Genomic DNA, 57,671 nt, shown 5'->3' with positions numbered 1-57,671 from the left:
TCACGGAACCCAGGGATCGAAGAAGGAATGCAGCCACTTCAACAATCGCTTGACTTCCTCCTCCACGTGAACGCGGAGGAATCCCGAGTCAAGCAAAATAATCGGTGCGGTTGAATTGGCAATTTGACCACAAGAACGAATCTGGATCTGGCTGTGTTTGAACTTCAGTGGGCGATCGTCACCCGCCTGCGGCGTGTCGGGCGTGACTTGTCCGAGGCGTTCACGTTCAAGACGTTCTATGACTGGATTTGAACTGAACTGGAGGGAGAGTTAGACGCCTAATTCCCTCCGGTGGAGGGGTCGAGCGCTAGTTCGACGTTTCTGACGGCACAGTTCAACACAAGTTCACGGAACTGACCAAACCAGGTTCGAGCGCGAACGATCTCGCCGTACTTTCGTCGGAGCGCGAAAACGTCGATTCAATATTCGAGCGTTGGTGATAGGTCGTCTCATCGAGCAATACATTGTTGGCGACGCCGTGCCAGCCGAATTCGGTGCTTAATCACCGTTTTCACGCCTTCAGACCGTAATTTGTACCGACGCAGCTTCCAGTCGTAGCTTTTGTCAGAGATAAGTATAGTTAGTTGTCAGGATTGCGCGTGAGTAGCTGCCACGCAATCTGTGTATCGTGCAGTTATTTCATCGAGCAATGTATATCTAGATTTATAGCAGTCTTCCAATCGGTCAACGCGGTGGTTTTCACAGCCCTGAACGTGTAATTCGTCCGTTTTGCGTAGTGTTGACTCGCGGCGACGCGTTCCATGCCGGTGGCGTCTATCGCCTGTATCTCGCCGGTCTCGTACAGTTGCGCCGACAGCCGGAGCAGGTCGCGCCAGAGCGGCATGTTCAGCTCTTGCATGCGCGCACAGACCGTGTTGAAATCAGGTAGTGTAGGCGGATCTAGGCAAAGAATTCCACAAACCGTGGCATTTCCTATAGGGCGTCGAGCAGTCGGCGGTGGGGGTGGTCGAGATCCGTATTGAGAGCGTGAATCGACACGATCACCCAGTCGGCGTCGCCGCAGTCACCACGTTGAACGGCCGGTTTCGGCGTTCCAACGACGGCATTTTTCGCGAGTATGACGACTTGATTCCTGAAGCGGGCGAGTTTCGTGTCCACAGCAAATCTTACCCGCTTCACTTCCTAGTAAGTTATATAATTAGTGTGAGCTACTAGGAGAACGATACTAACTCAGGAGTCGCTGAACTGCGTGGTTTCGAGCGTCTAAACACGGGCCAAATCAGTTCTGTTCACGCAGTCGTTGTCGTCGTACCCGTCCGAATATCGGTAGAATTTGATTATTTCGGATTCGCGGTGGGGTACAGCCGTTACCGCTAATCGTTGATCCGAATCAGTGCTTCCGCAAGCAGGATTTGGACCTTGCCACTCATCGCTGTCGGTCAGCTTACTCCATCATTTGTGGACGGCTTTCCGAGAATGCTGGACAGTAAATTTATTAATCATAAGTACATTTATCAAAATATATTATTTATAAAATTACCACCATATAGTGCTATGGGGGGTCTTGTTTGGAGGCTCACTACCGTCTGTTTGGCCGTTTCTATCCGGTTGTTGGCCTTCGCTGGGTAGCGTAGTTGGCACCGTGATCTGCTCAAATTCGCCAAGAAATCGGTGAGGTCGGTGAATTTTCCGGGGATAACTGAGGGAGATCTGGTTGATTTCCAAGCAGGAATTCATCAGTGATTGCAGTAGAGGCGCTCAAATACTCGAAATTCGCCGTCTAACCATGGCTCTATCGGACTAGTATCTGTTTCACTTCGTTCTGCTAATTTCGCTACCTAATTTCGCTACCTAATATCATACCTGGACTCACATATTTTTTATAACAATATTCACTTTTTGCGAATATATCCTGGTTACTGTTCTTCTCTATCCTCAAATAACTCAAAGACATTGTATTGTTCGTCTGTCTCGGTGTGGAGAATCTGTATATCAACAATCACGTTAATATCCCCTTCTGGAACGACCCCTTCTCGTTGAAGACTTTCGATCCCATCTTTCGTGACTGCTGCTGAGCGATCCTGTAGCTTCTGGATTCGCTCTCTGACAGTGTTCACGTGTTCCTCTGTCGTAACCTCCGGTTGGCTAACTCCACGATACTCTCGTAAATAGGTATGAATTGCCTGATGAGTAACAAAATCACTTTTGACTGATTCGATATCTACGCCGTTTCGATCAAGTCGGCGCTTGACGCGTGTTTTGGTTCCTGAACTAACGTCATCGGCGGTCAGTTGCTCGTAAAGTGTCCCAACATCGGTATCGAGTAGACTGACGTCGCTATCTTCGATAGCTGCCTCTAATACACGCTGATTGAAATAATCCGCCAGATCACGAAGACTCATCTTCTGTTCACCCGTCGCAAGCCACCGTTGCTCTATCTCGTCTCCGAGACTGTCGAGATCATATGCACTGATAACTCGGGCAACTTTCACTCGGGATCGTCCCCCGTCCGTTCGTCCAGGTCCTGGTTGAGTCATATGATTGATTGCTATGAGTCGGACTGTTTATGTCCTGTGATTTCTGACGCCTGAAAGTTCAGATTGACGTGATACGGGTATACGTCTCATCAAGAGCCTGGGAATCCTCGGGTAAGAGCGCGACTACAAGATATTCTGGAAAGTCACTAAAATGATCTACGAGATCGGCAATCCGTTCGGAGTCGATCGCCTCCAGTGAGTCCAGCACCATAAACGGTACTTTCTCATGGACATCATGAACGAGATATCCAGCGAGCGCGAACACTAACCCTGTCACTTCCCGCTCGGATTCGCTGAGATGATCGATCGCATCTTCATAGGTCGTCCCGGACGACGTTGAGCGAACAACATGCAACTCGAAAAGCGTCTTGATAGTTTTCCGTCTCCCCTCTTGGATCTCACGCTGGACGCGTTCGATCCAGATCCGGTCGAGATTATCGTACTCCAGCATTTCGAGAATTGTATCCATATGTTCATTGAACGCCTCGATCGCCGCAACTTCGAGTTGCTCGACTCGTGTACGAAGATCAGTGAGTTCCTCGGTGATCCCCTCACGCTCTGCCTCGAGTTCCGAACGCTTCTCGAGTTGCGCTTCGATCGATGCGATCTCCGATGCAACTGCTTCGAGATCGTTTTCTAGGCGGCCAAGTTCGTACTCCTGTTGGTTAGCTTCGCGATGCAACTCCAGAATCTCATCGAATTGGCCGGATTCAAGTGCTTCAACCTCGGCTTCCAGTTCTTCAACCTGCTGGTGGGCTTGTTCGCGCTGTTCGTGAAGTTCCTCGAGATGATCCTCTGCTCGCTCTAGTTCACGCTCAATCCGGGATTGTTGCTGGTCCAACTCTTCCCGACGCTGTTGTTGCTGTTCGAGCACCTCTTTGTCCGCTTTCAGGTCTTCAAGCTCGTCCGAGAGTTCGCGCTTCGTCTCGAGTTTCTCTGCACGAAGCGAGCGCAGCTGTTCGAGCGTCTGTTTAACCTGGTCCTGTGCAACTTCCGAACCACACGTCCAGCAGACAACCATCTCTTCTGAGAGCAGATCATCAGTAACATCCCTGTCATCATCTTTGAGCGATTTCGAAACGTCGGTCCGTTCGCCGTCGAGCATATTCTCGTTGAATTGAATCGTGTTCTGAAGCGACGAGATCTCCTGATCGAGGCGCCGACGACGCTGACGGAGTTGCTCGATCTCTGCTTCGAGATCATCGTAACCGCTTCGGGGTGCATCCGAGAGTGCCTTCAATTCATTCTCAATCGTCGTCTGGTCCTGCTTGAGTGACTCGATACTTTCTCGCTCGGTTTCAATCTCGTAACGGATGTCCTCTAGTTCGGTTCGTGTGTTTCGAAGCTCCTCTAGCCGTTCTTCGAGTACTTCCTGCTCTTCTCGCTGGGCTTGTACGTCAGCGTCGGCTGCCTCAATTTCCTCCTCTTTGGCTTCGAGTTCTTCACGCACCTGTTCGATTTCATTTTGAAGACGGGAGCGTTCTGTCTCTAATTCTGGGAGATTGCCTTTCTGTTTCTCTATCGCCTCAATCTGTTCGTCAAGTTCGCTTTTCTCGTCTTCGAGCTCAGAGATTTGGGTTTTAATCGCTTCAAGATCGACCGGCCGCATAATGAGTTCACGAAGGTCCCCGTCGGTAGTGACCCGTCGACGCGATTCGTTTGACTCCAGTAAAAACGCGAATAGGTCCGCAAGCTCTGGATCATTGAGATACGGATCACCGCTAGCAGTTAGTGACCCGTTCTGTCTGACGAATCGCCGTGTATAGACGCCGTCAGGCAGTTGTAATTCGACGTCGGCTTCGTCAGCGTCACCTTTCATCGAGACACGGTCGCTACCGAGCCCGGCCATGACTGCTTGGAGGAACGACGTGCGGTTCGTCGCGTTACGTCCAGATAGGACGTTGACACCCGGCTGTAGTTCGACATCCGTCTCGTCGATACCGCCGATGTTCCGGACAGTGACGGTTGCCTCTCGTTCGAGACGTTTTGATCCAGACATATACCTGTCTTGTATCGTTTAGTATATTAATATTGGGTCTGCGAACACATACGTCGCTATACACTACAGCGACTCACAGAGATTTGCGTCGCCGCTCGGAGTGTCTTTCACCTCGATTGGAGGGGCGGAACTTCGGAAATCGTCGCAATGTTACGAGGACTCTTATGGGCATTCCCATTACAATCATACGAATGTAATTTTGTTCGATGAACAGAGTTCATATAATATGAATAGTTGGTGCCGTGGACCCACGTTTTCAGTTCAACTCAGGTGTGGCTCGTTCTCAGGGTTCTCACGTAGATTTCGGATGCCCTGTCGAATGGTCCCGTCGCTAGAGTGGGTTGGTTCCCAGCTCAGTGCGGCCAGTTTCCCGATCGAGAGGCCCATTTTCGGTACGTCGCCTTCCCACCCACGGTCGCCGCCAGTGTACTCGTAGTCGGGGTCGACGCCCAGTTCGTTGCTGACGATGTTGGCGATGCGTGTGACCGATGTCGTCGTCCGCGTCAGGTTGTAGATGTTCATCGACTCCTCGGCATGTTCGACCACGTGGCACATCGCGTGAATACTCACGTCGTCGCCCTCCCTTGCACACAAGTTTGTTCATATTATATAAATATATTGTCGTGGGAACATGAGTAATACGCTACCGATCTAATACCCTTAGATTTATGTTTGGTGAATTAATACCACTTTAGCGAATACCAATGCACAAGCGAAGACAAATCAACCATAACGACAAGTACGTCGTACTCTTCGAATTCGATGAGTCGGATGATCTGGCAACAGTCGGTCGCAATCGACAATCGGAGGAAGACGATGACTGAGCGTCGCTGGGATCCGACACTCCGGGAGTGGGTTATCACAGCGACTCACCGCCAGGAACGGACGTTCAAACCCCCGGAGGATTACTGTCCGTTTTGTCCGACCGAGGAGGATGCAGAGTACCCGACGGCGATCCCCGAACCGGACTACGAGATGGCCGTCGTCGAGAACGGCTTCCCGTCGTTGCAGCCTGACCCCCCCGAGCCCGCCGTCGAGGGAACCGCTCTCCAGCCGGCAGAGCCAGCCAATGGCCAGTGCGAGGTCGTCCTGTTCACCTCCGAGCACGACGCGGTCATGTCCAAAAAGCCGGCCTCGCGGTTCGTCAAGCTGGTGAAGCTCTGGCGGGACCGCTACGAGACGCTGGGCGAAACGGACGGCAACGAGTACGTCTACATTTTCGAGAACCGGGGCGAAGACGTCGGGGTCACGCTAGCGCACCCGCACGGACAGATTTACGCCTACCCGTTCGTCCCGCCGAAGATTCGCACGGAGCTGAACGCGAGTCGGGACCACCTCGACGAACATGGGCGCTGTCTGTTCTGTGACCTGCTGGAGAGAGAACGTGAAGACGGTCGACGAATCATCGCACAGAACGACGCCTTCACCGCGGTCGTCCCGTATTCCGCGCGGTGGGCCTACGAGGTCCACGTCTACGCAAACGAACACCTCCCGTCGCTCGCGGCGTTCGACGGCGATCACGAGCGGGCGCTCGGCTCGCTGCTCAAGGACGTTCTGCTTGCGTACGATGGGCTGTTCGACGAAGAGATGCCGTACGTGATGGCTATGCACCAACAGCCCACGAACGGCACGGGCGAGGACTCCGCCCACTTCCACATGGAGTTCTATCCGCCCAAGCGCACCGAAGACAAGCTCAAGCACCTCGCTGGAAGTGAACTCGGTGCCGGCACCTACATCAACAACAAACTCGCCGAGGAGTCAGCCGGCGAACTCCGGGCGAGTCTCGACGACGCGCGAGAGTGACAGCAGCGGCGACCGGCTAACCGTTCACCCACGCTGTCGTTCGGTTGTTTTACAACCATTGGGTCCGATATATCGAACAGACAAGTACAATGAGCGATGAATACGACTATCGAGTGCGCTCACCGGGTCGCGTGAACCTGATCGGGGAACACACCGATTACACGGGCGGCTACGTCCTTCCGATGGCGACAGACCTCCACACGCAACTTGAGGCGACGCCCGACGAGGACGTGACGATACACACGACAGCGCTCGAGGAGCAACGGACGTTTTCGACGACTGACCGCGAACGTGAAGACAGCTGGATAGATTACGTCAAGGGCTGCTATACCGTGCTCGAAGACGCGGGATACCAACCTGGCGGCTTTCGGGGTGAGTTATCCGGTGATCTCCCGATAGGTTCTGGCCTAAGTTCGTCTGCGAGCCTCGAACTTGCCGTGTTGGCCTTTCTGAACGATGCGTACGAACTGGGGCTGTCCCGAGAGCGACTGGCCGAGTTGGGCCAGCGCGTCGAAAATAACTTCGTCGGCGTCTCCTGCGGGATCATGGACCAGTTCGCCGTCGCGTTGGGAGAGAAAAAACACGCTCTCTACCTCGATACTGGCACGCTGGAGTACGAGGCGGTTCCGTTCTCCGACGACGTGCAGGTCGTGGTCTTCCACACGGGGGTCGAACGCGAACTGGTCGACTCGGCGTACAACCAGCGCCGTGAAACAGTCGAAGCAGCGATGAACGCGCTTGATGTCGGCTCCTCGGTCGAACTCGAAGCCGACGACTTTGACGGGCTCGAACCGCGCCAGCGCCAGCGACTGGGATACATTGCCCGGGAGAATGATCGCGTTGAGCGGGCCGTCCACGTCCTCGAACGAGGAGACGTTGAAGCGTTCGGAGACCTCCTGGTAAAGGCACATTACGATATCGCCGAGAACTATGAGGCGAGCTGTCCGGAGCTGGATTACGTCGTCGAGACGGCCGTCAAACAGGGCGCCTATGGCGCGCGACTGACGGGTGCCGGCTGGGGTGGTGCGGCGATCGCGCTCGTCGATGCGTCCGCGGCCGAGTCGTTCACACAGTCTCTGCGGGAGGCCTACGAACAGCGCTACCCTGAACACGACCCGGCTACCCACCTTATCACGCCCTCCGGTGGCGTGTCCGTCACCGATTTGTGACGAACGTGGCTGTGTCGCCGTCCGCTTCACTTACGTTCGCGTCACAGCCACGTCTTCGAGCGTGCCTTCGAGGACACCCACGTCGTACGCTTCGACCGTCTCATTGCCGATAATCCAGGCGGCGTCGGCCGGCGCGTCGACCGACACCGGCGAAGCAGTGAAGTTCGTCACCCAGACGTGTCCGTCTCGTTCGGCGACTCGTACACCGTCAGGGAGCGGCGCGTGGGTCGTGACACCGGCTCGATCGAGGAGATTACCCGCGAGTTCGTCCGCCAGGTTTCGGCCGGGCCAGACGCCGCAGTACGTGACGCGTCCCCGACCGCGCTCGGCGTCGACGACAGCCGGCTGTCCGTCACCCTGGCCGGCCGCGTATCGCCCCCGGACCGTCGCGTCGTCGGGATCGAGCCACTCAGCCCAGGTTCGATACTCGTATTCCTCGCCGTCGTAGCTGACCCGCGTTGGTACCTGCTCGGGCAGGCTCTCATGTTGGGCGACAGTCGCGCAGACGAGGTCGGTGAGCGGTCCCGGCTGCAGGGTGTCCGGCAGCTTGTTGTAAGTATCCTTCTCGCCACTTCGAGCGCCAATCAGGAGCTGACCGCCGTCTTCGACGTACGCTTCTAACCTGGCGGCCAGCGCGTTGTCGAGGAGATACAGCGCGGGCCCGACGACGGCAGCGTACTCATCTAGGTCGCGTTCCGGCGGGACGACGTCGACCTGGACGCCACGACGGCGTAGCGCCCGGTAGTAGGTGCCCGCGTGCGTCCAGTAGTCGAAATCCGGCGCGTGTGGTTGAATGTTCGTAGCCCAGAGGTTCTCGTAGCTGTGGAGCAACGCGACCGGAGCGTCGACGGGATCGAGATCGAACAGTTCTTCGGCGGCGTTGCTCGCGTCCGCGTAGCCGCGATCGGGTGAACCGTCCTGCTTGCGAAGACCCGCGTGATACTGTTCCTGGCCTTGCCGGCAGCGTCGCCACCGGAAGTAGAGGACAGCATCGCCGCCGTGGGCGACCGCATGGTGGGCCCACAGTCGCATCGCGCCGTCGGCGGGCTGGGGGGCGTGTGGCGGCCAGTTGACGTCGCCCGGTTGCTGTTCCATCACCCAGAAGGGGCGATCAAGCGCACCCCGGTAGATGTCATGGTTGAGCCCGACCTGGTCCGGATCGCCCGCCAGCAACTCTTCAACGGTTGCCTCGGACTCGCGGCGATCCTGAACGAACCCCGTCGGATAGGAGTCCCACGAGACGAGGTCGAGGTCCTTGGACACGTCATAGGCGTCTAGCGTGTCGAAATGACCCATGAAGTTGTGCGTTACGACCCAGTCGTCGTTGACCTCTCTGAGTATCTCCGTCTGCAGGCGATTGTACTCGACGACGCTGTCGCTGGCGAATCGGTAGTACGCGAGCAGCCGAGAGGGGTGGTGTTCGGCTGGCGTCGGTCCCGGCGGTTCGACCGCCTCGAAATCGGGGTACTGCTGGCTCCAGAAGGTCGTCCCCCAGGCCTCGTTGAGCGTCTCAACGTCGTCGTGGCTGTCGGCGAGCCACTCGCTGAACGCATTCGAGCAATCGTCACAGTAACACCGGACGGTCTCGTGACAGCCGTACTCGTTGTCGGTCTGCCAACCCGCGACGTACGGGTTGTCGGCGTAGCGTTCGGCCATCCGGGTGACGATCCGCTCGGTTTCCTCGCGGTAGGCCGGCGAATTGAAACAGTAGTGGCGACGGCTACCGAACTCCCGAACGGTACCGTCGGGGTCTTTTTGCAGGATCTCGGGACGCTCGTCGACGAGCCATTTCGGCGGCGTCGCAGTCGGCGTACAGAGGATGACTTCCATCCCGTGGTCGCCAATCAACTCGATCGCCTCGTCGAGCCACTCGAAATCGAACTGCTCGCGCTCGGGTTCGAGGCGTCCCCAGGAGAACTCGGCCAAGCGGACGTACTTTAGGCCCGCTTCGGCCATCTGTTCGACGTCTCGCTCCCAGCGCTGGCGCGGCCAGTGTTCGGGGAAATAACAGACACCGACTGACATACTCAAAGCAGATTTGTGCCAGCAGGTAAAATGTTTTGTCGACGCAAAGTAACGAGAGGGATGCCGGCCACGCACCGACCACTTCCTGTCGAAAGACATCGTGGAGCGGTGTGTCGAACACGACGTGGGAACGCTGGTCACTGGTGACTTGGAGGGGGTGAACGAGCAGGACTGGGGCAGGCACGGCAACAAGCGCCTCGGTAACTGGCCGTACAAGCGGCTCACCAACCTCAGCGACTACAAGGCCCGCGAACGCGGCATCGAAGTGGAAGTCCGAGACGAGCGTGGAACGTCGCGTCGGTACAGTCGGTGAGGACACGAGGATGGCGACGACCGCGTGGAGCGCGGTCTCTGGATGTGTGGTCTGTGTGGTATGATAGCGAACGCGGACGTGAACGGTGCGGATAACATCAGGCAGTTGGCGTTACCCATGACTCCCCCGTTGGGGGATAGTGGTAACGGCTGCTTGGCCCAGCCATACGTCATCAGCCGGACTTGCGGATTCCAATCGCGATCATCCGCCGGGTAACGTGAAACCGAATTTCCCACCACTCGGGATTCCACGGCCTTCAGGCCGTGGAGGTAGTCAATAGTGTTTGGTCACACTTCAACAAGCAGGCTTCTCAACGGACAAGGGTTGTGAGAGGCAGGTGCTATTCGCGGTTGCGGTTACTCAGTACCGAACCTTTGTGAGGTACTCAGTTGCTGAGTGAGGTACTGAGCCGCGCTATTCGACGAGAACGCCCGATATTTCACCGGTTCGAGTACAGAGATCGCCCTCGAAAGGCCCGACACCGTTTAAAAGCGACCCAAAAGGGAGCAGAGACAGACAGCTGCCGGGCGGCCGGCAAGATATATCAATTTTATTTATTATACTATAATATACAAAAGTAAAGATATACTATCATCACGTGACTGTCGGCAAAGCCGAGCCCCTGTCCCCCAATACACACCACCCTAGTCCACACTTGTCTCGGCGGAGGCCGCGGTCACCGAAGTTTTTCCTCACAATACGACATCCGGTAGAAGTCAGGCCCCTGGACGACGACGGTACATAGTCACGATGACGAACGTCGACTGACGACGTTACCGGAACTGTTTTGATAGCGAACGTGTCATAGATAAATATGGAGTTGACAGACAAGCGAATTCTGGTAACTGGTGGTGCCGGTCTGATCGGGTCCGCACTGGCCCACCGACTCGTTGAGGACAACGACGTCGTCGTCGTCGACGACCTCTCGAACGGCCTCCGGGAAACGGTCCCGGACGACGCAACGTTCATCGAAGGCGATCTCGCCGACGAGAGCGTCGTCACCGAGGCGATCGACGCCGAGACGGACGTCGTCTTTCATCTCGCCGCGGACAAGTACGTCAACGCCGACAAACCCCGCGAGCAGTTCGAAACCAACGGCGAAATGACGTACAACCTGCTCGAACGGATGAACGAGGTAGATGTCGATTCGATTGCCTTCACCTCCTCGTCGACCGTGTACGGGGAAGCACCGCGGCCCACACCGGAGGACTACGCCCCGCTGGAACCCATCAGCGAATACGGCGCGGCCAAACTCTCAGAGGAAGCCTTGCTGTCGGTGTACGCCCACAGCCACGACTTTACGGTCTGGAACTACCGCTTCGCGAACATCGTCGGGCCACGCTATGGAGCCGGCGTCGTCCCCGACTTCATCTACAAACTCGACCAGGACCCCGAAACCTTGACCATCCGGGGCAACGGTCGCCAGGAGAAGTCATACATGACCCTTGAGGACTGCATCGACGCCATGTGCTACGTCGTCGAACACGCCCAGCAGCCGGTCAATACCTACAACCTCGGCACGCGCACGACGACCTCAGTCAATCGCATCGCCGACATCGTCAGCGACGAGATGGGCGTCGACCCCGACTACGAGTACACTGGCGGCGACCGCGGCTGGGAGGGCGACGTGCCCAAAATGCGGCTCTCGATCGAGAAACTCGCCGCGCTCGGCTGGGAACCGTCAGTTTCCAGCGATGAGGCCATCCGCCAGGGTGTCCGCGAAATCCTCGAGGGTGCCGAAAACGAACCCCATTTGAGCTGACGGTTGTGGAGCGGTTAACAACGCGACCGACGCCGTCCCCCTCGTGCAACCATCGAAAGGGTCGATCCCGCCACGGACCGACGTACCAGCGGGAAAATTCTCTCCCTTCCAACAGATGCAGATGGACGCATTCGAGCGGTCGCGGTCGCAACTGCCGTCGATCGCTCACGGGTTGGCGGTCCGACCAGCGCCTCGAGTTACTGACCGTATTCGCGACCTTCGCTACCGAGTGGAACGTCGAGACGACTTGCGATGCGATCGTCGACATTCTCGACGGATAACGGTCAATCAAGATACTGACCGGCAATTCACTCGCTGTATCGACCACGAGAACCACCGTGTACCCGTAGAACCCGTCTCGTGTGCGCCCCAGCTTGCGCCTTCAATGTCGCCATTTTCGATCTTCTCGCGTGTGTCGACGCAATTCAGGCCAGTGCGAAAAGAGTTTCTGCCAGATGCGAAGGGGGTTAGTTACCCTTCATGCCGCCACTGGCTAGCCCCTCGACAACCCATCGCTGGGCGACGGCAAACAGCAGAATCACGGGGGCCATCGTGATCACCGCTGCGGCGATCAACAGGTTCCACGCGACAGTGTTCTGTGCCTGGAACAGCTGCAGCCCGAACGGGAGCGTCCGGGTCGCGGCCGTCTGGGAGAGCATCGACACCAGCAGGTAATCGTTCCACGACAGGATGAACGTGTAAAAGCCTGAAACGGCGATTCCCGGCATCGCCAGTGGAACGATAACCCGTCGGAGGATACTCAGATGCGAACAGCCGTCCATCTTCGCGGCCTCGTCAAGCGACTCGGGGATATCGTCGATGTATCCCTTCAGCAACCACGTACCGAGTGGGATACCGATCACAGCGTGTGCGATGATGATCCCGAATAGCGAATCGACGAGATTCAACGAGTTCATCAGGAGATAGAACGGGATCAGAATGAGAACAAGCGGGAGCATCTGCGTCGAGAGGAACGCATACAGTAACGCGCCGCGTCCTGGATATTCGAAGCGACTCATCGAGTACCCAGCCAAGATCCCGACAGTCAACACCAGTAGCGTCGTCGAAGTGGCGACGATCATTGAGTTCACGAAGTACGTTCGGAAATCTCCGCGTGAGAGAACTGCCTCGTAATTGTACAACGTTAGATCGCCGAGCGAGGGGAGTAACTCTGACGAGAAGAGGAACTCCTGGCTGGTGAACGAGACCAAGACCATGTAGACGACCGGTAGCAGGAGGAACGCAAAGTACAGCCCTAACACGAGATACACTACGAGGGCACGACGTGGCGACATATCGTCGTCTAACCACGCGTCGATGCGTTGGGCAATGTTTCGACTCTCCGGGTCAGTGTTAGTTGCCATGTTAGTCGACCTCCTCCAGTTTCACGTAGATGACGGTGAATGCGAGCATGAGGATCAACATGACGACCCCGATGCTAGCACCCATGCCGAGAGCGTATTGTTCGAAGGCTTGCTTGTAGACGTACGTCGCCAACACCTCTGTATTCCCCAGTGGGCCGCCGCCGGTCGAGAGGTAGACGATGTCGAAGTTCTTGAACGTGAACGTGACGTGGAGAACTATCATGATCATCGACACGTAGGATATCTGGGGCAACGTAATGTGCCGGAACCGTTGGAGTGGCCCGGCACTGTCCAGACGTGCGGCCTCGTATTGCTCTTTCGGGATAGATTGCATCGCTGCAAGCAACGAAATCGCATAGAACGGGACGTTCCGCCAGATGTGCATCACAATGATCAGCGGAAACGCAACACCTGGTTCGCCGAACCAGTACGTCGTGGGCATCCCGAGAGAATCGAGGAGGATATTGATCGGGCCGAACCCGTTCTGGACCATAAATCGGAAGATGATGACCATCACGATGACCGGCATCACCCAGGTCACCATCGAGAGACTCCGGAATATCCCCGCTCCAGGGACCTTCTCTTTCAGGGCCAGCGCGAGACCAAGCCCCAACAAGTACTGGAGAGACACAGCCAGCGCAGTCAACAAGACTGTATGCCACAGCGCTTGCTTAAATATGGGATCACTGGCTAACGCGGCGAAGTTCTCCAGACCGACGAAATTCATCTGCTCTGGGTTAAGCAACGATACTTCAAAAAACGCCAAGTATAGCCCACGAAGCGTGGGGTAGCCGATAATCACAGCGAGGATGATCGTCGCCGGAATAACGAAAGCGTACCCGATCCACGTGTCGGATAGAAACGACAAAAACACCTCCCTGTATCGGCTAAATCTCGATTCTGTCTGCGTTGCCATGTGAAAGACGTTATATTTCGCTTCCGAGGTTCTTGAGAGCCGAGTGGAACTGTTCGCCAGCCTTGTATGGGTCAGTTCGCCCGTAGGCGACTTCCTGCATGTGCGTGTAGAACTCTTGACGAACCGGCCCCCAGGTCGCCTTCGCGAGCGCCCGACCGGTCGTGAAGACGTCGGTAAGTGGTTCCCAGTTTTCGGATTCGATCGTCGATTCCACATCCTCGTGGACCGGCGTCATTGCCTTCCCCGACGCTTCGGGGTCTTGGGCCATCCCCTCGCTGAGCGTCTCCGGAGAAGAGTAGGCCGCGACGGCCATCTTTGCCTTCTCGATCTGACTGGAATGGGAGTTGGCCATAACTGGCTTGACCTCGAGGAATGTCCCCTTCGATGCACCCTCACCGTGTGGCGGATGGGCGATCTGGGTCTTGTTGTTGAGTATATCTTTGGCAGAGTCAGTGTTTTGGATGTTCTCACCGCTCGTCCAGTTGCGCATCCAGGAGCCACTCTCGATGAACGCGTAGTTCCCGTTGATGTAGCCCGGATCGTTCGTCTGCCAGCCAGTACCCAGGTCGTCCGGATTGCCGACGGGGTTGTCAGCCGCGTAGATCTGGTAGTACCAGTTGTCGAAAACCTGCCCCAGCGCATCGGCATCAATGTTGAGCGCGAAGTTGTCGCCGTCAGGAACGTACAGTTGATCGGTGTGCTGGTAGACGTGCGTCATCCACTCCTGGAACGCTCGGACGCTGCCGTCTTTCGTGCAGTTGTGGAAGCCAGTGACGTCGTCGTACTCGTCGTTGACCATCCGGCCGATCTCGTGGAACGCCTCAGCCGACTCCGGGATATCCTGACCGAGTTCATCGAGGATATCCTGCCGGACGAAAGACGCCCTGGCGTTGCCTTCATAGGGTAACCCGTATAGTTTCCCCTTGTGGGTCATCGCATCGATAGTGCTGTCGATGTACCCATCAAAATGCTCGAGTGACTTGGCGTAATCGCCGATCGGTTCGACGTGACCCGCAGCGATGTACTCCGACAGGTGACTGAGCGTCCCTTCGATCGCGTCAGGCGCGCCGGTCGTTGCGCCCGTGAGGAACTTCTGTCGGAGATCCTCGTACGCGTATCGGCTGATCTTGATGCCCTGACCTGCACGCTCGCGGTAGTTCTCTTCGAATTCGTTTCGCCAGACCGGTTTCGCGCCCTCCGTATTCGGAAAGCCGTACTCCCATAGCAGCGCCTTTTTGCCACCGCCACCGGTATCGTCTTCGGTATCGGTGCTTTCCTCGGTGTTGTCGTCCGTATCTCCACCGGTGTTGTCGTCCGTCTCATTTTCAGTTTCAGTGTCGCCGCCCCCACAGCCGGCAAGGCCCGCAGCGGCTCCGACGCCCATCAGTTTGAGGAGCGACCGTCTACTGTGAATGCTGGTGTTCGGATCAGACATTGTCAACCTCTACGCTGATCATAGAACCCCAACTATTTATAATTTTTCGCTTTGGTGAACTTCCACCCGACATCTACTACTAAGCTAGTCACTCTTTCAGTGTCATTTTCTCGGCACAATTAGACTGAATTACCGTCGAAGCGCCACTAGATTGGAGGGGTAATATACAAAATAAATGACAGTCCTCACTCAACACTGGCTTGGGCGCTATCGGCGCTTTGGAGGCCGGTTAGCGATTCGATGTCCTCGTCGTCAGGACGGGAACGATTCCGGAGCGCCTCACCGGTCTCTGCATCGAAGACGTGGATACGATCCTTCGGGAACCGGATTGTTAGCGTGCGCCCAGTCTCGATAACCATGTCCCCCTCGAGTGTAGCCGTATACTGTTGATCAGCAATTTCGAGGTAGACGTACGTGACCTCCCCGAGCGGTTCGGTCACCTCGACTGTCGTCGTGACTGCATTGTGTTCGTCGGCAGTGGCCAGTTTGATGTCCTCCGGCCGGATACCGAGTGTGAATCGCTCGCCATGACCCTTAATGTCTGCATACACTTCTTCCTGGAGGTCGTATTTGAAGCCCTCGTGGACGAGAGTGGGACCGTCACCTGACGTGTCCAGTTCGACATCGAAGAAGTTCATGCTCGGGGATCCGATGAAGCCGGCCACGAACTTGTTTTCGGGTTCGTGGTAGCATTCGAGCGGCGTCCCGATCTGCTGAAGTTCGCCGTCGTTGAGCACGACGATCCGATCGGACATGGTCATCGCTTCGGTCTGATCGTGGGTCACGTACAGGGTTGTCACTCCGAGGTCCTGCTGAAGTTTCTGGAGTTCAGTTCGCATCTCCGTGCGGAGTTTCGCGTCCAGGTTCGAAAGGGGTTCGTCCATCAGGAACACCTCGGGTTCACGAACGATCGCCCGCCCCAGTGCCACGCGCTGTTGTTGCCCCCCGGAGAGTTCCTCCGGCTTCTTTTCGAGCAGTTCGGGGATGCCTAGCATCTCGGCCGTGTCCTCAACTCGCGAGCGGATCTCGTCTTTCGGCAGGTCAGTCGCCATCTTCAGCCCGAACTCCATGTTCTCGCGAGAGGTCATATGAGGATACAGTGCGTAGCTCTGGAACACCATCGCCATATCTCGCTTTTTGGGCTTCTGATCCGTCACTGCTGTCCCATCGAGAACGATATCGCCATCTGTCGGTGACTCCAGGCCTCCAACGCAACGAAGCGTCGTCGACTTTCCGCATCCTGACGGACCGACCAGAACGATCAACTCCCCGTCCTTGATCTCGATATCGAGGTCATCGACAGCAATGATATCACCGCCGTCATCCTGAAACACCTTCGTGAGATTCTGTATCTCGAGTTCTCCCATACCTGGGTACTTGATATGCTTCCACTTATACCTTTACCATTATTTGCAACTGTGGCAAGCTGGATCTGATGGATAGATGTTTATACTTGGACCGGTCAGGTACACGCATGTTCGCGAACGGAGGCCTGGGACTAGCCACGACGCCGCCGATGGGCTGGAACTCCTGGAACTCATTTAGCTGTGACGTCACCGAAGAGGACATCCGGACTGCCGCGGATCAGCTTGTCGAGACCGGTCTCCGGGACGCCGGCTACGAGTATCTCGTCGTTGACGACTGCTGGATGGCCGAGACGCTCGACGACGACGGGCGACTCCGACCCCATCCGGAAACCTTCCCCAGTGGTATCGAACCACTGGCCGAGTACATCCACGATCGGGGGCTCAAGTTCGGCATCTACTCGTCAGCAGGGACGCGAACCTGCCAGGACTACCCGGCGAGCCTCGGCCGTGAGGGGTTGCACGCACAGCAGTTCGCCGACTGGGGCGTCGACTATCTCAAGTACGACAACTGCGGTGACCACCGGGGCAAGGATGCGATCGCACGGTATAGCGCGATGGGGAAAGCACTCGCAGAAGTCGACCGCGATATCGTCTACAGTATCTGTGAGTGGGGAGAGAACGAACCGTGGCTCTGGGGTCGAAACGTCGGTGGCCATCTTTGGCGGTCCACGTTTGATATCGTCGCGAAGTGGTCCGCCAATCGGTTCGAGTTCGGCCTCGGGATTGTAGACATAATCGACCGGATGGCGGAACGAACCATCGAATCTTCCCACGGTCCGGGCGGGTGGAACGACCCCGATATGCTCCAAGTCGGAAACGGCCCCGACTCCGGACAGTCCGAGCTGGAAGATGTCGCTATCGAACGCGGACTGACCGAAGCTGAGGAACGGACTCACTTCAGTTTCTGGTGTCTGTTCGGCGCGCCGCTGATGGCCGGCAACGATCTCGCGGAGATGGACGACCGAACCCGCGAACTACTGACCAACGAGGACGCGATCGCGATCGATCAGGATCCGCTGGGGATTCAGGGTACCCGTGACGGCGTACTCGATGAGACGGAGATCTGGAGCAAACGACTGGCCGGCGACGAGTGCGCTGTGATCCTATTCAACCGCAGCGAATCGACGACTGACATCGAAACGACTGTCGAGACGGTCGACATGCCGGTCGATGCGGAAACGTACACTGCATGGGACATTTGGAACGACGAGGTCTTCGAGACCGACGGACGGATACACGCGACGGTCGAACCACACGACGTCGCTTTCATGCGACTGTCTCCCGAGTAGCCGCGCTGTCTCCACTCCAGTCAATCCAGACTTTGGGGAAGATTTATTAGTGATTGCTCCCGAATCGGTGGTATGCCAACGATTGCGTTTATCGGAGCCGGTAGTATGGTGTTCGCAACCAACCTGATCGGCGATATTCTCTCTTACGAGGAACTATCCGACAGCGAGATCAGGTTGATGGACATCGACCAACACCGGCTCGAACAGACACAGCGAGTCGCGGGTGCGATGATCGACAACGAGGGGCTCGACGCGACAGTCGAAGCGACGACTGACCGGCGGGACGCGATTGACGGAGCGGATTACGTCCTCAACATGATCAACGTGGGCGGTACCGAACCGTTCGAAAACGAGATCCGTATCCCGGAACAGTACGGGATCAAGCAGGCTATCGGCGATACGACAGGGCCCGGTGGCGTTTTTCGCGGATTACGGACGATCCCGACGGTGCTCGACATCGCTCGAGACATGGAGGAAGTTTGTCCGGACGCCCTCCTGCTGAACTACACGAACCCGATGTCGATCGTCTGTAAGGCCGTTTACGAAGCGACCAACATCGAGGTGGTCGGACTATGCCACTCAGTCCCACATACGGCCGAGGCGATCGCCGAGTACGTCGACGTGCCCGAGGACGAACTCGACTACTGGGTCGCGGGCATCAATCACATGGCGTATTTCCTCGAAGCGAAACACGAGGGCGAGTCCATCTATCCGGACCTCCGGGAAGCGTATCACAACGAAGAAACCTATCGCAAGGACACGGTTCGCTTCGAGATGATGCATCACTTCGGGCTGTTCCCGACTGAGTCCAGCCACCACATGAGTGAATATGTCCCGTATTTCCGGACGGATCAAGACACCATCGAGGAGATGACGGGGACGGACTACGCCGAGCGAATGCCGACAGCGACGTATCTCGAAGGCTGGACCGACCGATCCGAAGACCGCGACAGTCCCGAACTCAATGTCGATCTCGATGAAGTCGGTGTCGAGCGGTCCGAAGAGTACGCGGCGCGATTGATTCATTCGCTGGAGACCGATACTTCACGCCGGTTCAATCTCAACGTCCCCAACCACGAAAATTCGATCGCGAACCTGCCGAACGACGCGTGTGTCGAAGTCCCGGTCTTCGCCGATGGAGCCGGGATCCACCCGTGTTCAGTCGGCGAGTTGCCGCCTGAGATCGCGATACTTAATCAGCAACACACTGCCGTCTACGAACTTGCCGTCGAGGCCGCCCTGGAGGGCGACCGCTCGAAAGTCCACAGAGCCGTCAAGCTCGATCCGCTCTCGGCGGCAGCCTGCACGCTCGAGGAACTCCACGAGATGACCGAGGAACTGATCGAGTCCAACGAGGCCTATCTCCCACCGCTGGAGTTTCTCGAAGACAAACCGGAACCAATCCCGGCTACCGCCGACGATTGATCGTGTCAATCGAACGGATCCGGACGGATCGTCGCAGTCGAGCCACCTGCTTTGACGGCGGTATGCTTGGGAGAGTTCGGGCACCCATCCTCTGAATGTATGATATATGAACAGCATTCGAGCCACGTCCACTCCAGAGACATGGAATCAAGGACATGAACCTCCTCTCCTCGCCCTGGTCAGCTAGGTGTCCGTCGCCGGCCAGCATGTTCATACATCATGAATGACTATATTGCTGGAGCCACACAGACGCCATATGGAAGACTCAACCATCCCCGAGGCCTCGACGTTCGATAGACAGACAGCCAAGACGACTGTAACGACGTTTCGGATTATCGAAGCGCTCGGACGACAGTCACAGGCCCGCGTTAGCGAACTCGCGAGAGATCTCGATCTGGCAAAAGGGACCGTTCACAAGCATCTTTCGACCCTCCAGAAAGTGAACTACGTCGTTCACGAGGGTGAGCAGTATCGACTGAGCCTTCGATTCATGGGGCTCGGAACAAGTGTTCGCTCGAATCTGGATATCTATGAGGTGGCGTACCGCTCGGTCGAAAAGCTGGCCGACGCGACTGGGGAGGTTGCGAGCGTGATGATCTCGGAGAACGGACAGGGTGTGTACGTGCTTAGGGTGAGTGCCGAAGGACCACCGGATATCGACATCCAGGAGGGGGCAAGCGTCCCGTTGACGGCTACCGCCGGAGGCAAGGCGATCCTCTCACACATGTCCGTGGAAGAACGTGAGCGGGTTCTCGATCGTCACGGGCTTCCCGAACTGACGGAGAACACAATTACGGATCCCGAAGAACTCCGTGACGAACTCCGTCGCATTCGAAACAACCGTCGCGCGGTCGATCGGGGGGAATACCGTCCCGATCAGCGATGCGTCGCTGCGCCGATCACTGACCTCGAAAGTAACCCCTTGGGTGCGGTTATCGTTTCGGGGCCGTCGGATCGAATGACCGATAAGGTCGCCGATGCCGACTTTACGAGTCTCGTTGGGAGTACTGCCGACTCGATCCAGAGTAGCCTGTACCGGTAGGCAGGACTACATACAAGTTTGTCCGTGTACAGATGCGAGTATGAACGCCGATGGAACGCCGCCGAACGTCGTTGTGGTCCTGACGGATCAACAGCGGTGGGACACGCTCGGGGCCTACAGGAACCCAATGGGCTTAACACCGACGCTCGACCGTCTCGCGAGTGAAGGGACACTCGTTGAGCAAGCGATATCCCCACAACCGCTATGTGGACCCTTCCGAGCAGTCTTGCAGACAGGCAAGTACGCGACCGAAACGGGTGTCTGGCAGAGTGCGATCCCGCTTGAGGAGGACGAGCGGACGCTTGCCGATCGGTTTTCGGCTGCTGGCTATGATGTCGGATACGTGGGAAACTGGCACCTTGCAAGCACGTTCGACGATCCCGTGCCGCCGGCACAGCAGGGGGGATACGATGATTTTTGGATCGCGGCCGATGTTCCTGAGTTCACTACTCGCCCATATGAGGGAGAGTTGTTCGACGAAGACGGCAATTCGGTGTCGTTCGACCAGTACCGTGTCGACGCGTTCACCGAGTTCGGGATCGAGGGGATCGAGTCTCTGTCGGAGCCGTTTTTCCTCGTGATCGGATACCTCGAACCACACGACCAAAACGACATGTGGACGTTCGCCGCGCCAAATGAGTACGCTGAACGCCACGCGAAAAACCCGTATATCCCCGAGGATCTCGTGGATCGACCTGGAGACTGGAACCAGGAGTTACCTGATTACTACGGTATCGTCGAACGCATCGACGAACAGATTGCTGACCTGCTCGACGCTCTCTCTGCGAAGGGCGTCCGTGACCGAACACTGTTTGCGTACACTTCGGATCACGGGTGTCACTTCCGAACGCGGCCAGGTGAGCACAAGCGCACGCCACACGAATCCGCAGTCCGAGTTCCGCTCGTCCTCTCTGGACCAGGTTTCGACAGCGGCTGCAACGTCCAGAGTGTTCGGAGCCTTGTCGATCTCCCACCAACGCTGCTGGACGTTGCCGGAATCGATATACCGGATGTGATGCGCGGTGACAGTCTACTCCCAGTCATACATGATGACACGCCTGACGCCGACGGCGAGGCATTCATCCAGGTTAGCGAATCGCAGGTCGGCCGTGCGCTCCGGACCGATCGCTGGAAGTACGCTGTGGCAGCGCCGACGACGACTGGTTGGCGCGGCGGGAACGCCGAACAATCGAGCGATGTCTACGTCGAACGCTACCTCTACGATCTCTGGCAGGATCCAGGCGAGACCATTAACCTTGCTGGCCGTCCGGAGTACCGCGACATCTCTGACGACCTTCGGAAGCGGCTACTCGAATATATCGCTACCATTGAGGGGGAGCGACCCTCGATCAAGCAGTTCGAACGCGGTTTCCCGTGACGATCCCCCCACCCATTACACTCATATGACTGTAAGTACCATAACTAGTGCGGCTTCAATCATGATTGGTCTTGTTTCGACGCGTGAATTCCGCCTGTAGAGGTGACAAGAGATAGTTCAACGTTTCTGACGAAGTAACGATAGCCGTCGTCTTTGTCAGCGGTCAGAACATTTAACCTATCTATATTTTGTGTGGGCAGTTGGCCACAATCTGTATTTCGTGCAGTTATTTCATCTATCAATGTATAACTAGACTCGTACTAGTCTTGCAGCCGATCAACACAGTCGTTTTCACTGACCTAAACGCAACGTTTGTATCTTTGGCGTGATATTACCCCGCCGCGACACAGATTATCCCACTGCGGAACAGGCGCTAAAACCCTGTCCTTTAGGACGAGGATACAGCGTTCACAAGAGCAAGCTCTTGTGCAGCCCATCAGAAACGCGAGCGTTTCTGAGGACGTCCCCAGAAATCGTAGATTTCTGGTGTGCGAACGAATCGCTCCGCAATTCGTCACCGCCGTCATCGGTAGATTTACGCGTGCACAGGCTGTTTGTGATACCAACCGAGGCGGTCAATCCGCCCAATGTAATGAGACAGTATCGGAGGTTTCACTCGGTCGCTCGACGGTATCCCCGTCGGTACGGCCGCTGTGGATACCGTCAGAAAACAACCGAGGTACTCCCGAGTCCTCTTGGGAGGATAGCGATAACGGGGGCGTGGCACTCCCTGTTTCACGACGGGAGACGAACCCGAGGTTCCCCAACCCGCAAGACCGTCCTTGTGGGAAGCCCCGCTGTCGTCGGGCTACGCCCGACTGCCTGAGGGATCTTTGATCTCTCTGTTTACGGCCGAGAGAATATCACATAGGTGACGTTTATCGCCTGTATCTCGCCGGTCTCGTACAGTTGCGCCGACAGCCGGAGCAGGTCGCGCCAGAGCGGCATCTTCAGTTTTTGCATGCGCGCACAGACCGTGTTGAAATCAGGTAGTGTAGCCGGATCTAGGTCGAGAATTCCACAAACCGTGGCATTTCCTACAGGGCGTCGAGCAGTCGGCGGTGGGGGTGGTCGAGATCCGTATTGAGGGCGTGAATCGACACGATCACCCAGTCGGCGTCGCCGCAGTCACCACGTTGAACGGCCGGTTTCGGCGTTCCAACGACGGCATTTTCGCGGGCGTTACAACATTCTTCGTGAAGGGGACTAACGTCGATAGCACAACCGAATTCACTCCCATTTTTATTATATAAAATTTATACTTAGTGCTACCTACTAGTAAACATATGATTCTTCGAGAGTTGCTGAACTGTGTTATTATGAGCGTCTCAATAAGCCCAATATCAGCTAACGGATCAATTTTCGGACGATTGGGTTGCTCCATCCCGATCGCCGATTTCGGGCAGATCGACGTCAGTCTCGGCGGCGAGCCGTTCGACGTCGGACTTTTCCTCGGCCATCCCGGTAGTCATCAACAGTCGCAACGCCCGGCGGACGCTGTTGTCCAGTTCGTGGGCATTCTCCTTCGGAACCAGTGCCACCCGACCGGCCGCCGGGGTGGGACTCTGGGGGAGGAAGACGTTGTACGTGTCCCCGCCGGTCACGGTCGCGGCGGCGGGATTCCCAGCGGTGACGAAGCCGATCGAGGTCGAACCCGTGCTCGCGGGCGTTTGCGGCATACTCCCGGAGACAGTCGGGGTTGCGGATCGTCGGTACGACGACACAACCGTCCTGTGGGGCCATCGGTGTCCCGTCACCATTGAGGTGGCCTAAAACGGCGCTGAAAGTCGATGCGCGTGCTGCTCGGCGGGGATGGGCGGCATCTCCGTCGCCGCTGTGACCATCGGAGATTGAGACATCCGAACGGTCCCGGCACCTGATGTCGAGTCCTGGACGGCGGGTGTGGTCTGTGCGATGGTACTGGGTCGAATGCCCGTTCCATCTGGGTTTGATGGCGAGGCGGTCCTATTCACTTCTCGACGACGAACTCGTCGACCAGTTCTTGGAGGGTATCGGCTTCATCGGCGAGATCCGAGACGTTTTGGGTGATGTTTTCGACGGCAGCACTCTGCTGTTGGGCGGCCGCGGCGACCTCGTTTGCGTCGTCGTTTGTTTCCCGGCTGATCTCCGAGATCTGGTCGGCCATGGCGGCGACCTCTTCGGCCGAGGCGGCCTGTTCGTCGGTCGCGTCGTCGATCGACTGGACGCCTGTGTTGGCTTGTTCGACACCCGCGACGACATCCTCGAGGGTCTGTAATGCGTCCTCGATCGTTTCGGTCCCCTCTAGGACGTGTTCGCGCATCTTCCGCATGTCCTGACTCGCTTGTTCGGTCGTCGCCTGGACCTCCTCGATGTGATCGCCGACCGTGCTCGTCGCGTCGCCGACCTCTTCGGCCAGTTGTTTCACCTCGTCGGCGACCACCGCGAACCCGCCGCCCTCTTGGCCGGCGCGGGCGGCCTCGATGTTGGCGTTCAATGCGAGCATGTTGGTCTGTTCGGCGATGTCCTCGATCATGTCGACGACCTCGCCAATGCGGTCCATCTCCGTTTCCAGAGCCTCGATCTCGTCTGCAGTTCGGAGTGACTGCTCTTTGATCGTCTCCATTTCCACGATGGCGTCGTCGGCAGCGTCTTTACTGAGCTGGCCTTGTTCGGCGGCGGCCTCCGTGGTCTGTGCGACCTCTTCGGCTGAGGAGGCGACCTCCTCGACGGTCGCCGAGAGACTACTCATTTCCCGGGCGATCTCCTGGACGTTGTCGTCCTGTTCGTCAAGCCCGGCCGAAATGGTTTGGATCGAATTGCTGACCTCACCACTTGCGTCGGCGATCTCCTTGGTTCCGGCCGTGACCTCCTGGCTGGAGGTATCGACCGTCTCGGCGACGGACTGGATCTGGCCGATCGTCCGCTCGATGTCGGCGAGCATCTCGTTGAACGACTCGGCGATCCGTTCCATCTCCTCGCTCGGGCTGTCGGGGTCCATGCGGACGGTCAGATCGCCGTCGGCGGCGTGCTCCATTACCTCACCGAATGCCCGTGCTTTCTCCGCGAGTGCGTCGTTGAGTGCCTCGGCTTCCTGTTTTGCTGACTCTGCCTCGGCGCGGGCTGTCTCGATCTCGGTGACCATCGCTTCGAGGTCCTCGCCCATACGGTCGAGCGTCTCCCCGAACGTTCCCGGGACATCTTTTTCGAGGACCTTGGCATCGAAGTTCTGATCGGCAAGCGCCTCCGCACGGGCCGAAACGGTGTTCAGATACGCGTGCAGTCCGGCAAAGGAGTCGACCAGTGATCCGAGTTCGTCGACCCGGTCGGTTTCAGGGATCGACACGTCGAGTCGTCCTTCTGCGAGTTCCGATGCTGTCCCGGAGAGCGATTCAAGCTGGGTGGCCGTGTTTCGGCCGATCGTGAGGCCCACGACCGCCAGCCCGATCAGTGCGACGACGACGAGGATCGCGAGATTCTGCGTGATCTGGGTCTGGAGACTGAAGGCATCACTCGCAGGGACATGAACCAGCATCGCCCAGTCTGTCCCGACGACTGGCGTGTAGGCGGTGACGTAGGTTTTATCTGCCATGCCGGTTGCGCCCGACGTTTTGGTGTAGCCGGTCGTACCGCTGAGCGCGTTCTCGATGATCGTCGGGACGGACCCGTCCGGCAGATATCCGGCCAACAGATCGGCGTTCCGGTTGTCCATGACGATTGTCCCGTCGCCGTTGACGACCTTGATGTCTGCCAGCGCGATCGGCGGATTGAAATCTTTCGAGCGCTCCGCGAGGGACGTACTCAGAACGATCGTCCGCGTCTCCGAGAGAGGGGCGCTGAACGCGACCATCGGCTCTCCGCCAGTGTCGAACGGCTTTGAAACCTGTGTCGATCCCCGTGTGTTGGTGCCTATCGTTGCCGCCCACGGGGCATCGACTGCTGACAGATCGGCCCCCGAAAACTGAGACTGGGTGCTTGCGACGACCGTTCCGCGGTCGGTATCGACGATATGGAGTCGGTTCACGTCGCCGGGGAGTTCGACCAGTCGCTGTTCGAGCGTCCGTTCCAATGCGGAATCGGCCTGCAGATCCGATAGCGACGATGCAAGGAAGTTCGTATCGGATTTGCGGCTGGCAACCCACGATTCCAGACTACTTGCCTCCTCCTGTGCGATGCCAGTGATCTCTTCTTGGGTGTCCGCTGCCACGCGGTCCTGTGTGTCGAAGTGGATGTAGACGCCGACTGCCCCGATCAACGCGACCACGACCAGCAGTGTGAGCATGAACTTCACGGCGTAACTCCGCCGGACGACCGCGGGAAGCAGGCGTTCGAGACGGCTCGTAAGCCCAGATGACGATTGATTTGTGTCCTCGGACATTGGTCTCACTCCAGTACCTCCGTGAAGTAACTCCGTTTCAGCAACTCGACGTTCGTCATTGACCCGTCGGTTACGTGCTGGACGAGATACTCACTCACGGGTTCGAGTGTCGCGAGCAGATCGAGGTTGCCCGAGGCACCCCGGTAGTTCACTTCCCGGCCGTTGGCGAGCAGTTTCTTCGCTCGCTCGAATTCACCGACGGTTACTGTGTGGCCGTCGCCCCCGGAGACCGCCCGCAGGTTCCGTGCAATGGCCGCACTCGATCGTTTTTCGGCGCGTTCGAGTGCGAGTGCCTGCACGAACAGGGCGTCGTAGGCCTGTTCGGTAAAGGAGGCAAGGGTGTCGAACTGACTCAGTTTCAGACCCAGTTTGGCCGCGCCGGTCGTCTGTGTCGAGGCCAGCGAACCGCCGTAGACGCCGTTGAACGGACCCGGCGGCTGAGCCGGGATGAGCCCGGCGCTCAATACCCACTGGGCATCGTGATCCGCTTCCTGGCGCTGTGAGAGGATGCTTTGAGTTGCCGAACCGGGCAAACTCACCAGTGCAACGCCATCTGGCTCGTCGGCGACTGCCTCGGAGATCACGTCCGTGTACTGATCCCCGTTAGGATCGAACCCGACACTCGCCGTGACAGTGCCATCGAACGCCGATTCGATCTCCTCAGCGAGCCCCGAGCCAAACGCATCGTCGGTATGGAGGATCGCTGTCGTGTCGGCACCGATATACTGGGTGCTGTTGAGGATCTTTGCCATGACGTACGCCTGTAAGATGTCGCTCGAAACCGTCCGGCCGAAGAATTTCAATTCACCGGCTCTTCCCGCCTCGGACAACTGAGGCGAGGTGCTAGCTGGACTCATCTGGACGATGCGGTCGTCAGCGACTCGCTCGGCGAGCTGGACCGACGCCGAGGACAGGACTGCACCGACGAATCCCAACGTCCCGGCATCGACGAGTTCCTGATAGGCTGTCAGTGCCTGCTCGCTCGATGCCGCGCTGTCCCGAACGTCGACGGCGATCTCTCGACCGTCGATCCCACCGGCTCGGTTGACATCTTTGACGGCCTGTTCGACGGCCGCGGCGTGATGTGTCCCAACCGTGCCGATCTCTCCGGATACCGAAACTGGAAGAATGGCTCCAAACGGTATCGAGCCGTCGGTACCGCCGAGCTGACCGACACAGCCGCTGAGCGATCCGATCCCTGCGACACCGAGCGCCGTCGCTCCCCGCAGGTAGTTTCGTCGTGTCGTCTGTTCGTTCATGGTTGAACTCTCTGACTGCTGGCCATTGACGGCCGTTTTTCAGATTATAGGCGCTTTTCGTTTAGAACAATATAAACCACTGCCCCCAAATATCAACATCGAGAATGGGTCATGTTATCAAATAACATGATAGTGCCGACACAGGCCATGCTGTGTGGACGGGCCTGGAGCCGGTTTTGGCTGGGGGGTCTCCCACGTGCACCGATCGACGGTTCACGAACTCCCTTCGAGAGGGATTCGTTTGTCACCGTGTCTTGATTCCTCGACAGATCTGCCGTGCACTATTCGTTTGTCACCGTGTCTTGATTCCTCGACAGATCGGTTTCGGGGAGGTCCACGTTGGCTTCGGCGGCCAGTCGTTCGACTCCGGACTGATCTTCGGCCATGCCGGTCGTCATTAGTAATCGGAGGCCCCGACGGACACTGATGTCGATCTCGTAGACGTCGGCTTTCGGGACTAACAGGAGTCGCCCGCCGGTCACGTTCGGGCTGGTCGGGACGAACACGTTGAACGCCTCGCCGGTAACCGTCTGTACGGCGTTAGGGCTCTCAGCCGTGACAAAGCCAATGACGTATGTCCCATCTCGTGGGTACTCGACGAGGACGACACTCTCGTAGTGATTCTCCCGGTTGCGTAGCGCGTTGGTCATCTGGCGGACGCTGGTGTAGATGATGCTGACCAGCGGGACGATGCCAAAGGCCCGATCGAACCAGTCGAAGCCCCACTGGCCGATCGATCGCTGGGCGAGATAGCCCAGCAGGGCAACGAACACGAGCAACGCGATCAGCGTGATGCCTTGGGCGACGAGTGCAATATTGGCGGTGTACTGCGATAGCGTCGTCGCCTTGACGATCGGATTGACGAATCCGGAGACCCACCCGATCAACAGCCGTAGGGCAACGATCGTGACGATAAGTGGCGCGACGAAAAATATTCCCGCGACGAAACTCCGACGGAGCGTCTGCAGGCGGAACATACTGGATATCCATCCACGGATGGGCCTTAAACCTCGGTTCTGGTCCCGGCCCGGAATCGACGCCCACAAAGCGATCCTCGTCATAGACGCCGATCATGGACGTGCGGTTTCTGGGCGGCGCCCGCGAGATCGGCCGGAGCGCGATCTTCATCGACGATCGACTGCTCGTCGACTTCGGGATGAAGACGGCGACCCCGCCACAGTTTCCACTCGATGCCGACCCCGAGGCAGTCGTCGTCAGCCACGGCCACCTCGATCACGTCGGGACGATCCCCGCCCTGCTGTCGGGCGATCGTCGCCCACCGATTCACTGGACACCGCCGACTCGCGAGTTAGCGCTGACACTGGCGCGGGACACCCTGAAACTGCATGGCGGCACCTACGACTGTCCGTTCACCGAACAGGAGATCAAACGGGTCACGCAAGTTAGCGAGACTCACGGGTATCGGGAGTCCTTCGAGGCGGCAGGCTACGAGGTCACGTTTTTCGACGCCGGACACATCCCCGGGAGCGCCCACGTACTGATTGACGACGGTGAGACGCGACTGCTGTACACGGGGGACTTCCACACGGACGACCACCGCGGGAGCGACACTCCCGCGAGCCGCACGGATCGGCGTGGCGAACCGATCCGTGGACAGCGCCTCGTCGCTGGGACCACTGCTCGCCCCGAGGCCGACGCCGTGATCACCGAGAGTACCTACTCGGACGTGACTCACGAGGAGCGGGCGACGGTCGAGGAGCGCTTCGCCCAGAGTATCAAGACGACGCTGTGGGAGGGTGGGACGGCCGTAATTCCGGCGTTCGCGATCGGTCGGACCCAGGAAGCCATGTTGATCTGTGCGGCCCACGACATCCCGTGTTACGTCGACGGGATGGGCACGCACGTCACGGAACTGCTCCGTCGCCACCCCGACTTCCTTCGCGATCCCGAGGCACTCCGGCGGGCAAAGTCCCATGCTCGCTTCGTCACGGGGAGAGACGGCCAACGCAAGCGCATCGCCGAGCAGAACGCGGCGATCATCACAACCTCAGGAATGCTTTCGGGCGGGCCGGCGATGACGTATATCCCGGCGATCCGGGATCTCCCGGTGAACAAGATCGCGATGACGGGCTACCAGGTCGCGGGTACGCCCGGCCGAGAGTTGCTGGAGACGGGTCGGGCCGAGATCGACGGGCAGGTGATGCCCGTCGCCGCTCAGGTTGAACAGTACGACTTCTCCGCCCATGCCGACCGTGGCGGCCTGCTCGACTTTCTTGAGAACTACCGTGGTTCGGAACTTCTCGTCGTCCACGGCGATCGAACTGTGGATTTCGCCGCTGAACTGTCCGAAGATGGGTTCGACGCGTCTGCCCCTGGACGCGGTGAGACGGTCACGCTGTGAGAGCGTCCTCGTGTGGGTTGGCGTCGAGCGTCTCGAAGCGGTCGGTTAGCGCTCCTTGGCAGGTTCTGCAGGCGGGTGGAGAGCAAGCGCCGCGAGCCCGGCCAGCATTGCCAGGCTCCCCCCGAGGAGGAACGTTCGATTCCAACCCAGGGCGACCACGGCTGCGCCGGTGATAGTCCCGCCGAAGACGCCGCCCCAGAGCTTCGCGGAGTAGAGAAGCGCGTAGTTGGCACTGGAGTGGGTGTCGCCGTAGAAGTCCGCGACTGCACTCGGGAACAGCGTGTACTGCGGACTCGAGAAGAACACGCTGAAGACGACGCTCGCGACGAACGCCCCGCCGATGCCACCCTGTCCGAAGGCTACGACCCCACACAGGCCGAGCCCGCTGAGGCCGAACGTCACCGTCATCGTTGTCGTGGGGCCGAGTCGATCACTGAGTCCGCCGATTGTCAGTCGACCCATTGCACTGGCAACCGGCAGTAGCGTCGCGGCCGCCGTAGCGATGGTCACCGTCAGGGAGCGCGTGCCTGCATAGGAGACGACCTTCTCGATCAGCATGAGCTCGGCGCTGGCGACGGCGACGAACATCACGTACATGAGCCAGAACTGCCGGGTCCGGATCATCTCTCGCCAGGTGAACTGTCGCTCGGTGTCGCCCTCGCTTTCGGTGTCTGTCGATCGCCAGTTGGCCGGCGGATCGCGAAGGATCAATGCGCCAACGAACACGACCACGAAGATGAGGACGCCAACGTGCTGGAGAACGTCACTGTAGGCCGTGACGGGACGTCCCGGCCCCGTATTTGCCCGGACGTACGGGATGAGGGCGGCGCTGCCGCCGGCAAACGCCATCGTCCCAACGCCGGCCGTGAGTCCACGACGGTCCGGGAACCACTTCAGTGCCGTATTGACGGCCACCGTGTAGACGATTCCGACACCCAGTGCACCCAGTCCATAGGCGAGGTAGATCTGCCAGACGCTCGTCGCGACTGACACTGCGAGATAGCCCCCGCCAGCGAGGCCGGCCGCGAGGATCGCCAGCGTGCGCGGGCCATGTCGATCTCGCCACCAGCCGACGGGGAACTGACTGCCGGCCTGGATCACGACGTACAGCGTGAACACAGTCGAGAGTGTGGCGTTGTCGATGCCGAGATTGGCTGCGACGGGATCCCGGAGGCTGCTCCAGACGTACTGGTAGGGGCCGACGACGGCCATCATCCCAGCGGCCGCAAGTACCAGCCACCACCGCGAGAATCCCAGCACGTCGTGGGCGCGGGCTGCGTAATCGATGTCTTCGCTCATCGTATCACTCCGGTTGCAATCCCGATCATCGGTCAGTTGCGCTTTTCGGGAGCAAGCGCCGCGATCTAATTATCACTGTCGTCACGCTTGCTGCCGTCGAGAAGGGGCTGGGTACCTGCTGGATCAGCTCGTTCGACCAGGAGCGGGTCAACGCCACCCGCGATGTGCCCGAGGACTGGTCGGTGATCGAACTCGTGATGCTTGGCTGTCCGAGTGAGCCACTCGAACCCGTCGAGACAGATCGCAAAACCGCGCCAAGACATTTTCGCCTTCGAGTCTTGCCCGGAGTAGCTGGCACCGAACTGCCTGTAGGGCGCCCGTTCACGCCTGCCCGCGTTCGTAGACTACTTCGCCGCCGACGATCGTCGCCTGAACCGTCAGGTCTTCGTCGAGGATCGTCACGTCGCCGCGGAGGCCGGGTTCCAGCCGCCCGCGGTCGTCCAGGCCCATTGCGCGAGCCGGTACGTCTGTCGCCATCCGGACGGCGGTCGGTAGATCCAGCCCGATCTCCTCGACTAGGTTCCGGATGGCGTTGTCCATCGTGAGTGTACTCCCTGCAAGGCTGCCGTCCTCGACGAGCCGACTGGTCCCGTCTTCGACGACGACATCCATCTCGCCAAGACTGTACTCTCCATCGGGCAGGCCCGTCGCGGCGATGGCGTCTGTGACGAGCATGCACCGCTCGGGGCCCTTGGCGGATAGCGCGAGTTCGATCGCCCCCGGGTGGAGGTGCTGTAAGTCGGTGATGAGCTCGACGGTGACGTCCTCGTGGACGAGCGATGCCCCAATAATTCCCGGCTCGCGGTGGTGGAAGCCGGTCATGCCGTTATAGAGGTGGGTCGCGATCGAGACGCCGGTGTCGAAGGCAGTTGTGGCCGTCTCGAAATCGGCGGCAGAGTGGCCGGCCGAGACGATCAGTCCCTGGTCGCGAGCTGCCTTGACGAATTCACTCGCCCCTGTCAATTCCGGGGCGAGCGTGACGCGAGCGAGGTTCCCATCGGCGGCGTCGGCGACTGCCTGGAGTTCCTCGACGGCCGGGTCGCGGAGTGCGTCTGGATCTTGTGCGCCACGCTGATCGACATTCAAGTATGGGCCTTCGAGGTGGAGACCGGCGATCGACGCCCCATCGTGGTCGCGATCGACGGCCGCGGCGGTGGCCGCCCCGGCAGCGACGAGCTCGTTTTGCGGGGCCGAAACGGTCGTGGGGAACAGCGACGTCACGCCGGTCTCGACAACCTCTTCCGCGATATTCACCAGTTTGTTCGGATCACTGCCGACAGCATTACCAGCGTACCCGTGGACGTGGGCGTCGATGAAGCCGGGGATTGCGATCCCGTCTGGATAAGCGCGTGTCGGCGATCGCTCGGTCTCCGATCGTGCCTCGACTGCCTCGATCGTCTCGTCTTCGATCGTGACGATAGCTCCCGCACGTTGCTGTGACGGCGTCAGCGCTTGGCCGACTGCGACCCGTTCGCTTCCGGTCATCGGCGGCCCTACCGGGCGAGGGACTAAAACTGTTGGTTACCGAAGTGAAAGGAGACAGCCCCGCCCTTCAGCACGTGGAGGCTGTCAGCCTATCGAACGCTCGCCGAAAAACTGTCTGCCAGTCAGTGCTCGCTTACAGGCCGGCAGCTTCGGTGCGAGCGTCCACGTCACCGCTTTCGAGCAGTGCCAGGAGCTCGGAGTACCGGTCTCTGATCGTGACCTCACTGACGTCGGCCGTCTCGGCGATGGCACCCTGGGTGACGCGATCGCCGGTTAGCAGTCCGGCGGCGTAGATCGCGCCCGCCGCCAGACCTGTCGGGTTCTTGCCGCTGTGCACCCCATCGTCTTTCGCTCTTGCCAGCAGCTTCCGGGCGCGCCGTTCGAGCTTGTCACCGACCCCGAGATCCGAGACGAACCGCGGAAGATAGGATTCCGGATCTGCGGGAGCAATCCCGAGTTCGAGCTGCCGAGCGAGGTATCGGTACGCGCGGGCGAACTTCTGGCGACGGACGCGACTCACCGGCTCGAACTCGTCGAGACTGCGCGGCGTGCCGGCCTGCCGAGCCGCGGCGTACAGCGACGCCGTTGCCATGCCCTCGATCGAGCGCCCCGGGAGCAGCTCGTCCTCGAGCGCACGCCGGTAGATCACCGAGGCAGTTTCACGGACGTTGTCGGGCAGTCCCAGCGCCGAAGCCATCCGATCGATCTCGCCCAACGCCTGTTTCAGGTTCCGGTCCTGTGCGTCTTGGGCGCGAAACCGTTCGTCCCAGACGCGAAGCCGCCCCATCTTCTCCCGCTGGGACGCTGAGAGGGTCTGGCCGCTGGCGTCCTTGTTCGACCAACTGATCGATGTCGAGAGGCCCTCGTCGTGGAGCAGTTTCGTCGTCGGGGCACCGACGCGACTCCGCTGATCGCGCTCTGCGGGCGTGAACGCACGCCACTCCGGCCCGTGGTCGATGGCCTCGGACTCGACGACGACTCCACACTCTTGACAGACCCGCTCGCCGCGCTCCTCGTCCGTCACGACTGTGCCGTCACACTCGGGACAGGCCGTTGCTGATTCGACCCGTTGGTCGTCCTGCCGGTTGCCCGCTCGTTGCCTGGTGGCCGTTCGTGTCGAGTTCGTTTCTGACATGACTAACGTGCCTGCCTAACTCCGTACCCCTCAGTAGCTGACCGGGCTATTTAGGGCTTTCGACAGTTTTTCACTCTAATAGAAACAGATGGGGTATGAGTATAGTAACAACTCATGGGACGACGGTCACAGGATTTGAGACGATGTCGCAGTACGACGGTCAGGAGATGACTGCAATCAGTTGTTACGGGCGTAGAAACGTCCAAAGGACTATTCGGATGTGGGACGAACCGGACATACCCGGAGTAGGGTGCAGTCAACTATGTCAAACGACAGGCAATCGACGGACGGATCTGCGGACTCGATCGTCGAGGAGTGTGTTTCGCTGTTACAGACGATCGATTTCACCGAATACGAGGCCAAATGTTTCGTCGGCCTCCAGCGCGTCCGCCAGGGCACAGCCAAGGACGTCAGCGACGTTGCGGACGTTCCTCGCGCTCGCGTGTACGATTGTATGGAGGGGCTACAGGAACGGGGGTTGGTCGATGTCCAGCAGGGGACGCCCCGGGAGTTCCGTGTCGCCGAGCCCGGGGAGGCCGTTTCGCTACTGGATCGTCGCCTCTCGGAACTCCTCGACCGCCTGGAAGAACTCTTGCCGCGATTACAACCACCCGAGGCGACTGAAGCCGGTGGCGACGTGTGGGTCATGGAAGGCGATGCCGAGGTCAGCGAACGTATGGTGGGGTTGATTCAGCAAGCCGACGAGGAGGTGTTGCTCGCTGCGGCCGTCGCGGACCTCCTGACCGACGATTTGCTTGCCGCCCTGGGCGAGGCCACCGAGCGCGGGGTCGATGTCGTGATCGGGTCGCCGGCAGCGTCGATTCGCGAGCGCCTGGACGAGGAACTGCCCATGGCCCGCGTCCAGGAAACCTGGACGTGGTGGGACTCACACCCGATCCAGCCAGGTGCCGTGAGTGCGATTCTCATGGTCGACGGCGAACAACTGTTGGTCAGTGCCGACGTCGAAACCTCGCTGCCCGGCGTCCGGAAGCACCGGGCCGTCTGGACCGACGGCGACTCCGCGCCGCTGGTCGGGATGATGCGACCATTGCTTGCCGACGCCATCCAGCGCACGGCTGAACCGGCAGTTTGAGTGCCAACTCGTCGGCTGGTCGGCTTCGATCACTGGTTGGGCAGTGCCTGCAAACTGTGTCACTCCTGAAACGAGTCAGATAGGTCCCTCACGGTGGAGTTCGTTTCGCGGGCGTGGCGATCCTTCCGAAACTTATTTCTGCTGAGTATGAGGTAAACTCTCACATGTCGGGATCCAATCACGAACCCGTCGCTGATGGCGGGCAGTCGCAGGATGGACAACCACAGCAGGCACAGGGCGAACAACCACAGCAGGCACAGGGCGAACAACCACAGCAGGCACAGGGCGAACAACCACAGCAGGCACCGCCCCAAGGTGGACAGCAAGGCCAGCAGGCGCCCCAGGGCCAGCAGTACCAGCAGGGTGGCGTTCAGCAACCGCCGGGTCAACCCGGGTACGGCCAGGGGATGGGTGGTTCGACACTTGGCCCCGACTTCCAGAAGTTCGGGAAACTCGGATTGGGTGCGTACCTCTCGATCGGGCTCGGAACGCTGGTGCTGCTGTTTCTCGCGTCCACGCTCGCGGGGGAAAGCACCAGTGGCGTCGCTGGTATCTCGATAGCCAGCGAGCAGGCACTGTTCGTCGCGTCGTACGGTGCCTTCGAGTTCACTTTCCTCCTCTCGCCGCTGCTTGCGATCGGACTCGGCTTTTTCGTCGGCCAGCGTGCGTCGGCGGGGTCGTCACCGCCGGCCGTCGGAGCAGCGGTCAACGGCGGCGCCGTACTGGCGACGCTACTTGTGCTGGCCGTGTTCTATACCCTGTTCAAACCCGAGACCGTGTCAACAGCGCTTCCGGAGTTCGGTGACTTGCTCACACAGGCAATCGCCGTCGCGATCGGTGCCGCCGTCATCGGGGCGGCAGGCGGGGCTCTGAGCGAGCGTTTCGAGCGGTGGTAGTCGGGCTGGGCATTACCGGCGATTCAGGATCTTCTTTTCGCGTCCGTTGACTTGACGTGGGGGTGTCACCGCTCCGTTGACCGTCGGGTGACCGGCGACGGCAGGTCTCCGAGGGTCGCCTCGATCGCTTCGAGTGGCTCCGAGGGCGTGGGTTCGACCCGCTCGGGCGATAGTACGGCGCCGGTCTCGACGCGCTGGACGTACAACGGGCCGTCCCCCGCCAGTGCAGCGAGCCGTTCGAAATCCGCGGGCGCGACCACGCCCGGGTCGAAGGTCGTCCGGAATTCGGAGGCTGGCGCTCGATCGCGGACGAGTTCGACGCTCCGCTCGATAGCCTCGGCGATACCATCCCTGGCACCGAGTTCGTCGTAGCGCTTGGGGAGTGTCTTGAGGTCCATCGCAACGTAGTCGATCGCTCCGGTTTCCAGCGTCTCACGCAACGTGTCCGGTCGCGTCCCGTTCGTGTCGAGTTTCACGTCCAGCCCGCGGTCGGCGATCCGCTCGACGAACGCCGGTAAGTCATCCTGAAGCGTCGGTTCGCCGCCGCTGATCACGACGCCGTCGAGGAGGTTCGCGCGCGTGTCAAGCAACTCGAAGACATCCTGTGTCTCGATTTGGGGCCTCTCGTCGAGTAGTGATGGGTTCTGACAGTACGGGCACTGGATGTTACAGCCCGCGGTGAAGACCGTGCAGGCGACGCGACCGGGGAAGTCAGACAGCGTCGTCCGCTGGAGGCCGCCGAGATTCATCAGTCGGCGATGCTGGGTCGGAAGTCCGCCCGCTCGTCGAACTCCTCTTGCTTGCCCGGGTTCCAGTGTTCGGTGGGTCGGAGGTAGCCCACGACCCTGGAATACACCTCACAGGATTCCCCACAGGCTGGGCACGTCTCGTGTTCGCCGCTGTGATAGCCATGGGTCGGGCAGACCGAAAACGTCGGTGTGAGCGTGTAGTAGGGCAACTCGTAGTTTTCGGCGATCGTTCTGACGAGTTGCTTTGTCGACTCGGGCGAGGGCATCGATTCGCCGAGCCAGCCGTGAAAGACCGTTCCCCCGGTGTATTTCGTCTGGAGATCGTCCTGGTGATCCAGGGCGTCGAAGACGTCCGGTTGCGCGCCGAAGGGCAACTGGGTGGAGTTCGTGTAGATCGGCTCCTCGCCGTCGAGGCCGTCGGTAGCGTGGACGCGCAGGTCGGGGAACTGCTCGCGATCCTGTCGTGCGAGGCGGTAGGACGACCCCTCCGCGGGCGTCGCTTCCAGATTGTACATGTGTCCCGTTTCGGCCTGGTACTCACGGAGCCGATCGCGCATGAACTCGAGGACTTCCTCCGCGAACTGCTTGCCATCGGGTGTGTCGATCCCCGATTCCGGGCCCCGAAGGTTCAGCAGGGCCTCGTGGGTTCCGATGAGGCCGATCGTCGAGAAATGGTTCGCCCAGTAGCTATCGTGGGCTTCCTCGACGTTCCGGAGGTAGAACTTCGCGTAGGGGTACAGCCCCTGCTCGGTGTACCGTTCGAGGACCTCGCGTTTGGTCTCCAGGCTCTGCTTTGCGACGTCCATCAGCGATCCCAGTCGGTCGAAGAACTCGTCCTCATCGTCGGCCCGATAGCCCAGCTGGGGCAGGTTGATCGTGACGACGCCGATCGAACCCGTGAGTGGGTTCGAACCGAACAGCCCGCCGCCACGAGACTCGAGTTCGCGGTTGTCCAGTCGGAGCCGACAGCACATCGAGCGGGCGTCCTCGGTATCCATCTCGCTGTTGACGAAATTCGAGAAGTAGGGGGTGCCGTACGTGGCGGTCATCTCCCAGACGGGATCGAGCGTCTCGTTGTCCCAGTCGAAGTCCTCGGTGATGGAGTAGGTCGGGATCGGGAACGTGAACGGCCGGCCCTTCGCGTCGCCCTCGAGCATCACCTCGGCGAAGGCGCGGTTGATCATGTCCACCTCGTCCTGGAACTCCCCGTAGGTCGTCTCTCCCTGCTCGCCGCCGATCACGACCGGCTTGTCGGCGAGGTGATCGGGGACCGTCAGGTCCATCGAGAGATTGGTGAAGGGGGCCTGGAAGCCGACCCGGGTGGGGACGTTGAGATTGAAGATAAACTGCTGGAGCTGGTGGCGGACCTCCTCGTACTCGAGGTCGTCTGCCCGGATGAACGGCGCAAGGTAGGTGTCGAAATTCGAGAGCGCCTGCGCGCCGGCAGCCTCGCCCTGCAGCGTATACAGGAAGTTCACGAGTTGCATCAGCGCCACGTCGAAGTGCTTGGCGGGCCCGGATTCGACTTTCCCGCGGACGCCCTTGAGCCCCTCCCGAAGGATGTCTTCGATGTCCCAGCCGACACAGTAGGGCCCCAAAACGCCAAGATCGTGGACGTGGATCGCGCCCGACTCGTGGGCCTGTGCTACCTCGGCGCTGTAGATTTTCTCCAGCCAGTAGTCTTCGATCGTCCGCTCGGTGAGGTGGATGTTCAGCCCCTGCAGGGAGTAGTCCATGTTGGAGTTCTCCCGGACGCGCCAGTCCTCGCGTTCGACGTAGGCATCGACCGCGCCCTGGGAGCGCTCCTCGGCCTCGCCGCCGTTGGCCTCTACGAGCCCTTCCAGGTCACGTAACCCGGCGTGACGGTGGCGATAGAGGATGTACCGCTTGGCAGCCTCGTACTCGTCAGCCTCGACGAGCGTCCGCTCGACGTGATCTTGAATCGTCTCGACGGCGACTGTCCCGTCTGCCGGGTCCAGGCGATCCACTACGCCGTCGGCCACGGTAGCGATCTTGACGTCCGGGTCAGCTCCGGCCGCCTCGAACGCCTGCCGGATGGCGTTCGTGATCTTCGACCTGTCGAAGGACTCGTGCGTTCCGTCGCGCTTGCGAACCTCCTCGACCATGTGATCCGCCGGTTCTCTCCGACCATACTAAACAACTTTGATTGCTATTGTCCAAGTGAATTTGTACTACGCCCGTTCGAGACTCCCACCGGACCGGCTTAGCGGTCCGCGAGCTGTGCCATGGCATCCCAGGCGGGATCACTCTTCGGGGCCTCGGCTCGTTGGTCGTCGAGGTGGACCGTTCCCTCGCCATCGGTCGCCTTGACCTGGCCGATCACCGCGGCCGGCGTCCCGCCCGACTCCATCGCTTCGACGACCGCCGTCGCTTCTTCGGGAGGCGTCGTGAGCAGGAGGCTCCCCGCGCTGGAGACCGTCCAGGGATCGACTCCCACGGCGTCACAGACGGCTTGCACACCTGGCTGGATCGGGGCCGGGTCGCGCTCGACGACGAACCGGTGGCCAGCCCCCGTCGCCATCTCGGCGAGCCCACCGATGACCCCGCCCTCGGTCGCGTCGTGCATTGCGTGCAGGTCGCCAGCTTCGCTTGCGCGGTTGGCGTCCGCGACCCCGAGAATGTCCTCGACGCGCTCCTGTGCCGTCGCGACGGTCGCGGCCGACAACTCGAGGGCGTCCGGGAACAGCGTCGCAAACAGTCCGGCCGTCTCCGTGCCGGGGCCGGTCGTGAGGACGATCGCGTCGCCCGGCTGTGCTCCGTCGGGCCGGACCAGATCGGACGGATCGCCGACGCCCAGGGCCGTCCCGCCGCCGACCCACGAGTAGTCGATCCCCTCGTAGCGCGCCGTGTGGCCGGCGACGACGCTCACGCCCAGCGCTTCGGCGTGGTCGGCCATCCCGTGCCAGGTCCGGGCGAGTTCCTCGTCGGTCATTTCTGTGGGAAGTGACAGACTTACAGTGACGTGTGTCGGGTCGATCCCCGAGACAGCGACGTCCGTCAGAACGATGTCGAGCGCCATGCGTCCGGCCCGCTCGAAGCCCAGCGCGGGGAGGACCGATATCGGATCGGTTGCCGTCACGATCGCGCTGTCCTCGACCGAGAGCACGCCGAAGTCGACGCCGTGCTGTGGGCCGACCGTTACGTCCGCCCGGTCGGCACCCAACTGTGGCGCGATGATCTCCTCGAAGGTTCCGTCGTCTATCTTTCCGCGATCCGGCATTGCTTCGAGTCGGGCCGTCGCCGTCAAATCGTCGGCGTTTTCGTCCTGTTGTTCGACCTCGTCGCCGCCTCCGGATGTCTCACTCGGCTCCGATGACGGTCACGTCCGCGGCGTCAAAGCCGAGCGTGACGTCCTCGCCGTCCGGTTCGCGCTGGGTCCTGACTCTGATCGAGTGGCCGTTCCACGTACAGTGGACGCGGTAGGCGTCGCCCAGGAACTCGACGTGTACGACGGTCGCCGAGAGGGTCACTTCGCCGGACCCGAGGTGGATGTCCTCGGGACGGACACAGACAGTCACATCGCTGCGAGTGGGGGGCGATTGTGGGAGGTCGATTCTCTCGTTGTCGATCGTCAGGGACTGATTGTCACCGTCGACCCGCGCGTCGAAGACGTTGTTTTCGCCGACGAACGCCGCAACGAACCGCGTCGCGGGATTCCGATAGACGTCCTCCGGCGTCCCGATCTGTTCGATCCGACCGTCGTTGACCACGCCGATCCGGTCGCTGATCGCCAGCGCTTCGGCCTGGTCGTGGGTGACGTAGATCGTCGTGATCCCCAACTCGCGCTGGATCTCCCGCACTTCGAGGCGCAACTGTTCGCGCAACCGCGCGTCCAGCGCCGAGAGCGGTTCGTCGAGCAGAAGGACGTCCGGGCCGGGTGCGAGCGCGCGAGCGAGGGCGACACGCTGTTGCTGGCCGCCCGAGAGCGATTCCGGCCGTCGATCCGCCAGATCGGCCACCTCGACGAGTTCCAGCAGTTCGGCGACTCGCTCCTCGGAGTCGGTGTCGCCCGGTGCCGACCGGTACTGCAGGCTGTAGGCGACGTTCTCCCGGACAGTCATATGCGGGAACAGGGCGTAGTTCTGGAAGACGATCCCCACGTCGCGCTGTTCGGGCGGCAGGCCGGTGACGTCGCGGCCGCCGATCCGAACCGTCCCGCTTGCCGGCGTTTCGAAGCCGGCGATGGTCCGGAGCGTCGTCGTCTTGCCACACCCGGATGGCCCGACGAGCGTGAAGAACTCTCCCTCGGCGACCGACAGCGTCACGTCCGATAGCGCGGGGACGTCACCGAAGGAAACGGAGACGTCTTCGAGTTCCACGCCCGTTTCAGTCGACTCACCCATCGTATCTCCCTCCGACGCGGTCGATGACCACGAAACTGGCGGCCGTCACCGCGAGCAGGACGGTCCCCATCGCGGTGGCGGGCCCGAGGCTCGGCCCGATCGAGCGGTTGCCGACGTACCGTTCGAGCGCGACCGGCATCGTGTGACTCGCCCCGCCCTCCGCGAGCAGGACCGTCGAGTCGAACTCGCCGATGCTGATCGCGAAGGCGAAGGCCGCCCCGGCTACCAGCGGGGCGACGATCAGCGGCAGGGTCACCGTCAACAGTGCCCGGAATCGCGTCGCACCCAGTGACCGCGCGGTCTCGACCAGCCGGTCGTCGATGCCGGCCAGGGCAGGGGTCACGTTGCGGGTCACGAACGGGTAGGCTGCGACGGCGTGGGCGGCGACGACCGCGATCCAGCCGGTCACAGTGAGTCGATGGCCCAACACTTCGACGCCGAAGACGAGCGTCTGCAACAGCCCCAGGCCGACGACGATGCCGCTGACGGCGATCGGCGCCGACAACAGCGTCTCCGCGAGGCGACTGCCCCGCCCGCTGCGGGTCGCAACCAGCGACACGATCACGCCCATCGGAACAGCGGTCGCGAGCGTTCCCAAGGCGAACAACACCGAGTTGCGAATCGCCGTGAGCGGTGCGATCGTCCCGACTGCGGTCGAGGCCTGTCGAGCGAGCAGGAATTCGTAGTACGCCGTCGTGAACGCCCCCTCCGGCCCCGTAACGCTCTCGATCAGCAGGCTGAGGATCGGTCCGAGGAAGACGACCGCCGCGACGCACCCGTAGGCGAGCACTGCCAGGCGTCGCGGGTCGGAAAGCGTCCGCCACCCCGCAACTAGCGATCGTCGCGAGCGGGAGCGCCCTCCAGTGTGAGACACGATCTGTCCGGACTCATACCGGAGGTAGATGTACATGATCGCGAGCGAGATGGCTGATTCGAGGACGGCCAGTGCGGCGGCCGCCTCGAGATCCAGCGATTGCACTTTTGCGTAGAGCCATACTTCGACAGTCTGCAACTCGAGGCCGCCAAGCGCCAGCACGATCGGGAAGGACATGAACGAGAACACGAACGCGAGCAGCGTCGCCGAGAGCAGCGCGGGGCGCAACTGGGGGAGGACGACGTCCCGGAACGCTCGAATCGGTGTCGCACCCATCGATCGGGCCGACTCGATCTCCCGGGCGTCGATCCCTTCCCAGGCGCTCGTCACGAAGCGGGTGACCAGTGGTGCGTTGTAGAAAGCGTGGGCGATTACGATCGCCGGCAGCGAATAGAGCACCTCGATCGGCCCCAGGCCGACGACCCCGAGGAGGTCGTTGAAGAGCCCTGTCCGGCCGAACATGGCCTGAAAGCCGACCGCCACGAGAATCGACGGCAGGACGAAGGGCACGATCGTCAGCGACGTGAGTGTCTGTCGCCCCCAAAAGTCGAAGCGGGCGAGCACGTACGCGCCGGGCAGGCCCAAGGCGACGCTCGCGAGTGCCGACAATGCCGCTTGATAGGCCGTGAAACCGAACAGCCCGAACTCAACCGCGCTGAGCGGTGCCCCGTCGGCCAGCCACGTGAGAACTCCCGCGGGGACGCCCATCGGATCGGCGAAGACGTGGTGGGCCACGCCGAGGTAAAAGGGATCGGCGAGTATCTCCACGATCGGTGCCAGTGGGGTCCCGCCAGGGTTGATCGCAGCCAGGAGTACGCGACCGACGGGGTAGTAGAAGACCGTCACCAGTACTAACAGTGTGGCCAGGAGTCCAACCGGGAAGACGACCCGATCCGACGACGGCCACGCCATCGTCAGGCGCTGACTTCGCGGGCCCAGTCCTCGATCCATCCCTCGACGTTCCCTGCCAGTTCGTCGTACGTGAACGTGACGGGTTCGCCGGGCTCGTCGGCGTACTGTGAGAACTCCGCGCCGGGATCGACCCCTTCGACGGCCGGGAACTGGACGTTCCGGACTGCGATCTCGGCCTGTGCCTCCGGTGAGAGGGCAAAGTCCATGAACTGCCGGCCGATTTCGGGTGCGTTGGCATCGGTGAACAGCCCCATCATCTCGGGGTTGGCGTAGCCCTGGTCGTTCAGGAACCCGACCTGATGGCGGGACATGTCGACGCCTTCACCGTGATAGTAGACCTGATCGGTCGAATATGAGACGACCATCGGGGCTTCCTCGTTCTGGTAGGCCTGGTAGGCTGGCTCCCAATCGGAGAGAATCGTCACGTCGTTATCGAGGAGGTCACGCCAGTAGTCAAGGTAGCCGTCCGGCCCCTTCTCGGCGATCGTCCAGAGGAGAAACGCCCGGCCCGGGTCGGATTGCTGGGCGTTCTGAGCGATGAGATCGCCGCGGTACGGGTCGGTCGTGAGTGTATCGAACGTCGCCGGGTTTTCGACCTCGCTCTCGTCGTAGACCAGGGAGATATACCCGGTGTCGTAGGGGATCGCCCTGCCACGCGGATCGGCCTGGAGTTCCGGTTTGACGTCTCCAGCCCGCTCTAGATCAGGCGTCGCGAACAGCGAGCCATCGAGTTCTTGGTCGGCCCGGACGAGCTCCGACGTGTTCAACCCGACGTAGGCGTCGACATCGAGGGGCGCACCCTGCTGTCGGCGCAAGATATACTGGTTGAGGCCGTTTTCGGGTGTGACGAACTCGACAGTCACGCCGTCGTGGGCCGATTCGAAGGCCGATTTCAGCCAGTTGCCGGCGGTACCCTCGCCAGTGAACGAGGAGTACGTCGCCACCTGGAGCGTCCGCTCGGCCATCGGGGTGCCGGTCGTCGTTCCCGTGCGAGCTGCGGTACTGGTCTCGGTGGCTGTGTCCGTCTCGGTTGCCGTCGGCGATCCTTCTTCGGTCTGTTCGGCGTCCGAACAGCCGGCAAGCGCCGTCGCACCGGCGACGCTGATACCGGCCGTTCGAAGGAACGTACGTCGTTTCACCACCTGGTTGTTCGACTGAGTGGTGATGTTCCTTGCGGTTTCAGGTGCGAACACCGGTGAGAGTCGCCACTGGTAGACGTCCCTTCTGCGCTGGTAATCACCATGTGTGTTGTCGTTCTATCAGCACGTCCGATGATGACCGGCAGCCACGAACTACCCGAGTCAATCCACGAGTGACTCACCTACTCGTTTTCGCCGGTGATGTCGTTGTACAACTCCTCGGCAGTTACCTCGACGCCCTCCCCGGCGAAGAAGTTCGCGACGTTTTCACAGTCACGCTGCAGGAAGTCGTCGGCGTTGGGCGAGTGAACCGTCACCGCCTGCCCGAGGTCGATGACGACCAGTTCCCCCTCGTGGAAGACGACGTTGTACTCAGAAAGGTCGCCATGGACCAGGCCGGCGTCGTAGAGACGGCGCATGTACTCCCGGAGCACCTCGAAGGCCGTCTCGGGGTTCTCGATGTTGACCTCGTTGAGTCGTTTGGCCCGCCCTTCGGCGTCGGTTGCGATGTACTCCATGACGAGGACGTTGCGCTCGACGGCGATCGGGTTGGGAACGCGGACGCCGGCCTGTTGGGCTCGTTTGAGGTTGGCGAACTCCTTGCGGACCCAGGCCGTGATGACCTTCTTCTTGTCCGAGCCGATCCCCTCGAAGCGCGGGTCGCCGTCGAGATACCCGCGCATGTCCTTGAAGTCGGAGGCGTTGATCCGGTAGACCTTGACGGCGACTTCGTGACCGTCTCTCGAACCCCTGCCGCCGTCGTCTCGTGGCGTCGCCGCTTGCGTGTCCGCGGAACGCCGGTCCGCGCGACTCGAATTATCCGGGGCGCTACGCGACTGGGTTCCGGAGAGTGCCGTGTAGACGTTGGCCTCTTTTCCAGTCGAAATCGGGGCCCCGAAGGCCTCGATGTAGCCGTCCTGGACGAGTTTGTACAGCGCGGCGAAGGTCGCATCATCGAAGACAGATGCTTCGACTTTGAACTGCTCGGTATTCTTGATCCGCTTGCGGAACTCACTGAACTCCCGATCACGGCGGCGGGCGATCCGGTCGGCCTCGGTGTCCGCGACCTCGATCTCCTCGAATTCGTCGCCTGGAGCCTCGGCTCCCTCGTCGTCGATCAGGCCAAATTCAGTCATCGGTGCCCCAAAAAACAGTGCTGGCGGTGCTTCGCGACGATCCGTTGCGGTCGGTCGGAGGTGAGACGGCCCCCGTCATGTCTCGCCCGTCACGGTTCCTGGATGTGCCCCTCCTCACGGAGCTGATCGGCCTCCTGTTTCTCGTAGCGCCAGGTGACGTCGGCCTTCTCTTCTTGCCAGTCCCACGGGCTCACCAGAACGACGTCGTCCTCGCGGATCCAGATGCGCTTTTGCATCTTGCCCGGGATACGAGCGGTCCGCTCGACGCCGTCCATACACCGTACATTGATGCGGTTGGCCCCCAGCATGTTGGTGACGACAGCGAACACCTCGTCATCGTCAGGCATGCGGAGATCAGTCCGCTCCTGATCGCTCATGCCCGGCGCTACGGACGGCAGGGGTTTAAGGTTTGAAAAACGCGCCGCGTGTTCACACGCCCGCCGACTGTCCTGCCCGGTCAGTGGAGGGTCCCCTCTCGCACGTGCTCGTCGTACGCGAACAGCGCGTAGCCGACCTCCGCGGGGGAGAATCCGGTCTCGTCGGCGAGCGCCCGGATCGGCTCGACCATCGCCACGTAATCGGCGGCATCGAAGTTCTCCTTGCGCCCCTCCAGGTAGTCCAGCCGTTCGAGAGCGGCCCAGACGCGCGTGTCGACGACGGCGTGGTGGTCCGGATCCAGTGCCGTCAACACGGCCGAGGCAGTCGGTGCCTTGAACCCCGAGAGTCCCGAAAGGAGGTGCACCTTCGAGAAGTCCCCCTCGACGCGACGGACGTTTCGCGTCACCTCGACGCAGCGCGCCTCGGGATTAGACTTGACGTGATAGGCACTCCGGGTCGCGGTCTCGTAGGCCAGTTCGTACAGCTGGTCACGGGTGAGGTGGCCCTGCTCGCGATACCGTTCGCCGATGTCGTCCAGCTGGTCAGGCAGGACGCCCTGTGTGTCTCCGTAGCGATCGAGGTTTTCGGCGATGAACTCCTCCATGTGACAGCGACGGACGGTGAGACACAAATACTCTCAGGCTCGTGGCTCCGCTGGTGAAACAACTATAGAGTGTGTGATATTGAGACTGATTGTCGTGCATGATGGAAGGCGCATATTCAGCACTGAATGTTCTCTGTCGTGGACTGGCTCAAATCAGTCAACACAGTGTGTATGCAGTCAGTAGGACACTCCCACAGTCGTTCCTTCTTTTGTTCGCATCTTCTTTCACGTTTACAGAAGATGTATTAAGGACGTACTACATATTCAGCCAATGAGTCGGAGTGACTCTACTGGCGCCATTTCAAACACGGAGGGAAGAGGGGTGCTTTTGTTCCCCATCGGTATTGTTCTTCTCGTGTACAGCGGTACTCAGTGGTTCGGTTATGTTCCTTCCGCACCGTGGTTCGTTTACATCGTCTTCGGTATTGGTCTGTTTGCCTGGGGAATCTACCAGCTCCAACAAGAGTCAGATTGACGCGGACTACGCAGTCTCAATCTACCGACTGATTCAGCGCAACTCGCTTGCAAACAGGACGCTGGTTTGCTGAATACATCCGCTATATCTTGCATTCCCCCTGCCTACCAACTCCGAAACAGATCACTGGTTCCTGTCTTCGGGGAGAATCTCCCTCCGCTATGCCGGCAGGAACGCTATCGTTTCCTCGATGACTCGTTCGTGATCTTGCAGAAACGAGTGATCCTCGTCGGGGAGGACCACGAGTTCGCCGTCGGCAAGTCCCTCGGCGATCCGTTCCGCACTGTCGAGGGAGATGCCATCGTCGTCACCCTGAAGGATTCTGACGGGAACGTCGATATCGAACTCGCCGGGCGTCACGGAGGGGAGGTTGTCCCACGCGTCTTCGGGGACGTTCTCGGCGTTCTCCGCCAGGACCGCGGGGGCCCACAGCACCAGTCGATCGACCGTATCCGGCAGATGCTCCAGGGCGATCCGGCCACCGAAGCTCTTGGCGACCACGGTGATCGTCGAGCACCCCAGCGAGCGGAGGAAATCGACGCCGGCCGACAGCTCTGCCCGGAAGTCCTCGTCGGTTTTGTCCTCCAGGTCGCCGGGTGACATCCATGTCTCGAAGCGGGCAACGTGGTGGCCCTCGGCGGCCGCTCTACGGGAAACTCGGAGGAACACGTCGCCGAACGGACCGTGTCCCGCGCCGGGAACCAGCAGTACCCCGTGATCCGAAGACTCCTCGGGCGTGTTCAGCCGGCCGGGATACGTGCTGTCGCCGACCTCGAGTGTAACGTCTTCTGACATCGATCGAGATAATCGGGTGACCAGCGGATAAATCCTCTGCCGGCTGACACCATCACACGCTACCGCCGTGGCCCGACGCGCGGTGTTCACTGATGAGTTGATCGACCATCTCCGCGGTTCGGGCCTTCTCACGTTCTCGACGGTACTCCCGCCACTCTTCGGTCGCGGCCTCGACCTCGCGCTCGCGGGCGACGGCGAGTTCGTCGACCTCCTGGACGGTGACGCTGTCAGCCGGTGCGATCGGTACGCCCTCTTCGAACAGCACCTCGTCGGAGACGTCTGAGAGCCCGCCCGTCCGGAGTACCAGCCGGGGGTTCAGGTCGGCCAGCCGTTCGGCCGTCGAGCGGCCGGCGCCCGTCGCGTCACGGAAGAGAACGATGTCGTCCTCGGCGAGGCCGAAGCGGTCGTCGGCGTCCTCGATGGCTTCGGTCGTGAACTTCTCGACGACCTTTACCGGGACGAGACCCTCTTTGGTCTCTTCGACCTCGGCGAAGTTGGAGTGATCGAGTTTCCAGAGGGCCTTCAGGCGTTCGAGTTTGCCCTCAAGCTCTTCGACGCGTTCACGTTCGTCTTCGAGTTCCCGTTCGAGACGATCGTTCTCCCGTTCCAGACGGGTCACTTCCCGTCGTTTGCGTGTCTCAGCGCGCTGCTCGCTGCGGGCGGCTTCGAGTTTGCCCTCGTACTCCGCGATCGTCTCGTCTTTCTCCTCGATCGTTCCACGGAGATCCTCAACGTGTGATTCGAGACGCTCGACCCGTTCGGTGAGTCGGTTCCTCTCTTTTTCTTCGGGGCTCAACTCGCGTGGTTCGTGTTCGGTCGTCTCTGTGGCTTCACTGTCGTCCTCGGTGAGGTCTTCGAGGACGCTTTCGACGGACTCCTCGTCGGTGAGTACCCGTGCGAGGACCCGCCCGACCTCCTCGCGTGGCGGGACTTTTGAAGCGACCCGCTCGAACTGCGCTTCGTGGTCGTCGTAGGCTTCCAGGGCGGCCGCCAGGGCGTCGCGTTCGTGGTCGTTGTCGTAAGCCTCCTCCCGCGTCCGGTGGAGTTTCTCGTCGACGGCAAGGTCGCGGTCGGGCGTCCAGCCCGCGGCGTCGAAACTCCGACGCAACTTCTCGACGGTCTCGGGCATCGGTGTGACGTCCGCGGCGACGAGGATCGGTCGCCCACGTTCGATGATCCACTCGGTGACCGCCGCGGTGTCGTCGGTCCTCGTCGAGTAGACATCCAGCACTTCGCCGTCGAGGCCGAGGACGGCCACGGCGGTCGTCGTCCCCGGGTCGACGCCGACGATGACGTGATCGCGTCGGTGGGCAAGCGGCTCGAACTCGATGCCGTCGCGGCGCTCGCGTTCGATCTCGATGCGCGTATCCCCCGACCGTTCCGCCGAGACGGGGATCTCCGCTGGCGGCGCCTGGACTTCGAAAACGGCATTCGAGAACCCGCCGTACTTCTCGGTCACGTCCCGCTCGTAGTCCAGAGCGGCCGCGTCCAACTCGCGTTCGACATCGCGGGTACGCTTCTTCACCGAGCCGTGGATGCGCCGGGTGTAGCGGTCCTCACTCCACCCACCGCCGCCGGTCGATCGACCACGGGCGACTTTCACGCGCGTGGTGTCGGTGAACGCCGAGACTTCGTAGCCGACGTTGGCTGCGGCCAGTCGGGCCGCAGCCTCGGCTTCTTCCATCGGGTCCTTGCCGTAGGGGACGCCGTGGCGAGTCGCCACTCGTGAGAGTGGCTCCGGTTGCTCGTCGCCGGTTACCTGGACAAGTCCCGTTCCGTCGGGCAATTCACCAAGGAAGTGGATGAGGGCGTCCTTGTCCGGGGCAAGTTCGTACATGTTGTCCGTGGCGACGATCGCTGGCTCTTTCGCGTCGATCAGCCGGCGGAGCTTCCGGTGGCTCACCACATCTCGCTCGATGGACTCGCCGTCGAAGATCACCAGCGCGTATGCGGGCGCGTCCCCTCGAACGTCCCCGCTTTGGACGTCCACGCCGAAGATTACGTCGTCCAGGGCAGCCGTCCGTTGCACAGGATTGGTAAGAGAGTCAGAAGTATAAACGCCGCGGCGTCGCGCCCTTTTCACTCATCGAGCGGTCGGTAGAACTCCACGGTATGTCCGTCTGGATCTTCGACGAACGTTGCCTTGGCTTCAGCAGCCGGAACGATATGTGGCTCGGTGACGACTGAACCGCCGGCTTCTCGGGCCTGCTCGGCGACCGCCTGGACATCCTCGACGAGGAACGCCACGTGGTCAGTGTCGGCTCGTGAGGGGGCGATTGGCGTCGTTCGGGTCGGATCGTGCTTGAGTTGCACTTCGCCGTCGCCGGCGTTGAGGTAGACGTTCTCGACGCCGTCGAGCGTGAACGAACCGGTCCGTTCGAATCCCAGATCTACATAGAACGATAGCGAGCGATCCAGATCCGACACCCAGAGTGCGACGTGTGCGAGGTTCATGCCGGGACAATTCCCGTTCCTGACGGAAGACGCTAACGGCCCATTGTCCAGTCTGCGTGTGTTACTCGGTGTCTCCGTCGGCAACTGGCAACTGGACGGTCACGACCGTGCCCGTGGGATCGCGATCTGCGAAGGAAATCGATCCGCCGTAGCGATCGACGAGCATCCCGACGATGTACAGGCCCAGCCCCGACTGGTCATCCACTTCGTGGTCGTCAGGGTTCAATGCGGCCGCGCGCTCGGCCGGCGGGATGCCCGGGCCGTTGTCGGCTACCGAGACAGTCACTTTGCCGTCACTCGTTTCCACCAATACTTCGACGGACGGGTTTTCCCGGTCGTTGTGTTCGACGGCGTTCGTGAGCAGGTTGTGGAAGATCGTCGAGAGGAGTTCGTCGGCAGGGATGGCGACGTCCGGAAGCTCGTCGTCGACAACGATCGTCGCCCGGCGATAGACCTCTCGTGCGTTGTCGATCTGGGTTTCGAGGACCCGTTCAAGCGAGATCCGACGGCCGGTCGACCGATTGTCCTCACCCAGCGACGCGACGAACGCCCGGACCTGCTCGGTTAGTTGGATCGCCTCCTCGGTGGTTCGTTGGACGCGACCGAAATACTCCTCTCCGCCGTCTTCGACGTAACTCTCTAGATGGCCGGTCATGCCACTGATGATCTGGAGGTCGTTGCCGATGTCGTGGCGGACGATCCGGTTGAGCAAGGCGAGCTTCTCCCGCTCGTCGGCAAGCTGTTTGCGTTCGGCCTCGAGTTCGCGCCGACGCTGCTGGCTTTGTGCGTCGTATCGACCGACGAGTAAACCGCCGATCCCACCGACCGATGCCAGCCCGCTGACGACGACGGCAATGTCGGCCAATTGGACGCCGGCGGACAACTGATAGCCCACGAGACCAAGCGCAGAGAACGCGCCGAAGGCGGTCCCGAGAAACCACCACACTGCCACGGCGACCGCCAATTCGCCGTCGAAATCACTTTTGGCGAGCCAGTATCCACTGGCGAGGATAATCAGTCCGAACGTCATCGGCACGACGGTTCCGAGTAGCGGCGCCGTGACGCGGCCCGTACCGACGGCCCGAGCCAGCGGTACGACGACCGCGGCTAGGCCGGCTGCAGCGATGAACCAGGCACTGGCGAGACGAATCCCCCACGGTGACGCGGCGTCGAGGCCTCGTGCGACGAGCGCATCGGCCCGCTGCTTGGCCATTACACTGTATTTTGGCCACAGCGAAGTAACTGTTCTGACTTCGAGACAGCGGCGGCTGCTGTCTCCTGATTTGGGTCTGTTGGGTGCTGATGGCGGCGTTTCGCCCCGTCCGGGTCCCTCACTTGCTGTCGGGGAACGGGATCTCGAGCCGCTGGCCGTCTTCGGCGACGAACGCGCCCTCGCCAAACGTCTCGCGTGCCTCTGCTTCGAGGCGATGGCCCTGCCCGGCGTAGCGCGTCGAGACGTGCGTGAGTGCAAGTCGCTTCGCCCCAGCCTCGGCGGCCAGCGTCGCCGCCTCGCGAGCCGTCGAGTGACCGGTCCCGGCCGCCCGTTCGGCGCGATCGGCCGCGAACGTGCCGTCGTGGATCAACAGATCCGCTTTCTCGCTTTCCCGCCTGACGGCAGCGACCGGCCGTGTATCGCCCGTGTAGACGACGGTCCGTCCGGGGCGTGGGGGCCCGACAACTTCCTCGGGCTGGATCGTCCGACCGTCGTGTTCGACAGGCGTTCCCTCGTGGAGCTTCGAGTATTTCGGGCCGGGTGCAATCCCGAGTTCTGCCTCTGCCTTTTGGCGGTCGAACCGTCCCTTGCGATCGTCCTCTTCGAGGACGTACCCGATCGAGCGCGTCCGATGCTCGGTCTCGATCGCCTGAACTTCGTACTCGTCGGCGTCGAGCACGACATCTCCCGGCCGATTCTGGGTGATTCGAAGGGGATAGGACGGTCGATCGCCGGTCGCCCCGATCAGATCTTCCAGTCGAGACCGCGTGCCGTGAGGTGCGTGGATCGCCAGCGGGGCCTCGCGGTCGTTGAAATCCATCGTCTGCAACAGGCCCGGAATCCCCAGGACGTGATCGCCGTGGAGATGGCTGATGAAGATGTGTGCGACGTCAAAGCCCGTCCCAAAGTGCATCATCTGACGCTGGGTTCCCTCGCCACAGTCAAAGAGCAGGCGCTCGCCCTCCCGAGACAGCATGATTGCAGAGGGATTGCGTTCGGTCGTCGGCACCGCACCGCTAGTCCCCAGAAACGTCACGCGCATTATCTTCCCGTCGCCCGCCGAAGGCTAAACGCCCTTCGAATCGGTCGAGCGGTAATCGTTCATCTCCGTTCAACTGCGTAAACGATCCGAACGACGAATCGCATTTATGAATCAGTCGATCGTACGCTCGACTCCAATGAACCGAACTGTCATCGCCGTATTCCTGGCGCTGACGATGGTCCTCGCCGGCTGCTCGACTGGCGTGTCGAGTCCGTCAGTCACGGGTGACGGACTCCCGGGCGACGCCACGTCGACGGTCGCTGAGGACGCCAGTGAGGCGACTGATGGAACGAGCGACGACGGGTCCGGGGCCGTCGGGTCGGTGGCGATGTACATCAGCGACGAACGCAACGCTATCGACCAGTTTGCCCACCTCAACGTCACGATCACTCATGTCGGGTTCAAACCGGCTGCGTCCGATGGTAACGACGCGCCGCGGACGACACCTGAGAACGCGACCGTGGACACCCAGACGATCGACAACGGGACGGCTGAAACCGGCGTCGACGAGACGGAGTCCGGCGAGTTCGAAACCACTGCGGACGCTGCAACCGAGACGGGCGAGGACGGCGACAGTGAGCGAGCGGGCTGGCTCGAACGTGACGTCGAGGTTCGGAGTGTCGATCTGACGCGCCTCCAGGGACCGAATGCGACGCTGCTGGGCAATCTCTCCGTCCCGGCTGACGAATACACGACCATCTTCGTCTCCGTCAGCGAGATCGAGGGGACTCTCCAGTCCGGCGAGGAAGTGACCGTCAAACTACCGAGCCAGAAACTCCATCTGAATCGGGGATTCACGCTGAGCGAGGGCGAGTCGGTGTCGTTCGTGTTCGATCTGACGGTCTTCGAAGCGGGCAACAGCGGGAAGTACATCCTCAAGCCAGTCGTCAGCGAGTCCGGGCCGGACCAGGAGATCGACCGTGTCGACGACGATCGCGGTGCCAGTGACCGGGACGCCGACCGCGACCGTGATCGCCTCGAAGCACGCTTCGCCGGCCCTGTCGAACCCGGCGAGAACGCGACGGTCGTCGTATCCCAGAACGGCTCGGCGGTCGTGAACGCGACTGTCAGCGCCGACGATCAGTCCGTCGAGACGACGAACGCTTCCGGACTGGCCACCGTCAGCGTTCCGGCCGAGGCGACCGAATTCGAACTGGAAATCGTCACGGACGAGGCCGAGACAACTCTCTCCTGGGAAGCCAAGACAGATACCGGCGACAATGAGGACGGAGCAGGACCGCCTGACGATCCGGGAACTGCTACCGACGAGTAGCGAACCCTGTGCCGACGGCACGCGTTGTTGTTTCTCGCACCACATCGAGAATACGGAGCGAAACTGTGACGGCCCAGCACACGGGATCGCTCTCTTCGACGGCAATGTGTCGCGACGGTCGTCGAATCCTCACCGCGATGGCGTCGCTAACATTCGGCCACCACACACGGCACAGGCAACGGGTCGCCGTTCTCCTGTCGTTTCCCAGCCACACTTGGCACACTCGAACGTGTACGGGTGGTCGTCGTTCTCACCCATCTCACCCACTCTCTGTGTTTCCTCATAAATGAGTGTTGATATCGGCGGTAGTTACCGGAGATGCCTTGGTCGGCGAACGTCCCGGAACCGATTCAGAAACCGAACGAAACTACCCTTATTCTCGGATGATCGTGGGTAATTCGACGATTCGTATATACTCCTTAGTGAATTTAAGGAAAGCACCTATCTGTGTCAAATGGTACCACATAGATATGGTACCGCAAGACCCGTATCCCCGATCCGGCGCCCGACGGTACGAGTGTCGATCCTGTCTGTCGGTCGTCGTTGCCGACGAGCGGGTGACGGACTGTCCCGACTGTGGCGGACGCGTACAGAACGTTTCCGTCCCCCGGGAGTAACGCGACTCACAGTGGAGTCACGCCCACTCTCGGGCCATCATTTCCGTAGGTGTCTTCCCGCGACCGGGGCTTTCTGGATTGTCAGACGATGCCCGTTCATTGTAGAACAGTCTGAATAGTAGGACATACACAGCTATTTTCGAGAGTAATACGAATGTACATCTACTTTTTGCGCTGCAAGTATAGCACCATGGCGAAGCCTTTTTACTACCTGGTGCTTGGGAACTCGTATCGGAGGTGATGTGAACGCACCACATAAACTATCGTCGTCCAGCAGACACGTACTGTGACCCTCGGTAGAACTCGTGAACGACTGTCCCTCTCTTCGAGTGTAACCCTGTCACCCACCTGCCACAGCCTGAATTCGATCGCCACATCGCGCTTGTGATCCGGTACACCTCTATGGGCCTCCGCCTGGCGGCCCTGGAGAACCCGGTTTTTCGTGACGGTGGCGATCAGTTTTCCATGCGGATCGGCATGCCAGTCGCTGCTCCCGCCATCGGCGAGGGGCGGGTCGAGGACCTGACTGATCGACTGGGCAATCGAGACCACTCGCCAGCAGTCGCTGATCGAGGCCGACCGCGGGACGATCCCGGTCGAGCACGGAACGGTCACGTTCGATTTCGACCCGTTCGAGGGCAAGACGATTGGCCTGCACCTGCCCGAGAGTGACTCGCTTGATGGGTCTTCCGTAGATACGTCTGATTTCCCAGACAGTGACCACCGTCTCTCCGTCGGTTGCAGCGAGGGGAGCGTTTTTAGGTGTGGTGGCACTTCACACAGGTATGTACTTCGTCATCGTCGGGTTCGGGCGCGTCGGGATGCGCACCGCCAGGGTGCTCCGGGAGGAGGACCACGACGTCACGATCGTCGAGATCGACGCCAAGCGAGCCGAGCGCGCCCGCGAGGAGGGCTTCGAGACGGTTCTTGGGGATTGCACCGATACGGATACACTGGAGGCAGCAGGCATCGTCGAAGCGGACGCGATCGCGGGCCTGACGGGCGATCTCAACGCCAACTTCGCCGCCTGCATGATCGGCAACGAGCACGACTGTCGGACTGTCCTCCGCATCGACGCGGACTACCGCGAGGAACTGTACGACAACTACGCCAGCGAGGTCGACGAAGTCATCTACCCCGAGCGGCTGGGTGCCGCGGGCGCGAAGACGGCCATGCTCGGTGGCGATTTCGACGTCCTGGCTGATCTCACTGAGAACTTGACGGTCACATCGGTTCGCATTCCGGCGGATTCGCCGGTGGTGGGTGATCGTGTGGTCACTCTCGATTTGCCCGGTTCTGCGCAGGTCTACGCGCACGGCCGGGACGACGAACCGATGTCGATCCCACTGCCCAGAACTGCGATCGAACCCGGCGATCGCCTCGCGATTACTGCCCCACCCGAGGATATCGAGGAGATCCGCACTCATCTGGCTCCCGCGGCCGACGCTTGAGACGCCCGTCTGTCGTCATTTCAGTCCCGGACGGGCGATCGAGTTATTGCTCTCCGCTCGGGCGCATCGAAAGAGGGTGGGTGCCCGGGCGCGCTTTGGGAGGATGGGAAAACGACGAGGCCGTCGATGCGCGCCCACTCCAACTGCCCGGTGGAGCGTACAAAAAACTGCGTCAGACGACTGCATGACGGCTCGGTGATCCGAGGGCTTTTGCCTGTCAGCACCGACAAGCAGGATATGGACTCTTGGGGTGTGTTGTTCGACCGGGCGGATGACGCCGAGACGTCCGTCGAAGTGATCTGCCAGCGACTGGCGACCCACCGGGCCGATGACAGTGAGTGATCCCACGCGCCTCGTCGCCGACGCCGACGTTTTGGCGGCTGATCTGCTGGTCGGCGGCCAGGCCCGTCGGGTGATGGACCATATTCGTGAACACGACTGGCTGGCACTTCTCGCCAGCGACGCCCTTCTCGACGACGCCGAGGCTGTGATCGCGGACATCTCCGGGCCGTCACTGGCCACTGACTGGCGTGACCGAATCGATCGTGAATGCCACCTGGTCGCCCATCCGGACGGGGACCATCCGGCGCTGGCATCGGCTGTCGCTGGCGACGCCGGGCACGTCCTCTCTTTTGATGAGCAACTCACTGGCGCTAGGGCTGGCGTCGCGCTCCGCAAATATACGATCAGCGTCCGGTCGCCAGCGGCGTTCCTGGCTGTGTTCGATGCCCCAGCGCTATACGAGGCGACGGTCGGCGACGACTATTCCGGTCCTGATCGTGATCCGCGACAGTGAGGGCTGCAAAACGAGCGGGACTGTCACGTCGGGACTCGATCTACGCTGCTGGTTCGATCGCGATGCTCACTGCTCGACGTCGAGTCCGAATTGCTCGTGCTCGACGGCCGCGTTGAGCACGACGCTGGTGTTTGACTCCTTGATCTCGGGGTCGGTGAGGAGGCTCTTGATCTCGGCGTTCATGTCGTCGGTGTCGGCGAACTTCCCGATCGCGATGATGTCGTGATCGCCCGTCACCTCGTAGACGCTCGTCATCTGGTCGAGTTCTTCGAGTCGGTCCGTGACTTCGGGCAGCGCACTTCCTTCGACTTTCAACTGGAGGATCGCCGTAACGTCGTAGCCGATCTTGTCGTAGTTGACTTTCGGCGTATACCCCTGGATGATCCCCTGTTCTTCGAGATCCGTGAGGTGGTTTGAGACGGTGGTGACCGAGACGTCGAGGTCGTCGGCGAGGCTCCGGAGACTCGCCCGGCCATCCTCAAGTAGTTCGTTGATGAGCTTGCGGTCGAGATTTTCGTACGTCATTGGCGTCACCGACGGCTTCCTCCCATTAGAATTTTACGAACATCCAATTCTCGAAGAGACACGGAAGATTTGCGCAGAGCGGCAGGGTTTTTATAACGGGGGTACAGTTCAGGAGTGACGAGAAAGATGACAAACGATCAGCTCACAGACGGCGGGTTATCCGCCGAGGCCGACGCAGTACTCGAAGAGATTGACGAGAAGAACGTCGACTTCCTGCGGTTGCAGTTCACGGACATCCTGGGGACGGTCAAGAACGTCTCGATCACGGCCGATCAGGCCGAGAAGGCATTCACCGAGGGGATCTATTTCGACGGCTCCTCGATCGACGGCTTCGTCCGGATTCAGGAATCGGACATGCGCCTCGATCCGGATCCGTCGACCTTTTCGTTGCTCCCGTGGCGCCAGAGTGAGGACAGTGCGGCAGCCCGTCTCATCTGTGACGTGATCAACACCTCGACCGGCGAACCGTTCGAGGGCGATCCGCGTGGGATCCTCAAAAACGCCATCGATCGCGCCAACGAGATGGGCTACGAGGTCAACGTCGCGCCCGAACCCGAGTTCTTCCTCTTCGAGGAGGACGAAGACGGTCGCGCGACGACCAAAACGAACGATGTCGGTGGCTACTTCGACCTCGCACCGAAAGACCTCGCGAGCGACGTTCGCCGTGACATCATCTTCGGCTTAGAGGACATGGGCTTCGACATCGAAGCCTCCCACCACGAGGTTGCCGAGGGTCAACACGAGATCAACTTCACCTACGACGACGCCCTGTCGACGGCGGACAACGTCGCGACCTTCCGGTCGGTCGTCCGCGCCATCGCGGCCGAACACGACCTCCACGCCACGTTCATGCCCAAGCCGATCCCGAAGATCAACGGCTCGGGGATGCACACCCACATTTCGTTGTTCACCGAGGACGGCGAGAACGCGTTCCACGACGATGACGACGAGTTCGACCTGAGCGGGACTGCAAAGGAGTTCCTCGCGGGTATTCTCGACCACGCCCCCGCGATCACGGCCATCACGAACCCGACCGTCAACAGCTACAAGCGCCTCGTGCCGGGCTATGAAGCCCCCGTCTACGTCGCGTGGTCGGACCGGAACCGCTCGGCGCTGATCCGCAAGCCCGCGGCCCGCGTGCCCGCCGCCAGCCGGATCGAGGCGCGCTTCCCCGACCCCTCCTCGAACCCGTACCTGGCCTTT

47 protein-coding genes and 3 pseudogenes (1 of these 50 cut by a window edge) are annotated in these 57,671 nt (G+C 60.5%); 18 read left to right on the top strand and 32 right to left on the bottom strand.

Going from position 1 to position 57,671, the window contains the following annotated elements:
• Positions 1 to 278 precede the first annotated feature (278 nt).
• The 4 genes and pseudogenes from HZR20_RS03265 to HZR20_RS03250 form a co-directional block, all read right to left on the bottom strand.
• Positions 279 to 1,140: pseudogene (locus HZR20_RS03265) on the bottom strand (IS5 family transposase).
• 737 nt (positions 1,141 to 1,877) lie between these two features.
• Positions 1,878 to 2,453 (bottom strand): rod-determining factor RdfA, encoded by a 576-nt coding sequence (gene rdfA / locus HZR20_RS03260; RefSeq protein WP_309484883.1) that lies wholly within the window; start codon positions 2,451 to 2,453, stop codon positions 1,878 to 1,880.
• Positions 2,454 to 2,556: 103 nt separating this feature from the next.
• Entirely contained in the window at positions 2,557 to 4,497 is a 1,941-nt protein-coding gene (locus tag HZR20_RS03255; protein ID WP_181685163.1) for an archaea-specific SMC-related protein, read from the bottom strand.
• A 261-nt stretch (positions 4,498 to 4,758) separates the two neighbouring features.
• Positions 4,759 to 5,061 (bottom strand): annotated as a pseudogene (locus HZR20_RS03250) (UDP-glucose 4-epimerase); the annotation flags it as partial.
• Positions 5,062 to 5,313: 252 nt separating this feature from the next.
• Here HZR20_RS03250 and galT point away from each other — a divergent pair.
• Together galT and HZR20_RS03240 are read left to right on the top strand one after the other, a co-directional pair.
• Positions 5,314 to 6,300 (top strand): galactose-1-phosphate uridylyltransferase, encoded by a 987-nt coding sequence (gene galT, locus HZR20_RS03245; protein WP_181685162.1) that lies wholly within the window; start codon positions 5,314 to 5,316, stop codon positions 6,298 to 6,300.
• An 89-nt stretch (positions 6,301 to 6,389) separates the two neighbouring features.
• Positions 6,390 to 7,469, top strand: a complete 1,080-nt coding sequence (locus tag HZR20_RS03240; protein ID WP_181685161.1) for a galactokinase — start codon at positions 6,390 to 6,392, stop codon at positions 7,467 to 7,469.
• A gap of 30 nt (positions 7,470 to 7,499) precedes the next feature.
• Here the strand turns inward: HZR20_RS03240 and HZR20_RS03235 are convergent, their stop codons facing one another.
• Positions 7,500 to 9,494, bottom strand: coding sequence for a beta-galactosidase (locus HZR20_RS03235; protein WP_181685160.1), 1,995 nt, complete (start codon positions 9,492 to 9,494; stop codon positions 7,500 to 7,502).
• An 85-nt stretch (positions 9,495 to 9,579) separates the two neighbouring features.
• Between HZR20_RS03235 and HZR20_RS14410 the strand changes: the two genes are divergently transcribed.
• Together HZR20_RS14410 and HZR20_RS03225 are read left to right on the top strand one after the other, a co-directional pair.
• Complete coding sequence (locus tag HZR20_RS14410; protein WP_374057581.1) at positions 9,580 to 9,807, top strand: IS200/IS605 family accessory protein TnpB-related protein; 228 nt, start codon at positions 9,580 to 9,582, stop codon at positions 9,805 to 9,807.
• 814 nt (positions 9,808 to 10,621) lie between these two features.
• The gene (locus tag HZR20_RS03225) at positions 10,622 to 11,569 is read left to right on the top strand and encodes an NAD-dependent epimerase/dehydratase family protein (RefSeq protein WP_181685159.1); all 948 of its coding nucleotides are present in this window, start codon (positions 10,622 to 10,624) and stop codon (positions 11,567 to 11,569) included.
• 467 nt (positions 11,570 to 12,036) lie between these two features.
• On the opposite strand, the gene HZR20_RS03220 is transcribed toward HZR20_RS03225, so the two are convergent.
• The 4 genes from HZR20_RS03220 to HZR20_RS03205 all read right to left on the bottom strand — a co-directional run bounded on the left by HZR20_RS03220 (position 12,037) and on the right by HZR20_RS03205 (position 16,651).
• Positions 12,037 to 12,933, bottom strand: a complete 897-nt coding sequence (locus tag HZR20_RS03220; protein ID WP_220132633.1) for a carbohydrate ABC transporter permease — start codon at positions 12,931 to 12,933, stop codon at positions 12,037 to 12,039.
• A gap of 1 nt (position 12,934) precedes the next feature.
• Entirely contained in the window at positions 12,935 to 13,660 is a 726-nt protein-coding gene (locus tag HZR20_RS03215; RefSeq protein WP_220132632.1) for a carbohydrate ABC transporter permease, read from the bottom strand.
• 199 nt (positions 13,661 to 13,859) lie between these two features.
• Positions 13,860 to 15,284 (bottom strand): ABC transporter substrate-binding protein, encoded by a 1,425-nt coding sequence (locus HZR20_RS03210; protein ID WP_181685157.1) that lies wholly within the window; start codon positions 15,282 to 15,284, stop codon positions 13,860 to 13,862.
• Between the two features lie 185 nt (positions 15,285 to 15,469).
• Positions 15,470 to 16,651: an ABC transporter ATP-binding protein gene (locus tag HZR20_RS03205; RefSeq protein WP_181685156.1), complete on the bottom strand. Its 1,182-nt coding sequence runs from the start codon at positions 16,649 to 16,651 to the stop codon at positions 15,470 to 15,472.
• Between the two features lie 107 nt (positions 16,652 to 16,758).
• Here HZR20_RS03205 and HZR20_RS03200 point away from each other — a divergent pair, with 107 nt between their 5' ends.
• From HZR20_RS03200 to HZR20_RS03185, 4 genes are all read left to right on the top strand, one after another.
• On the top strand, positions 16,759 to 17,940 hold the full coding sequence (locus HZR20_RS03200) for a glycoside hydrolase family 27 protein (RefSeq protein ID WP_181685155.1): 1,182 nt from the start codon (positions 16,759 to 16,761) through the stop codon (positions 17,938 to 17,940).
• A 72-nt stretch (positions 17,941 to 18,012) separates the two neighbouring features.
• Positions 18,013 to 19,365 carry an alpha-galactosidase gene (gene melA, locus HZR20_RS03195; protein WP_181685154.1) on the top strand — a complete coding sequence of 451 codons (1,353 nt, stop codon included), beginning with the start codon at positions 18,013 to 18,015 and terminating at the stop codon, positions 19,363 to 19,365.
• Between the two features lie 256 nt (positions 19,366 to 19,621).
• On the top strand, positions 19,622 to 20,407 hold the full coding sequence (locus HZR20_RS03190; RefSeq protein WP_181685153.1) for an IclR family transcriptional regulator: 786 nt from the start codon (positions 19,622 to 19,624) through the stop codon (positions 20,405 to 20,407).
• A 40-nt stretch (positions 20,408 to 20,447) separates the two neighbouring features.
• Entirely contained in the window at positions 20,448 to 21,785 is a 1,338-nt protein-coding gene (locus HZR20_RS03185; RefSeq protein WP_181685152.1) for a sulfatase-like hydrolase/transferase, read from the top strand.
• 1,355 nt (positions 21,786 to 23,140) lie between these two features.
• Here HZR20_RS03185 and HZR20_RS03180 read toward each other — a convergent pair.
• From HZR20_RS03180 to HZR20_RS03165, 4 genes are all read right to left on the bottom strand, one after another.
• Entirely contained in the window at positions 23,141 to 23,464 is a 324-nt protein-coding gene (locus HZR20_RS03180) for a hypothetical protein (RefSeq protein ID WP_181685151.1), read from the bottom strand.
• Positions 23,465 to 23,754: 290 nt separating this feature from the next.
• Positions 23,755 to 26,142 carry a methyl-accepting chemotaxis protein gene (locus HZR20_RS03175; protein WP_181685150.1) on the bottom strand — a complete coding sequence of 796 codons (2,388 nt, stop codon included), beginning with the start codon at positions 26,140 to 26,142 and terminating at the stop codon, positions 23,755 to 23,757.
• A 5-nt stretch (positions 26,143 to 26,147) separates the two neighbouring features.
• The gene (locus HZR20_RS03170; RefSeq protein ID WP_181685149.1) at positions 26,148 to 27,401 is read right to left on the bottom strand and encodes an ABC transporter substrate-binding protein; all 1,254 of its coding nucleotides are present in this window, start codon (positions 27,399 to 27,401) and stop codon (positions 26,148 to 26,150) included.
• 281 nt (positions 27,402 to 27,682) lie between these two features.
• Positions 27,683 to 28,378 (bottom strand): DUF502 domain-containing protein, encoded by a 696-nt coding sequence (locus HZR20_RS03165; protein WP_181685148.1) that lies wholly within the window; start codon positions 28,376 to 28,378, stop codon positions 27,683 to 27,685.
• 95 nt (positions 28,379 to 28,473) lie between these two features.
• On the opposite strand from HZR20_RS03165, the gene HZR20_RS03160 reads away from it, so the two are divergent.
• Positions 28,474 to 29,763 (top strand): MBL fold metallo-hydrolase, encoded by a 1,290-nt coding sequence (locus HZR20_RS03160; protein WP_181685147.1) that lies wholly within the window; start codon positions 28,474 to 28,476, stop codon positions 29,761 to 29,763.
• A gap of 45 nt (positions 29,764 to 29,808) precedes the next feature.
• Here the strand turns inward: HZR20_RS03160 and HZR20_RS03155 are convergent, their stop codons facing one another.
• Positions 29,809 to 31,062 (bottom strand): OFA family MFS transporter, encoded by a 1,254-nt coding sequence (locus HZR20_RS03155; protein WP_181685146.1) that lies wholly within the window; start codon positions 31,060 to 31,062, stop codon positions 29,809 to 29,811.
• On the opposite strand from HZR20_RS03155, the pseudogene HZR20_RS14755 reads away from it, so the two are divergent.
• Positions 31,014 to 31,208 (top strand): annotated as a pseudogene (locus HZR20_RS14755) (hypothetical protein); the annotation flags it as partial. The gene HZR20_RS03155 and the pseudogene HZR20_RS14755 overlap by 49 nt on opposite strands.
• Here the strand turns inward: HZR20_RS14755 and HZR20_RS14405 are convergent.
• The 3 genes from HZR20_RS14405 to HZR20_RS03140 all read right to left on the bottom strand — a co-directional run bounded on the left by HZR20_RS14405 (position 31,128) and on the right by HZR20_RS03140 (position 33,682).
• Positions 31,128 to 31,325 (bottom strand): hypothetical protein, encoded by a 198-nt coding sequence (locus HZR20_RS14405; RefSeq protein ID WP_181685145.1) that lies wholly within the window; start codon positions 31,323 to 31,325, stop codon positions 31,128 to 31,130. The pseudogene HZR20_RS14755 and the gene HZR20_RS14405 sit on opposite strands and share 81 nt — an antisense overlap.
• Before the next feature lie 58 nt (positions 31,326 to 31,383).
• Positions 31,384 to 32,547 (bottom strand): N-acetylglucosamine-6-phosphate deacetylase, encoded by a 1,164-nt coding sequence (gene nagA / locus HZR20_RS03145; protein ID WP_181685144.1) that lies wholly within the window; start codon positions 32,545 to 32,547, stop codon positions 31,384 to 31,386.
• Between the two features lie 133 nt (positions 32,548 to 32,680).
• The gene (locus tag HZR20_RS03140; protein WP_181685143.1) at positions 32,681 to 33,682 is read right to left on the bottom strand and encodes a transcription initiation factor IIB; all 1,002 of its coding nucleotides are present in this window, start codon (positions 33,680 to 33,682) and stop codon (positions 32,681 to 32,683) included.
• Between the two features lie 262 nt (positions 33,683 to 33,944).
• Here HZR20_RS03140 and HZR20_RS03135 point away from each other — a divergent pair, with 262 nt between their 5' ends.
• Together HZR20_RS03135 and HZR20_RS03130 are read left to right on the top strand one after the other, a co-directional pair.
• Entirely contained in the window at positions 33,945 to 34,775 is an 831-nt protein-coding gene (locus tag HZR20_RS03135; RefSeq protein ID WP_181685142.1) for a TrmB family transcriptional regulator, read from the top strand.
• A gap of 164 nt (positions 34,776 to 34,939) precedes the next feature.
• Positions 34,940 to 35,671: a hypothetical protein gene (locus tag HZR20_RS03130; protein WP_181685141.1), complete on the top strand. Its 732-nt coding sequence runs from the start codon at positions 34,940 to 34,942 to the stop codon at positions 35,669 to 35,671.
• Between the two features lie 65 nt (positions 35,672 to 35,736).
• Here the strand turns inward: HZR20_RS03130 and HZR20_RS03125 are convergent, their stop codons facing one another.
• The 14 genes from HZR20_RS03125 to rnz form a co-directional block, all read right to left on the bottom strand.
• Positions 35,737 to 36,420: an anaerobic ribonucleoside-triphosphate reductase activating protein gene (locus HZR20_RS03125; RefSeq protein ID WP_181685140.1), complete on the bottom strand. Its 684-nt coding sequence runs from the start codon at positions 36,418 to 36,420 to the stop codon at positions 35,737 to 35,739.
• Positions 36,420 to 38,546 carry a ribonucleoside triphosphate reductase gene (locus tag HZR20_RS03120; protein WP_181685139.1) on the bottom strand — a complete coding sequence of 709 codons (2,127 nt, stop codon included), beginning with the start codon at positions 38,544 to 38,546 and terminating at the stop codon, positions 36,420 to 36,422. Before HZR20_RS03120 ends, HZR20_RS03125 begins: the two co-directional genes overlap by 1 nt.
• A 98-nt stretch (positions 38,547 to 38,644) precedes the next feature.
• Entirely contained in the window at positions 38,645 to 39,661 is a 1,017-nt protein-coding gene (locus HZR20_RS03115) for an AIR synthase family protein (protein WP_181685138.1), read from the bottom strand.
• Positions 39,662 to 39,740: 79 nt separating this feature from the next.
• Complete coding sequence (locus HZR20_RS03110; RefSeq protein ID WP_181685137.1) at positions 39,741 to 40,784, bottom strand: ABC transporter ATP-binding protein; 1,044 nt, start codon at positions 40,782 to 40,784, stop codon at positions 39,741 to 39,743.
• Positions 40,777 to 42,609: an ABC transporter permease gene (locus tag HZR20_RS03105; protein ID WP_374057580.1), complete on the bottom strand. Its 1,833-nt coding sequence runs from the start codon at positions 42,607 to 42,609 to the stop codon at positions 40,777 to 40,779. The genes HZR20_RS03110 and HZR20_RS03105 overlap by 8 nt, the downstream gene beginning before the upstream one ends.
• Positions 42,573 to 43,709 (bottom strand): thiamine ABC transporter substrate-binding protein, encoded by a 1,137-nt coding sequence (locus HZR20_RS03100; RefSeq protein ID WP_181685136.1) that lies wholly within the window; start codon positions 43,707 to 43,709, stop codon positions 42,573 to 42,575. Before HZR20_RS03100 ends, HZR20_RS03105 begins: the two co-directional genes overlap by 37 nt.
• A gap of 182 nt (positions 43,710 to 43,891) precedes the next feature.
• Positions 43,892 to 44,845, bottom strand: a complete 954-nt coding sequence (gene rio1, locus HZR20_RS03095; protein WP_181685135.1) for a serine/threonine-protein kinase Rio1 — start codon at positions 44,843 to 44,845, stop codon at positions 43,892 to 43,894.
• An 89-nt stretch (positions 44,846 to 44,934) separates the two neighbouring features.
• Complete coding sequence (gene eif1A, locus HZR20_RS03090) at positions 44,935 to 45,222, bottom strand: translation initiation factor eIF-1A (RefSeq protein WP_181685134.1); 288 nt, start codon at positions 45,220 to 45,222, stop codon at positions 44,935 to 44,937.
• An 80-nt stretch (positions 45,223 to 45,302) separates the two neighbouring features.
• A complete protein-coding gene (locus HZR20_RS03085; protein WP_181685133.1) occupies positions 45,303 to 45,827 on the bottom strand; it encodes a hypothetical protein in 525 nt (174 codons plus the stop codon).
• A gap of 634 nt (positions 45,828 to 46,461) precedes the next feature.
• Positions 46,462 to 47,097 (bottom strand): alpha/beta hydrolase, encoded by a 636-nt coding sequence (locus tag HZR20_RS03080; protein WP_181685132.1) that lies wholly within the window; start codon positions 47,095 to 47,097, stop codon positions 46,462 to 46,464.
• A 52-nt stretch (positions 47,098 to 47,149) separates the two neighbouring features.
• Positions 47,150 to 49,126: a DUF460 domain-containing protein gene (locus tag HZR20_RS03075; protein ID WP_181685131.1), complete on the bottom strand. Its 1,977-nt coding sequence runs from the start codon at positions 49,124 to 49,126 to the stop codon at positions 47,150 to 47,152.
• 50 nt (positions 49,127 to 49,176) lie between these two features.
• Positions 49,177 to 49,551 (bottom strand): VOC family protein, encoded by a 375-nt coding sequence (locus HZR20_RS03070; protein WP_181685130.1) that lies wholly within the window; start codon positions 49,549 to 49,551, stop codon positions 49,177 to 49,179.
• Between the two features lie 61 nt (positions 49,552 to 49,612).
• On the bottom strand, positions 49,613 to 50,764 hold the full coding sequence (locus HZR20_RS03065) for a sensor histidine kinase (protein ID WP_181685129.1): 1,152 nt from the start codon (positions 50,762 to 50,764) through the stop codon (positions 49,613 to 49,615).
• A gap of 118 nt (positions 50,765 to 50,882) precedes the next feature.
• Positions 50,883 to 51,806: a ribonuclease Z gene (gene rnz, locus HZR20_RS03060; protein ID WP_181685128.1), complete on the bottom strand. Its 924-nt coding sequence runs from the start codon at positions 51,804 to 51,806 to the stop codon at positions 50,883 to 50,885.
• A gap of 136 nt (positions 51,807 to 51,942) precedes the next feature.
• Here rnz and HZR20_RS03055 point away from each other — a divergent pair, with 136 nt between their 5' ends.
• The 5 genes from HZR20_RS03055 (at position 51,943) to HZR20_RS03040 (ending at position 55,943) form a co-directional block, all read left to right on the top strand.
• The gene (locus tag HZR20_RS03055) at positions 51,943 to 53,079 is read left to right on the top strand and encodes a DUF4382 domain-containing protein (protein WP_181685127.1); all 1,137 of its coding nucleotides are present in this window, start codon (positions 51,943 to 51,945) and stop codon (positions 53,077 to 53,079) included.
• Between the two features lie 470 nt (positions 53,080 to 53,549).
• Positions 53,550 to 53,696, top strand: coding sequence for a rubrerythrin-like domain-containing protein (locus tag HZR20_RS03050; protein WP_181685126.1), 147 nt, complete (start codon positions 53,550 to 53,552; stop codon positions 53,694 to 53,696).
• Between the two features lie 402 nt (positions 53,697 to 54,098).
• The gene (locus HZR20_RS14325) at positions 54,099 to 54,368 is read left to right on the top strand and encodes a hypothetical protein (protein ID WP_220132631.1); all 270 of its coding nucleotides are present in this window, start codon (positions 54,099 to 54,101) and stop codon (positions 54,366 to 54,368) included.
• Positions 54,369 to 54,481: 113 nt separating this feature from the next.
• Positions 54,482 to 55,147, top strand: a complete 666-nt coding sequence (locus HZR20_RS03045) for a potassium channel family protein (protein WP_181685125.1) — start codon at positions 54,482 to 54,484, stop codon at positions 55,145 to 55,147.
• A gap of 328 nt (positions 55,148 to 55,475) precedes the next feature.
• Positions 55,476 to 55,943 (top strand): DUF7384 family protein, encoded by a 468-nt coding sequence (locus HZR20_RS03040; protein ID WP_181685124.1) that lies wholly within the window; start codon positions 55,476 to 55,478, stop codon positions 55,941 to 55,943.
• A 66-nt stretch (positions 55,944 to 56,009) separates the two neighbouring features.
• Here HZR20_RS03040 and lrp read toward each other — a convergent pair whose 3' ends face one another.
• A complete protein-coding gene (gene lrp / locus HZR20_RS03035) occupies positions 56,010 to 56,468 on the bottom strand; it encodes an HTH-type transcriptional regulator Lrp (protein ID WP_181685123.1) in 459 nt (152 codons plus the stop codon).
• A gap of 126 nt (positions 56,469 to 56,594) precedes the next feature.
• Here lrp and glnA point away from each other — a divergent pair, with 126 nt between their 5' ends.
• Positions 56,595 to 57,671, top strand: partial view of a type I glutamate--ammonia ligase gene (gene glnA / locus HZR20_RS03030; protein ID WP_181685122.1) — the 5' portion only. The gene runs 294 nt beyond the window's last position; the window shows 1,077 of its 1,371 coding nt (coding positions 1–1,077); the start codon lies at positions 56,595 to 56,597; the stop codon falls past the right edge of the window.

The organism is Halorhabdus salina (assembly GCF_013839425.1).
Lineage (GTDB): Archaea > Halobacteriota > Halobacteria > Halobacteriales > Haloarculaceae > Halorhabdus > Halorhabdus salina.
Note: the sequence above shows the minus strand (reverse complement) of the source record. Positions and strands in the feature narration are given on the sequence as shown.

Bases quoted from the DNA above. Each gene is read 5' to 3' on its own strand.
- HZR20_RS03185 (WP_181685152.1), top strand. From the start codon at position 20,448: ATGAACGCCGATGGAACGCCGCCGAACGTCGTTGTGGTCCTGACGGAT.
- HZR20_RS03105 (WP_374057580.1), bottom strand. From the start codon at position 42,609: ATGGATCGAGGACTGGGCCCGCGAAGTCAGCGCCTGACGATGGCGTGG.
- lrp (WP_181685123.1), bottom strand. From the start codon at position 56,468: ATGACGTACGAAAATCTCGACCGCAAGCTCATCAACGAACTACTTGAG.
- HZR20_RS03180 (WP_181685151.1), bottom strand. From the start codon at position 23,464: ATGCCGCAAACGCCCGCGAGCACGGGTTCGACCTCGATCGGCTTCGTC.
- HZR20_RS03135 (WP_181685142.1), top strand. From the start codon at position 33,945: ATGTCAAACGACAGGCAATCGACGGACGGATCTGCGGACTCGATCGTC.
- HZR20_RS14405 (WP_181685145.1), bottom strand. From the start codon at position 31,325: ATGTCTTGGCGCGGTTTTGCGATCTGTCTCGACGGGTTCGAGTGGCTC.
- HZR20_RS03065 (WP_181685129.1), bottom strand. From the start codon at position 50,764: ATGGCCAAGCAGCGGGCCGATGCGCTCGTCGCACGAGGCCTCGACGCC.
- HZR20_RS03140 (WP_181685143.1), bottom strand. From the start codon at position 33,682: ATGTCAGAAACGAACTCGACACGAACGGCCACCAGGCAACGAGCGGGC.
- HZR20_RS03165 (WP_181685148.1), bottom strand. From the start codon at position 28,378: ATGTTCCGCCTGCAGACGCTCCGTCGGAGTTTCGTCGCGGGAATATTT.
- HZR20_RS14325 (WP_220132631.1), top strand. From the start codon at position 54,099: ATGGGCCTCCGCCTGGCGGCCCTGGAGAACCCGGTTTTTCGTGACGGT.
- HZR20_RS03055 (WP_181685127.1), top strand. From the start codon at position 51,943: ATGAACCGAACTGTCATCGCCGTATTCCTGGCGCTGACGATGGTCCTC.
- HZR20_RS03255 (WP_181685163.1), bottom strand. From the start codon at position 4,497: ATGTCTGGATCAAAACGTCTCGAACGAGAGGCAACCGTCACTGTCCGG.
- HZR20_RS03240 (WP_181685161.1), top strand. From the start codon at position 6,390: ATGAGCGATGAATACGACTATCGAGTGCGCTCACCGGGTCGCGTGAAC.
- HZR20_RS03115 (WP_181685138.1), bottom strand. From the start codon at position 39,661: ATGCCGGATCGCGGAAAGATAGACGACGGAACCTTCGAGGAGATCATC.
- HZR20_RS03080 (WP_181685132.1), bottom strand. From the start codon at position 47,097: ATGTCAGAAGACGTTACACTCGAGGTCGGCGACAGCACGTATCCCGGC.
- rio1 (WP_181685135.1), bottom strand. From the start codon at position 44,845: ATGACTGAATTTGGCCTGATCGACGACGAGGGAGCCGAGGCTCCAGGC.
- HZR20_RS03085 (WP_181685133.1), bottom strand. From the start codon at position 45,827: ATGGAGGAGTTCATCGCCGAAAACCTCGATCGCTACGGAGACACACAG.
- HZR20_RS03170 (WP_181685149.1), bottom strand. From the start codon at position 27,401: ATGAACGAACAGACGACACGACGAAACTACCTGCGGGGAGCGACGGCG.
- eif1A (WP_181685134.1), bottom strand. From the start codon at position 45,222: ATGAGCGATCAGGAGCGGACTGATCTCCGCATGCCTGACGATGACGAG.
- HZR20_RS03120 (WP_181685139.1), bottom strand. From the start codon at position 38,546: ATGGTCGAGGAGGTTCGCAAGCGCGACGGAACGCACGAGTCCTTCGAC.
- HZR20_RS03110 (WP_181685137.1), bottom strand. From the start codon at position 40,784: ATGGGTGAGTCGACTGAAACGGGCGTGGAACTCGAAGACGTCTCCGTT.
- HZR20_RS03155 (WP_181685146.1), bottom strand. From the start codon at position 31,062: ATGAGCGAAGACATCGATTACGCAGCCCGCGCCCACGACGTGCTGGGA.
- HZR20_RS03220 (WP_220132633.1), bottom strand. From the start codon at position 12,933: ATGGCAACTAACACTGACCCGGAGAGTCGAAACATTGCCCAACGCATC.
- HZR20_RS03160 (WP_181685147.1), top strand. From the start codon at position 28,474: ATGGACGTGCGGTTTCTGGGCGGCGCCCGCGAGATCGGCCGGAGCGCG.
- melA (WP_181685154.1), top strand. From the start codon at position 18,013: ATGCCAACGATTGCGTTTATCGGAGCCGGTAGTATGGTGTTCGCAACC.
- HZR20_RS03040 (WP_181685124.1), top strand. From the start codon at position 55,476: ATGACAGTGAGTGATCCCACGCGCCTCGTCGCCGACGCCGACGTTTTG.
- HZR20_RS03200 (WP_181685155.1), top strand. From the start codon at position 16,759: ATGTTCGCGAACGGAGGCCTGGGACTAGCCACGACGCCGCCGATGGGC.
- HZR20_RS03070 (WP_181685130.1), bottom strand. From the start codon at position 49,551: ATGAACCTCGCACACGTCGCACTCTGGGTGTCGGATCTGGATCGCTCG.
- HZR20_RS03190 (WP_181685153.1), top strand. From the start codon at position 19,622: ATGGAAGACTCAACCATCCCCGAGGCCTCGACGTTCGATAGACAGACA.
- HZR20_RS03235 (WP_181685160.1), bottom strand. From the start codon at position 9,494: ATGTCAGTCGGTGTCTGTTATTTCCCCGAACACTGGCCGCGCCAGCGC.
- HZR20_RS03210 (WP_181685157.1), bottom strand. From the start codon at position 15,284: ATGTCTGATCCGAACACCAGCATTCACAGTAGACGGTCGCTCCTCAAA.
- HZR20_RS03205 (WP_181685156.1), bottom strand. From the start codon at position 16,651: ATGGGAGAACTCGAGATACAGAATCTCACGAAGGTGTTTCAGGATGAC.
- HZR20_RS03175 (WP_181685150.1), bottom strand. From the start codon at position 26,142: ATGTCCGAGGACACAAATCAATCGTCATCTGGGCTTACGAGCCGTCTC.
- nagA (WP_181685144.1), bottom strand. From the start codon at position 32,547: ATGACCGGAAGCGAACGGGTCGCAGTCGGCCAAGCGCTGACGCCGTCA.
- rnz (WP_181685128.1), bottom strand. From the start codon at position 51,806: ATGCGCGTGACGTTTCTGGGGACTAGCGGTGCGGTGCCGACGACCGAA.
- HZR20_RS03050 (WP_181685126.1), top strand. From the start codon at position 53,550: ATGGTACCGCAAGACCCGTATCCCCGATCCGGCGCCCGACGGTACGAG.
- HZR20_RS03125 (WP_181685140.1), bottom strand. From the start codon at position 36,420: ATGAATCTCGGCGGCCTCCAGCGGACGACGCTGTCTGACTTCCCCGGT.
- HZR20_RS03225 (WP_181685159.1), top strand. From the start codon at position 10,622: ATGGAGTTGACAGACAAGCGAATTCTGGTAACTGGTGGTGCCGGTCTG.
- HZR20_RS03130 (WP_181685141.1), top strand. From the start codon at position 34,940: ATGTCGGGATCCAATCACGAACCCGTCGCTGATGGCGGGCAGTCGCAG.
- galT (WP_181685162.1), top strand. From the start codon at position 5,314: ATGACTGAGCGTCGCTGGGATCCGACACTCCGGGAGTGGGTTATCACA.
- HZR20_RS03045 (WP_181685125.1), top strand. From the start codon at position 54,482: ATGTACTTCGTCATCGTCGGGTTCGGGCGCGTCGGGATGCGCACCGCC.
- HZR20_RS03215 (WP_220132632.1), bottom strand. From the start codon at position 13,660: ATGAATTTCGTCGGTCTGGAGAACTTCGCCGCGTTAGCCAGTGATCCC.